The 55,767-nt window shown below is 61.6% G+C and carries 50 protein-coding genes and 4 pseudogenes (1 of these 54 running past the window's edge); 26 read left to right on the top strand and 28 right to left on the bottom strand.

Going from position 1 to position 55,767, the window contains the following annotated elements; translation table 11 throughout:
* Positions 1-268: 268 nt before the first annotated feature.
* From AMK02_RS15255 to AMK02_RS15245, 3 genes are read left to right on the top strand one after another with little or no spacing between them, the layout of a single operon-like run.
* The gene (locus tag AMK02_RS15255; RefSeq protein ID WP_064804053.1) at positions 269-769 is read left to right on the top strand and encodes a YbjN domain-containing protein; all 501 of its coding nucleotides are present in this window, start codon (positions 269-271) and stop codon (positions 767-769) included.
* Position 770: 1 nt separating this feature from the next.
* The gene (gene proC, locus AMK02_RS15250) at positions 771-1,598 is read left to right on the top strand and encodes a pyrroline-5-carboxylate reductase (protein WP_064804051.1); all 828 of its coding nucleotides are present in this window, start codon (positions 771-773) and stop codon (positions 1,596-1,598) included.
* 11 nt (positions 1,599-1,609) lie between these two features.
* On the top strand, positions 1,610-1,951 hold the full coding sequence (locus tag AMK02_RS15245) for a tRNA-binding protein (protein ID WP_064804049.1): 342 nt from the start codon (positions 1,610-1,612) through the stop codon (positions 1,949-1,951).
* Positions 1,952-2,002: 51 nt separating this feature from the next.
* Here the strand turns inward: AMK02_RS15245 and AMK02_RS15240 are convergent, their stop codons facing one another.
* Positions 2,003-2,656 carry an MBL fold metallo-hydrolase gene (locus tag AMK02_RS15240; RefSeq protein ID WP_064804047.1) on the bottom strand — a complete coding sequence of 218 codons (654 nt, stop codon included), beginning with the start codon at positions 2,654-2,656 and terminating at the stop codon, positions 2,003-2,005.
* Positions 2,657-2,944: 288 nt separating this feature from the next.
* Between AMK02_RS15240 and AMK02_RS15235 the strand changes: the two genes are divergently transcribed.
* On the top strand, positions 2,945-3,562 hold the full coding sequence (locus AMK02_RS15235) for a DUF1236 domain-containing protein (RefSeq protein ID WP_064804045.1): 618 nt from the start codon (positions 2,945-2,947) through the stop codon (positions 3,560-3,562).
* A 184-nt stretch (positions 3,563-3,746) separates the two neighbouring features.
* Positions 3,747-4,016 (top strand): hypothetical protein, encoded by a 270-nt coding sequence (locus AMK02_RS15230; RefSeq protein ID WP_064804042.1) that lies wholly within the window; start codon positions 3,747-3,749, stop codon positions 4,014-4,016.
* A gap of 44 nt (positions 4,017-4,060) precedes the next feature.
* Here the strand turns inward: AMK02_RS15230 and AMK02_RS15225 are convergent.
* Positions 4,061-4,258: pseudogene (locus AMK02_RS15225) on the bottom strand (branched-chain amino acid aminotransferase); the annotation flags it as partial.
* 261 nt (positions 4,259-4,519) lie between these two features.
* On the opposite strand from AMK02_RS15225, the gene AMK02_RS15220 reads away from it, so the two are divergent.
* From AMK02_RS15220 to AMK02_RS15210, 3 genes are all read left to right on the top strand, one after another.
* Positions 4,520-5,011, top strand: a complete 492-nt coding sequence (locus tag AMK02_RS15220; protein WP_064804038.1) for a MarR family winged helix-turn-helix transcriptional regulator — start codon at positions 4,520-4,522, stop codon at positions 5,009-5,011.
* Positions 5,012-5,713, top strand: coding sequence for a response regulator (locus AMK02_RS15215; RefSeq protein WP_064804036.1), 702 nt, complete (start codon positions 5,012-5,014; stop codon positions 5,711-5,713).
* A 74-nt stretch (positions 5,714-5,787) separates the two neighbouring features.
* A complete protein-coding gene (locus AMK02_RS15210) occupies positions 5,788-7,164 on the top strand; it encodes an ATP-binding protein (protein WP_064804034.1) in 1,377 nt (458 codons plus the stop codon).
* A gap of 57 nt (positions 7,165-7,221) precedes the next feature.
* Here the strand turns inward: AMK02_RS15210 and AMK02_RS15205 are convergent, their stop codons facing one another.
* The 3 genes from AMK02_RS15205 to AMK02_RS15195 form a co-directional block, all read right to left on the bottom strand.
* Positions 7,222-7,674: a BA14K family protein gene (locus AMK02_RS15205; RefSeq protein ID WP_011426247.1), complete on the bottom strand. Its 453-nt coding sequence runs from the start codon at positions 7,672-7,674 to the stop codon at positions 7,222-7,224.
* Positions 7,675-7,822: 148 nt separating this feature from the next.
* The gene (locus AMK02_RS15200) at positions 7,823-8,038 is read right to left on the bottom strand and encodes a cold-shock protein (RefSeq protein WP_003561293.1); all 216 of its coding nucleotides are present in this window, start codon (positions 8,036-8,038) and stop codon (positions 7,823-7,825) included.
* Positions 8,039-8,524: 486 nt separating this feature from the next.
* A complete protein-coding gene (locus tag AMK02_RS15195; protein WP_064804032.1) occupies positions 8,525-9,415 on the bottom strand; it encodes a DMT family transporter in 891 nt (296 codons plus the stop codon).
* 174 nt (positions 9,416-9,589) lie between these two features.
* On the opposite strand from AMK02_RS15195, the gene AMK02_RS15190 reads away from it, so the two are divergent.
* Complete coding sequence (locus AMK02_RS15190) at positions 9,590-10,021, top strand: hypothetical protein (RefSeq protein WP_237358314.1); 432 nt, start codon at positions 9,590-9,592, stop codon at positions 10,019-10,021.
* Between the two features lie 21 nt (positions 10,022-10,042).
* Here the strand turns inward: AMK02_RS15190 and AMK02_RS15185 are convergent, their stop codons facing one another.
* From AMK02_RS15185 to AMK02_RS31210, 5 genes are all read right to left on the bottom strand, one after another.
* Entirely contained in the window at positions 10,043-11,185 is a 1,143-nt protein-coding gene (locus AMK02_RS15185) for a PQQ-dependent sugar dehydrogenase (protein ID WP_064804030.1), read from the bottom strand.
* Positions 11,186-11,244: 59 nt separating this feature from the next.
* Entirely contained in the window at positions 11,245-12,006 is a 762-nt protein-coding gene (locus AMK02_RS15180; protein WP_064804028.1) for a class GN sortase, read from the bottom strand.
* A complete protein-coding gene (locus tag AMK02_RS15175) occupies positions 11,996-14,377 on the bottom strand; it encodes a marine proteobacterial sortase target protein (protein WP_064804026.1) in 2,382 nt (793 codons plus the stop codon). Before AMK02_RS15175 ends, AMK02_RS15180 begins: the two co-directional genes overlap by 11 nt.
* 235 nt (positions 14,378-14,612) lie before the next feature.
* On the bottom strand, positions 14,613-16,241 hold the full coding sequence (locus AMK02_RS15170; protein ID WP_064804024.1) for an ArnT family glycosyltransferase: 1,629 nt from the start codon (positions 16,239-16,241) through the stop codon (positions 14,613-14,615).
* Positions 16,238-16,411 (bottom strand): hypothetical protein, encoded by a 174-nt coding sequence (locus AMK02_RS31210; protein WP_245344784.1) that lies wholly within the window; start codon positions 16,409-16,411, stop codon positions 16,238-16,240. The genes AMK02_RS15170 and AMK02_RS31210 overlap by 4 nt, the downstream gene beginning before the upstream one ends.
* Positions 16,412-16,680: 269 nt before the next feature.
* On the opposite strand from AMK02_RS31210, the gene AMK02_RS15165 reads away from it, so the two are divergent.
* The 6 genes and pseudogenes from AMK02_RS15165 (at position 16,681) to AMK02_RS15140 (ending at position 21,395) form a co-directional block, all read left to right on the top strand.
* Complete coding sequence (locus tag AMK02_RS15165; RefSeq protein ID WP_064804022.1) at positions 16,681-17,883, top strand: pyridoxal phosphate-dependent aminotransferase; 1,203 nt, start codon at positions 16,681-16,683, stop codon at positions 17,881-17,883.
* A 99-nt stretch (positions 17,884-17,982) separates the two neighbouring features.
* Positions 17,983-18,248, top strand: a pseudogene (locus tag AMK02_RS32570) (type II toxin-antitoxin system Phd/YefM family antitoxin).
* A pseudogene (locus AMK02_RS15155) lies at positions 18,245-18,630 on the top strand (type II toxin-antitoxin system VapC family toxin). The pseudogenes AMK02_RS32570 and AMK02_RS15155 overlap by 4 nt, the downstream one beginning before the upstream one ends.
* Positions 18,631-18,810: 180 nt before the next feature.
* The gene (locus tag AMK02_RS15150; protein WP_082240316.1) at positions 18,811-19,716 is read left to right on the top strand and encodes a glycosyltransferase family 8 protein; all 906 of its coding nucleotides are present in this window, start codon (positions 18,811-18,813) and stop codon (positions 19,714-19,716) included.
* 47 nt (positions 19,717-19,763) lie between these two features.
* Positions 19,764-20,633 (top strand): hypothetical protein, encoded by an 870-nt coding sequence (locus tag AMK02_RS15145; RefSeq protein ID WP_064804016.1) that lies wholly within the window; start codon positions 19,764-19,766, stop codon positions 20,631-20,633.
* A 72-nt stretch (positions 20,634-20,705) separates the two neighbouring features.
* Complete coding sequence (locus tag AMK02_RS15140) at positions 20,706-21,395, top strand: hypothetical protein (RefSeq protein ID WP_064804014.1); 690 nt, start codon at positions 20,706-20,708, stop codon at positions 21,393-21,395.
* Positions 21,396-21,434: 39 nt separating this feature from the next.
* Here the strand turns inward: AMK02_RS15140 and AMK02_RS15135 are convergent, their stop codons facing one another.
* Positions 21,435-22,532, bottom strand: coding sequence for a calcium:proton antiporter (locus AMK02_RS15135; RefSeq protein WP_064804012.1), 1,098 nt, complete (start codon positions 22,530-22,532; stop codon positions 21,435-21,437).
* 230 nt (positions 22,533-22,762) lie between these two features.
* Between AMK02_RS15135 and AMK02_RS15130 the strand changes: the two genes are divergently transcribed.
* Entirely contained in the window at positions 22,763-23,050 is a 288-nt protein-coding gene (locus AMK02_RS15130; RefSeq protein WP_064804010.1) for a DUF2188 domain-containing protein, read from the top strand.
* Positions 23,051-23,154: 104 nt separating this feature from the next.
* On the opposite strand, the gene AMK02_RS15125 is transcribed toward AMK02_RS15130, so the two are convergent.
* Complete coding sequence (locus AMK02_RS15125; RefSeq protein ID WP_064806259.1) at positions 23,155-23,664, bottom strand: GrpB family protein; 510 nt, start codon at positions 23,662-23,664, stop codon at positions 23,155-23,157.
* Positions 23,665-23,697: 33 nt separating this feature from the next.
* The gene (locus AMK02_RS15120; RefSeq protein WP_064804009.1) at positions 23,698-24,627 is read right to left on the bottom strand and encodes a LysR family transcriptional regulator; all 930 of its coding nucleotides are present in this window, start codon (positions 24,625-24,627) and stop codon (positions 23,698-23,700) included.
* A gap of 94 nt (positions 24,628-24,721) precedes the next feature.
* On the opposite strand from AMK02_RS15120, the gene AMK02_RS15115 reads away from it, so the two are divergent.
* A complete protein-coding gene (locus AMK02_RS15115; RefSeq protein ID WP_064806257.1) occupies positions 24,722-25,744 on the top strand; it encodes an NAD-dependent epimerase/dehydratase family protein in 1,023 nt (340 codons plus the stop codon).
* Here the strand turns inward: AMK02_RS15115 and AMK02_RS15110 are convergent.
* The 6 genes from AMK02_RS15110 to trxB all read right to left on the bottom strand — a co-directional run bounded on the left by AMK02_RS15110 (position 25,741) and on the right by trxB (position 32,076).
* Positions 25,741-26,541 (bottom strand): aminoglycoside phosphotransferase family protein, encoded by an 801-nt coding sequence (locus tag AMK02_RS15110; protein ID WP_064804007.1) that lies wholly within the window; start codon positions 26,539-26,541, stop codon positions 25,741-25,743. The two genes, AMK02_RS15115 and AMK02_RS15110, sit on opposite strands and share 4 nt — an antisense overlap.
* A 478-nt stretch (positions 26,542-27,019) precedes the next feature.
* Positions 27,020-28,144: an alkene reductase gene (locus tag AMK02_RS15105; protein WP_064804005.1), complete on the bottom strand. Its 1,125-nt coding sequence runs from the start codon at positions 28,142-28,144 to the stop codon at positions 27,020-27,022.
* Between the two features lie 25 nt (positions 28,145-28,169).
* Entirely contained in the window at positions 28,170-29,336 is a 1,167-nt protein-coding gene (locus AMK02_RS15100; protein WP_064804003.1) for an MFS transporter, read from the bottom strand.
* The gene (locus AMK02_RS15095; RefSeq protein ID WP_064804001.1) at positions 29,336-29,629 is read right to left on the bottom strand and encodes an ArsR/SmtB family transcription factor; all 294 of its coding nucleotides are present in this window, start codon (positions 29,627-29,629) and stop codon (positions 29,336-29,338) included. Before AMK02_RS15095 ends, AMK02_RS15100 begins: the two co-directional genes overlap by 1 nt.
* A 553-nt stretch (positions 29,630-30,182) precedes the next feature.
* A complete protein-coding gene (locus AMK02_RS15090; protein ID WP_064803999.1) occupies positions 30,183-31,079 on the bottom strand; it encodes a LysR family transcriptional regulator VtlR in 897 nt (298 codons plus the stop codon).
* Between the two features lie 22 nt (positions 31,080-31,101).
* Positions 31,102-32,076, bottom strand: coding sequence for a thioredoxin-disulfide reductase (gene trxB / locus AMK02_RS15085; protein WP_064803997.1), 975 nt, complete (start codon positions 32,074-32,076; stop codon positions 31,102-31,104).
* Positions 32,077-32,307: 231 nt separating this feature from the next.
* Between trxB and AMK02_RS15080 the strand changes: the two genes are divergently transcribed.
* The gene (locus AMK02_RS15080; RefSeq protein WP_009992419.1) at positions 32,308-32,775 is read left to right on the top strand and encodes an Lrp/AsnC family transcriptional regulator; all 468 of its coding nucleotides are present in this window, start codon (positions 32,308-32,310) and stop codon (positions 32,773-32,775) included.
* 6 nt (positions 32,776-32,781) lie between these two features.
* On the opposite strand, the gene AMK02_RS15075 is transcribed toward AMK02_RS15080, so the two are convergent.
* Together AMK02_RS15075 and AMK02_RS15070 are read right to left on the bottom strand one after the other, a co-directional pair.
* Positions 32,782-34,128, bottom strand: a complete 1,347-nt coding sequence (locus tag AMK02_RS15075) for a sigma-54-dependent transcriptional regulator (RefSeq protein ID WP_064803995.1) — start codon at positions 34,126-34,128, stop codon at positions 32,782-32,784.
* Between the two features lie 4 nt (positions 34,129-34,132).
* Positions 34,133-36,007 (bottom strand): ATP-binding protein, encoded by a 1,875-nt coding sequence (locus AMK02_RS15070; protein WP_064803993.1) that lies wholly within the window; start codon positions 36,005-36,007, stop codon positions 34,133-34,135.
* A 225-nt stretch (positions 36,008-36,232) separates the two neighbouring features.
* Between AMK02_RS15070 and AMK02_RS15065 the strand changes: the two genes are divergently transcribed.
* Positions 36,233-37,564 (top strand): dicarboxylate/amino acid:cation symporter, encoded by a 1,332-nt coding sequence (locus AMK02_RS15065; protein WP_064803991.1) that lies wholly within the window; start codon positions 36,233-36,235, stop codon positions 37,562-37,564.
* Between the two features lie 231 nt (positions 37,565-37,795).
* On the opposite strand, the gene AMK02_RS15060 is transcribed toward AMK02_RS15065, so the two are convergent.
* Positions 37,796-38,854, bottom strand: a complete 1,059-nt coding sequence (locus AMK02_RS15060; RefSeq protein WP_064803989.1) for a glycosyltransferase family 4 protein — start codon at positions 38,852-38,854, stop codon at positions 37,796-37,798.
* Between the two features lie 26 nt (positions 38,855-38,880).
* Positions 38,881-39,357 (bottom strand): transcription elongation factor GreA, encoded by a 477-nt coding sequence (gene greA / locus AMK02_RS15055; protein ID WP_004672775.1) that lies wholly within the window; start codon positions 39,355-39,357, stop codon positions 38,881-38,883.
* Between the two features lie 266 nt (positions 39,358-39,623).
* Between greA and AMK02_RS15050 the strand changes: the two genes are divergently transcribed.
* Positions 39,624-40,856: a putative DNA modification/repair radical SAM protein gene (locus AMK02_RS15050; RefSeq protein WP_064803987.1), complete on the top strand. Its 1,233-nt coding sequence runs from the start codon at positions 39,624-39,626 to the stop codon at positions 40,854-40,856.
* Entirely contained in the window at positions 40,856-42,310 is a 1,455-nt protein-coding gene (locus AMK02_RS15045) for a UdgX family uracil-DNA binding protein (protein WP_064803986.1), read from the top strand. The genes AMK02_RS15050 and AMK02_RS15045 overlap by 1 nt, the downstream gene beginning before the upstream one ends.
* 55 nt (positions 42,311-42,365) lie before the next feature.
* Here the strand turns inward: AMK02_RS15045 and carB are convergent, their stop codons facing one another.
* Both carB and AMK02_RS15035 read right to left on the bottom strand, forming a co-directional pair.
* Positions 42,366-45,854 (bottom strand): carbamoyl-phosphate synthase large subunit, encoded by a 3,489-nt coding sequence (gene carB / locus AMK02_RS15040; RefSeq protein WP_064803984.1) that lies wholly within the window; start codon positions 45,852-45,854, stop codon positions 42,366-42,368.
* Between the two features lie 169 nt (positions 45,855-46,023).
* Positions 46,024-47,052, bottom strand: coding sequence for a zinc-dependent alcohol dehydrogenase family protein (locus tag AMK02_RS15035; protein WP_064803982.1), 1,029 nt, complete (start codon positions 47,050-47,052; stop codon positions 46,024-46,026).
* A 232-nt stretch (positions 47,053-47,284) separates the two neighbouring features.
* On the opposite strand from AMK02_RS15035, the gene ypfJ reads away from it, so the two are divergent.
* Entirely contained in the window at positions 47,285-48,205 is a 921-nt protein-coding gene (ypfJ, locus tag AMK02_RS15030) for a KPN_02809 family neutral zinc metallopeptidase (protein ID WP_064803980.1), read from the top strand.
* A gap of 23 nt (positions 48,206-48,228) precedes the next feature.
* Positions 48,229-48,346 (top strand): annotated as a pseudogene (locus AMK02_RS32690) (endonuclease domain-containing protein); the annotation flags it as partial.
* A 42-nt stretch (positions 48,347-48,388) separates the two neighbouring features.
* On the opposite strand, the gene AMK02_RS15025 reads toward AMK02_RS32690, so the two are convergent.
* Positions 48,389-49,381 (bottom strand): aldo/keto reductase, encoded by a 993-nt coding sequence (locus tag AMK02_RS15025; protein ID WP_064803978.1) that lies wholly within the window; start codon positions 49,379-49,381, stop codon positions 48,389-48,391.
* Positions 49,382-49,751: 370 nt separating this feature from the next.
* On the opposite strand from AMK02_RS15025, the gene AMK02_RS15015 reads away from it, so the two are divergent.
* Both AMK02_RS15015 and AMK02_RS15010 read left to right on the top strand, forming a co-directional pair.
* Complete coding sequence (locus tag AMK02_RS15015) at positions 49,752-50,996, top strand: TCR/Tet family MFS transporter (RefSeq protein ID WP_064803975.1); 1,245 nt, start codon at positions 49,752-49,754, stop codon at positions 50,994-50,996.
* Positions 50,997-51,141: 145 nt separating this feature from the next.
* Positions 51,142-52,545 (top strand): MATE family efflux transporter, encoded by a 1,404-nt coding sequence (locus AMK02_RS15010; protein ID WP_064803973.1) that lies wholly within the window; start codon positions 51,142-51,144, stop codon positions 52,543-52,545.
* Between the two features lie 16 nt (positions 52,546-52,561).
* Here AMK02_RS15010 and AMK02_RS15005 read toward each other — a convergent pair whose 3' ends face one another.
* A complete protein-coding gene (locus tag AMK02_RS15005) occupies positions 52,562-52,882 on the bottom strand; it encodes an antibiotic biosynthesis monooxygenase family protein (RefSeq protein ID WP_064803972.1) in 321 nt (106 codons plus the stop codon).
* Positions 52,883-53,188: 306 nt separating this feature from the next.
* Here AMK02_RS15005 and AMK02_RS15000 point away from each other — a divergent pair, with 306 nt between their 5' ends.
* Positions 53,189-54,958, top strand: coding sequence for an adenylate/guanylate cyclase domain-containing protein (locus AMK02_RS15000; RefSeq protein WP_064803970.1), 1,770 nt, complete (start codon positions 53,189-53,191; stop codon positions 54,956-54,958).
* Between the two features lie 302 nt (positions 54,959-55,260).
* On the opposite strand, the gene carA is transcribed toward AMK02_RS15000, so the two are convergent.
* On the bottom strand, positions 55,261-55,767 hold the end of the coding sequence (gene carA / locus AMK02_RS14995) for a glutamine-hydrolyzing carbamoyl-phosphate synthase small subunit (protein WP_064806255.1). It continues 699 nt past the right edge of the window; 507 of the gene's 1,206 nt are visible here — the last part of the coding sequence; its start codon lies off the right edge, out of view; it ends in the stop codon at positions 55,261-55,263.

The raw sequence follows: 55,767 nt of genomic DNA, 5'->3' as shown, positions 1-55,767 counted from the left end.
TAATCTCCCTTCTGAATTGAGTTTCGAAGAGCTTTCCACAGCAGGTCTGCCCTATTTTCCCTTCTGGGGGCTGGCAGGTGGCAAGGGTCATTATACACTGATTTTAAATGATGATTCGAAGCGACTTGGTAAGCTCCGGGCAGGTTATCTGCGTTAAGTCTGGCAGCGGTTCAACGATCATCCGATGGTGGTTTCCGGTTTTGCGTGTGTCTTTCTTGTGTTCGTATCCCAAGCTAAGCCGCATTCGTTCCGGTCAAGAAGGTGCTGCATGAACCTGATGGAATTCGAAGTCGAGCGTCAGTCGAACCCGGTCGATATGATCGAGTACGTGGCCTCCAACAACGATTGGTCGTTCGAGCGATCCGGCGAGGACGAGATCGCGATGACGGTCGAGGGGCGCTGGGCGGACTATCATGTTTCCTTTTCCTGGATGGAGGAATTCGAGGCGCTGCATCTTGGTTGCGCTTTCGATATCAAAGTCCCCGACATCAGGGTCAACGAGGTGGTCAAGCTGCTCTCGGCGATCAACGGGCAGGTGCTGATGGGTCATTTCGACCTCTGGCGTCAGGAAGATGTCGTCATCTTCAGGCAGTCGCTGCTGCTTGCAGGCGGCGCGGAGCCGACCAATCGCCAGGTGGAGGTGCTGCTTTCCAGCGCGCTCGACACATGCGAAGCATATTTCCAGGCATTCCAGTTCGTTGTCTGGTCCGGCATGGACGCGGCGAAGGCGATGGAAGCCGTGCTGTTCGAAACGGTGGGCGAGGCATAAGATGCCGGCAAAGGCTTTCTCCTCGGCAAATCCCGTCGTGCTGATCGGCGCCGGAAACATGGGCGGAGCCATGCTCTCCGGCTGGCTGAAGAGCGGCGTTCCGGGTTCGGCCGTCATCGTTGTGGATCCCGGCCCCTCATCTGCGATGCTGGCGACGATCAAGGAAGCCGGTGCGACGCATCTGACTGCGGTCCCTGCGGAATTGAAGGCGAGCGTCTTGTTCCTCGCGGTCAAGCCGCAGGTGATGGAGACGGTGTTGCCGGCGGTGAAGAGCGCCGTCGGACCGGCGACGGTCGTCGTCTCGGTCGCAGCCGGCAAGACGCTCGGTTTTCTCGAAAGACATCTCGGCAAAGCCGCCATGGTGCGAGCCATGCCGAACACGCCGGCTATGGTCGGCCGCGGTGTGACCGGGGCCTTTGCCAATTCAGCAGTCAGCGATCCGCAGCGCAAACGCGTCCATGCCCTTCTCAGCGTCTCCGGCCCGGTCGAATGGGTGCCTGCGGAGGCCGATATCGATGCCGTGACGGCGCTTTCCGGTAGTGGCCCGGCTTATGTATTCTATCTCGTCGAATGTATGGCGGAGGCAGGTCGAAAGCTCGGCCTGCAGGCGGACCTCGCCATGCGTCTTGCGCGGGAAACGGTCGCGGGGGCTGGTGAACTCTTGCACCAGTCCCCCGACGATGCTTCGCGGCTGCGGCAGAATGTAACGTCTCCCGGCGGCACGACGGCGGCGGCGCTCGCCGTGCTGATGGCGGAGAACGGCATGCAGCCCCTGTTCGACGCAGCCCTTGCGGCGGCGCGCAAGCGGGCCGAAGAACTGGCCGGCTGAGGAAGAACCACGTGGCGGAAGAGATCAGCTACGCCGATTTTGAGCGTGTCGACATCCGTGTCGGTACGATCATTGAAGTGAGCCCTTTTCCGGAGGCGCGCAAGCCGGCTTTCAAGCTGCTTATCGATTTTGGCCCTGAGATCGGTATCAAGAAATCCTCGGCGCAGATCACCGTGCATTATAGGCCGGAAACCCTGATCGGCCGGCAGGTGCTCGGCGTCGTCAATTTCCCGCCGCGGCAGATCGGTCCGTTCCGTTCGGAAGTGCTGACGCTGGGATTCGAGGACGAGAACGGCGCGATCGTGCTTGCCGCGGTCGAACAGCCGGTGCCGAACGGCAGGAAGATGATGTGAGCCTGAGCTCACATCATCTTGCCGGGTGCCTGAGGTGTCTGCATCGGATGCTCAACGAGGCTTGATTTCCTGCAGAAACGGGTTGCTTCGCCGTTCGTCGCCAATGCGGCTGCCGGGCCCGTGGCCGCAGATGAAGCCGACGTCGTCGCCAAGCGGCAGGACCTTGTCGCGGATCGAATCCAACAGCTGCTGATGATTGCCGCCCGGCAGATCGGTGCGGCCGATCGAGTCGTTGAAGAGCACGTCGCCGAGATGGGCGAAATTCTGCGCGCGGTTGAAATAGATCACGTGGCCGGGGGCATGGCCGGGCGTGTGATAGACCTCGAATTCGTGGGCGCCGAAGGAGACCTTGTCGCCGTTCTTCAGCCAGCGGTCCGGCAGAACATTGCGCAATCCTGATATGCCGTATTTCGCCGCCTGGGCTTCGATGCGCTGCAGCAGCGGCAGGTCGTCCTGATGCGGGCCGACTATGTCGACGCCGAGGGCTTCCTTTAACTCTTTGGCGCCGCCGGCATGGTCGAGATGACCGTGCGTCAGCCAGATTTCCTTGATGGTCAGGCCGCTTTTCTCAATCGCCTGAAGGATGAGCGGCACGTCGCCGCCCGGATCGACGACGACGCCTTCCTGGGTATCGGGATCGAAGAAGACCGTGCAGTTCTGCTGAAAGGGTGTCACCGGAATGATGCCGGCCTGGAGCATGCCCATAAGTGCCTCGCTTGGGTGTCTCGGGTGCTGAGGGTATAGTCCGAAACGGCGGCGAGGACAGCCGAAATCTTCTGCTTTTGACGCGTGTTTCACGGCAGCAAGACCGACTGCAACACAAGTTTATAGGTCTCTTCCGCCGTTCGGTGCATCGAGGAAATCCAATTTTATTTGGTTTTTCAATCGCTTGTTGAGGCGTATCTGCAGGGGGCGTTTTGCCGGGGCGGGGCGTGTCGGAACATCGTGGAACGCCGCGCGTTGTCCGGCCATCGAAACCAAGGAGACGCTCACATGACCTTGAAGAGAAACATCCTGTTGGTTGGAGCCGTGCTCCTGGCGAGCGGCGGTCTGGCGCAGGCGGAGATGGTGGCGACCACGGTCAACGATCTCAACGTCCGCGCAGGTCCGGGCCCGCAATATCCGGCAGTCGGGCTTGCCACCCGCGGTTCGACCGCGGTGCTCGACGGCTGCATCGAAGGCAGCCGCTGGTGCCGCGTCGACGTCAACGGCATGCGCGGCTGGGTCTATGCCGATTATCTGCAGATGGATTACGGCGGCAGCCAGGTGATCGTCGAGCAGCATCGCGCCGAGATCGGCGTTCCCGTCGTGACCTACGAGTCGACCGCCAGCGTTGTCCCGGCCGACCCGCAACCGGCGCCGGGCGATGAATTGATCGGTCCGGTCGGAGCCGTGGAAACGATCACTCCGCCGGAGACGGTGCGGACCTATATCGAGACAAATCCGACCGAGACGGTGCGGCTTGGCGGCGATGTGGTCGTCGGCGCGGAAGTGCCTGCCGACGTGACTTTCCAGACGATTCCGGATTATGAATATCGCTACACAAGGATCAACGACCGACCCGTTCTGGTCGATCCAGGGACGCGCCGGATCGTCTACGTCTATCAGTAAGATCATCGGCAAATACGAAACGAGGCGGTTGGCAGGCCGCCTCGTCGGGCAATTTCCCCCTTCCGCCTTAATCCCGCATGGGTTGATTTTTCTTAACGCTTTCCTTTCTTTATATGATAAAATACTAATATGCCGAGGGTTCGGCATAGATCGGCGATCGGGGAGATCGCCAGAGGAGAAAATCATGGAAGCGTTACTTCCGCTCGTCATCCAATTAATTGCCGGTGCCATCGGCGGCAACGCCGCGAGTGCCGCTTTGAAGCAGCACGCGATGAACGTCGTTGCTCGCACGATTGCGGGCGCGATCGGCGGTGTGGCCGGCGGCATGCTGCTCGGCATGGTCGGTGGGGAAGCGGCTATGGCCGGCCTGATCGCCGACGGCATCGGTGGCCTGATCGGCGGCGGCATTCTGTCGACGCTCGCCGGACTGGTCATGGCGCGGGCACATAGATAATACCCCGACGCGCTTTCGCGCGCCGGACCAATTGTATGAGAATGTTATCCGGCGGCGACCGCCGCCGGATGGACTTCCTTCATATAGGCGTTCATCAAGGTTTCGAAGATCGTCGCCGGCGTAAATCGATACGGGCCGATTTCAGAGGCCGGCGTTACTTCCGCGGCCGAACCGGTGAGGAAACACTCGCTGAAATCAGGCAGTTGCTGCGGCAGGATCGCGCGCTCGATCACCTCGATGCCAAGCCATCCCAAACCTCCTCCGGCGCTTCACGCTCCATGGCTGTTGATTGTTGTCCCCATTACGTTTTATCCACAGACGCTAGGGGAATTACTTATTGCGTCGGAGGTTCCGGGCGGACCTTGGTTTCCAAAGAAACGCCAGGGAAATTGGAAGCCGGGCGGGCTCTCACGAAAGTTCGGCAAAGCTAACAGCCGTTTTATGTCACCAATGCTGATTGCGGAAATTTCCCGCAACAGGCGGGACGAGAAAGGAAATGCCGAGTGTCACGACAGACCGGTCCGAAAGCAGGCAAGCCGGAGCCGTTGGCCACGCCGATGGAAGATACAGGCGGTATCGATTTCGAGATCATCGAACTGTTCTTCTTCGCCTATCGCGACTTTGTTTCCGATCCTGACGCCATCCTCGAAAAGAGCGGCTTCGGCCGGGCGCATCACCGCGTCGTGCATTTCGTCAACCGCAATCCGGGCATGACGGTGGCTGATCTTCTCGACACACTGAAGATCACCAAGCAAAGTCTTGCAAGGGTGCTGAAACAGCTGATTGATTCGGGCTATATTCGCCAGGTGGCCGGTCCCGAGGATCGGCGGCAGCGCAAGCTTTATCCAACGAAGTCGGGGCGCGAGCTGGCGCTTGCCCTTGCAGAGCCGCAATCGCGCCGCATTGAGCGGGCATTCGAAGGAGCCTCTGCGCAGGTGCGGGAGGGCGTGAAGGCCTTCCTCAGAGGCATGCGGGACAGAAAGAAGGCGGATTGAATGGCGGTCAAGACAGGTATTTCCGACGATGCGGCGCATCTGCTGGTGGTCGACGATGACTCCCGCATCCGCGCGCTGCTCAATCGTTATCTCGCGGAGAACGGCTTTCGCGTCACTGTCGCGGCCGACGGCGCCGAGGCGCAGCGCAAACTTGCCGGTCTCGATTTCGATCTCATCATCATGGATGTGATGATGCCGGGCGAATCCGGCATCGACGTCACCCGCGGGCTGCGGGCCATCAAGAGCGTGCCGATCATCATGCTGACGGCGCTGGCGGAATCGGGCAACCGGATCGAAGGCCTCGAGGCCGGAGCCGACGATTATCTCTCCAAACCCTTCGATCCGCGCGAGCTGGTCCTACGCATCAACAATATCCTGCGCCGCAACGCCAACGGTGAGGGGCTGAAGATCGAACAGGTCATGTTTGGGCCCTACACTTTCTCCTTGACCCGCAAGGAGCTTAAGAAAGCCAGCGAGGTGATCCGGCTTACCGATCGCGAGCAGGAAATCATGCTGCTCTTTGCTCGCCGCGCCGGTGACACCATCCCCCGCCACGAGCTGATCGGCAATGACACCGAGGTCGGCGAGCGGACGATCGACGTGCAGATCAACCGGCTCAGGCGCAAGATCGAGGAGGATCCGGCCAACCCCGTCTGGCTGCAGACGGTGCGCGGCATCGGATACAGGCTGAGCATCGACTAGATTTAAGAAGTGGAGCATGATGCCGATGACGTTCACACTTTCCCGCATCGTGCTCTGAACGGCCGGGACCGACGATGGTGACAATGGACAGTTTGCGGCGGGAAGACCGCGCTCCGGCGGCGGGCTGGCGCTGGATCGTCCGCTGGCTGCGGCGCCGATTGCCCACCGGACTCTACGCGCGCTCGCTGCTGATCATCATCATCCCGATGGTGCTGCTGCAATCCGTCGTCGCCGCCGTCTTCATGGAGCGTCACTGGCAAATGGTGACCGAGCGGCTGTCGCTCGCCGTCACCCGCGACATCGCCGCGATCATCGAGATCGTCGAGACCTATCCGCAGAATTCGGACTATAACGAGATCATCCGCATCGCGCGCGATCAGCTCAACCTGCAGATTTCGATCGAGCCGGACGGCGATCTGCCGCCGCCGCGCGTCAAGCCGTTCTTCTCGATCCTTGACGGCATTCTCAGCGATGAGATCACCGATGAGATTCACCGGCCTTTCTGGATCGACACGGTCGGCAACTCGAATCTCGTCGAAATCCGCATCAAGCTCGAGAATAAGATCCTGCGGGTGCTGGCCAAACGCAGTCAGACCTATGCCTCCAACACCCATATCTTCATCGTCTGGATGGTCGGCACGTCGCTGGTGCTGATCGGCATTTCGATCCTCTTCCTGCGCGGGCAGATCCGGCCGATTCTGATGCTGGCGCGGGCTGCCGAAAGCTTCGGCAAAGGGCAGAAGCCCGACAATTTCTATCCGCGCGGCGCCGACGAAGTCAGGCGCGCCGGCCTTGCCTTCATTCTGATGCGTGAACGCATCGAGCGGCAGATCGAGCAGCGCACGGCGATGCTTTCCGGCGTCAGCCACGATCTGCGCACCATTCTCACCCGCTTCAAGCTGCAACTGGCACTCGCCGGCGACAATCCCGACCTGCATGGCCTGAACGACGACGTCAATGATATGCAGACGATGCTGGAGGCCTACATGGCCTTCGCCCGCGGCGAGGTCGAAGAGGATGTCGGCGAGCTGAAGCTCAGCGAAATCTTCGCCAAGCTGGAATCCGATTTCGTCCTGCATCGTAAACAGTTCAGCTATTCGATCGAAGGCGACGACGACATTTCCGTCAGGCCGAATGCGTTCACGCGTCTCGTCACCAACCTTGCCTCGAACGCGCGCCGTTATGCCAACAGGCTCGACATCGAGGCCAAGCACAATGCCAAGTGGCTGACTGTTATCTTCGACGATGACGGGCCGGGCATTCCGGAAAAGAATCGCGAGGATGTGTTCAAGCCGTTCTTCCGGCTGGATGCGGCCCGCAACCTGGATGCATCAGGCACCGGCCTCGGTCTGGCGATCGCCCGCGACATTGCCCGCAGCCATGGGGGCAACGTCACGCTCGGCGACAGCCCGCTCGGGGGCTTGAGGGCAACGATCCGCATTCCGGCTTAAACTAAAAACAAAAGCGCCGCTGAGGAGCGGCGCTTCGTATCAGGGATCGTCGAGCGATCAGCCGGCGGTGCAGAAGTGGCTGCGGCCATCATTGCCGATATAGGTGCCGCTGCGCGGATCGAAGGAGCGGTAGCGGTAAGAGCAGTAGCGCTCCCATTGCGGCGACCAGGGCTCCACGGCCGTGCGGACGGGCGCATAATATCGCGGCTGCTCGACATAGCGCGGCTCTTCAACGTAGACGCGGCGCGGGGCGCGGTAGACAGGAGCGGGTTCATAGTAATCCGGCTCGTAGGGCGGGTCGATGTAGCGAGGTTCATCGTAAACAGGGCCGTTATTGGCGTTGGCGATAGCCGAGCCGACGATCAGACCCGTCGCAAGCCCGACGGCGCCACCAACCAGCGCGTCATTGCGGCGCCAATGGCGGTCTCGGGCCGATGCTTCGCCGATGGCGGAGAGGGTGAGTGCGGCAGCCGTTGCCGTCAGCAAAAGAGTTTTGGCGAGCCTGTTCATAAGCGTGATACCCTAATTCCGGGAACCGAATGTCGGTTCCTTTCTCGATGACAACATTCCTACAAATCCGCAGCTGAACGAAGGCTGAACGACAAAACCCGGCATTGCTGCCGGGCTTCAACTCGAATTCGACAGCCTTGTTAAGGGCTCAGCCGGCAATCTGCAGATTGACGGCCTTGGGGCCCTTGCCGCGGCGATCCGGCTCCGTGTCGAAGCTTACCTTCTGGTTTTCCGTCAAACCGGCCAGCCCGGAGGCCTGTACGGCAGAAATGTGAACGAAGATATCGGCGCCGCCCCGGTCCGGCTTGATGAAGCCGAAGCCTTTGTCGGTATTGAAGAATTTTACAGTGCCAGTCTCGGCCATGCGTCAGGTCCTTTTCTCTCTGCCCGCCATCCACACGGGCAGCATCATAGCATTGCCTCCTTGCGAGAGGCGTTGGCAGGCAAGTCTTGAAATGTGAGAAAAAGGTCCCCTCTACCTCGGCCTGCTCCAAGCAGAACTTTCGCCTGCCTTATTTGGAACCGGCTGACCGGAATATTAGCGTTCCCGGCGCGCAAATACTTAAGGACTTCCCATGCTCGCAAAATGCCCGAACGCGCCGAGAGTGCTGCGTTTAAGGGATTTTGGCAAGCAAAAGTTTTTTAACGTGTCCTTGCGGGCACACTGCTACCGACATCTGGTTTGCGCAAAAACGCAAAATTTCCGCCGCGAATGGGAGATGATTAACGATTTATATCGTCTGCAATGTAAGTTTCGGGCAGATTTTGCCAAAAATGCAACGTAAACGGGCTTTGCGGGTTCCTTAAAATTTTTTTCCAATCTGGCATCCACCCATATTTGGACGCGTGTTCAGGCGGCCGGCAAGCGACGGCGAGCAAAGCCGGGGACGATCTCGACTACAAGCATAGCGATAAACATTAGCGCACAACCTGTATATCCCGCGGCCGGCATCGACTCATCGAGAATCAGCGCTGCGAGCGATGCGCCGAAGAGCGCTTCGGATGATAGGAAGATCGCCGCCTGCGACGGCGTCGTATAGCGCTGGGCGATCACCTGCAGCACGAAGGCCAGACCGGACGAGAAGATGCCGACATAAAGGATCTCGGGTCCTGCGGACCAAATCGCCGAAAGGCTGATCGGTTCGACCGCTGCGGCAATGGCCAGCGCGCAGACCGTGGTGACGGCAAATTGCGTGGCCGCCAGCGCGAGCGGCCTTCCACTCTCGGAGACGGTCGTGCCGGCAAGGGTGATCTGGATCGCCCAGAAGACGGCGCAGACCACAGTCAGGAGATCGCCTGAGGTGAGCGCCGAAAGATGACCGCCGGACAGGAGATAGATGCCGGCGAGCGCCATCAGCGCGCCCGGCCAGATGATCCAATGCGGGGCACGGCGCAGGAAGAACACGGCAATGAGCGGCACGAAGACGACATAGAGGCCGGTGATGAAGCTGGAATTCGTCACCGTCGTCGTCTGCAGGCCGACCTGCTGGGTGGCGGCGCCGCTGAAAAGGGCAAGGCCCGTGAGGACGTAAAGCCTGGCATGACGCGCGCTGGTCTTCACCTCTGCCTTACGCGCTTCCAGAAGAACGAAAGGCAAGACGGCCAATGTGGCGACGGCAAAACGCAAGGCGATGAACCAGAAGGGGCCGATCGCCTTCATCGCCGTCGATTGCGCGACGAACCCGCCGCCCCAGATGGCGGCTGCAAGCAACAGGAGGAGGTTCGCCTGAATACGCGTCATGTCGTCCTCGAGGGGGAAGGGAGATCTGTCGGAGCGGTTAGCAGTTGCGCTTCCTCAAGGCAAGGGCGAAGACTTTGACGGGTCGATCTATTCCCTTAACCGCAAAGCAGATCACGTGACTGTGGAGCGAAGGATCGCAACCGTAGTAATGCCGGCCGATTGCTGATCTTGTACATGATCAAGCCGGCATCATCGGCAGGTAACGGGAGCGCGTATTTTATGGGTGGAAAATATTTGAAGTTCGTTGTGCTGTGCGGGCTTTTGGCGCTTGCCACAGAACCAGCGGATGCCCGCGATGCGGTAAAAAGCGGAACAGTAGAGCGCAGTGGTTCGAAGTTCAGCTATCTCGTTACCGCTTTAGGTCCGAACAGCCGCAGAATTGAAGTCACTCATAACGGGAAGAAATACACGGGCCCGCTGGCCGAAATGTCTTTTCGTGACCGGCATTTGCAGGTTTTCGAGATGGTGGCGATTTTGATCAAGGACAGCTGCCGGAACGGTGTTTCCTCGCTCGGAAATATTTGGTTGAGCAAGGATCCGGAGCAAGACAAGGATCCCGACGCCAGGCATCCTCAGTACTTCATCTGGGAATATAGCTGTAAGTAGACGCTTGAGCCTGGCGAGACCTCAACCGTTGTTGGCCTGAGCGCGCGAGACCCTGAGCAGCGCGCCGTCGTCCTCGTCCGTCACCATCAGCAACGCGCCGTCGGGCGCCACGATGACGTCGCGGATGCGGCCGTAATCGCCTTCGAACAAGCGCTCTTCGGCGACGAAGGCGCCGCTCTCGTCGCGCTGCATGCGCGAGAGCAGCTGGAATTTCAGCGCCGCGACGAGGAAGTCGCCGCCCCATTCCGGGAACATGGCGCCGCGATAGACAGCGAGCGCGCCGGGCGCGATCGAAGGATCCCAATAGTGCAGCGGCTGCTCCAGCCCTTTTTTGGCGGTGCCTTCGCCGATCTCGGCGCCCGAATAGTCACGGCCGTAGGTGATGATCGGCCAGCCATAATTCTTGCCCGCTTCGATCTGATTGATCTCGTCGCCGCCGCGTGCGCCATGCTCGACGGTGTAGAGATTGCCGTCCTTGGCATCGAAAGAGATGCCCTGCGGGTTCCGGTGGCCCTTCGACCAGATCTCCGGCAGCGCCTTGCCGCCGTCCTTGAAGGGATTGTCGGCGGGGATGCTGCCGTCGGCATTGATGTGGACGATCGAGCCGGCATCGTCCTGCCAGTCCTGCGATCGGTCGCGGTCGCCGCGGTCGCCGACGCTGATGAACAGTGTGCCGTCACGGGCGATCGCGATGCGCGCGCCATATTGGATGTTGCCCGTTGTGAAGCGCCGCATGGTGAAAATCGGCGTCACCGCCTCAAGCGTCTTTTCGTCGGCGGACAGCGTCGCGCTGAAGGCCTCGGTGCCGGAGCCCTGCCTATTGGCGATGGCGGCGGTGAAATAGAGTTTTCTGCTCGTGACAAAATCCGTGGCAAGCGCCACGTCCATAAGACCGCCCTGGCCGCGGGCATTGACTTTGGGCACGTTGCCGATCGGCTCGGAAAGTTTGCCATCGCGAATAATGCGCATGCGGCCCGGCCGCTCGGTGACGAGATATGCGCCGTCGGGCAACACTTCGACCGCCCAGGGGTGTTCGAGACCATCCGCCAGTTTTTCGACGCGAACCGCAGGGCCCTGCGTGTTGACGGTATCGGCCGCATTGGCCGATGTGGCGCCGAACAGAACCAGCGCCGCGGCGAAATGGAAGGCGGATATTCTCGTCATTTGCTTCCCCGTCGTCTCTCCATCCGGAACGTGGAGTGGGCAGGGCAGAGCTTCAAGCCTCAGTCTGTCTGTAATAACGGCTTTGTGTTTGCCGGTTGAAGGGAGCCGATCGCGTTACCATCGACTAGTTCGGCTTCGAGAATGTAGCGTAGCGGCCCGCGTTCGGTCGCATCGAAGGGCCAGCAGGTGGTCAGTACGAGGCGGCGGCCACCGGAGGAAGGGTCGATGCCGCTCGCGTCCCAGGGGGCAATGCGGCCTTCGCCAGCCTTGAAGGTCAATAGCTTGCCGTCGCGGCGGGTAACTTCGATCGTATCACCCGGCCTTATATATTGCAGCCAGCGGAAATGGGTGTCGCGATGGGCGGCGATGACGGAGGTGCCTTCGTCGCCCGGCTGCGGTGTATTGGCGAGCCAGGCCGGACCGAAGGCGAGCGCTTCGCCGGAGGCACCGGAAAGCACGATTGCCTCCTTGCCGAGGCGCGGCGCACGCACCCTGGCTTCGGTGGTGAAATCGGCCCAGGGCCAGGGTTTCGTCTCCTTGCCGCTCAGTTCGGCGGCAAAAGCACGCTTCAGCAGGACTTGCGAGATTTCCGCCTTCGCCTTCAGCAGAAAACCGTCACCGATCAGCGCCAGGCCATAGAAGGCAAGACCGGCAATGGCGAAGGCGATCGTCTTCTCGATCGGCGAAAGACGCCAGAGGAAGAAACCCTTTCTCCTTCGCGCCTTCGGCATGTCCTGGGCCGTGGCGGCGGCCATGGCGAGTTCCAGATAGGTCGGAAGTGGCTCGAATTCGGCCGCTTCCTGATTGTTGCTAGAAACCATCGCGCTTGGCTCCGGCCGAGACGAGACCCTTGAAGCGGCGGCGCCAGATAGCGAGCCCGCTCGCCGCCGCCAGCGCCAGCAGCAGCATGGTGAGCCCCCGCATGATCTGCTCGTCGGCGCGTGTCGCCGTCTGCGGCAGGTTCACGGTCGAGCTCTTCTGCGCGATCAGCGTGGCGGCTTTCGCCGTCGGCGCCGCGGCCGTCAGGTTGGCGATCTCGGGCGATGCAGCGAGATCCTGCGTTGCGGCTGCGGTCCGTTGCGGTTCGGCGCTTCCAGCCGGCGTGGCCGCGCCGTGGCGTTCTGCGCCGCCAGACGGGACAGCGTTTTCGCCGAAGACCTTTCCGAAGTCCCAACCTTCGGGCAGGTTGAGCGGCAGCTTCGCCGAGCCGAGCGGTTCGGTTGCCGGCCGCGACGGCGTGATGTCGACGGCGACCAGACTGGTGACGCGCGAGACGAGGTGGTGGGCGAGCGCCACCGTCTCTATGTCCTTGTCGAGTGCGGCGGGGTCCTGGTGCTCATAGGCGCGGGCCTCGAAATCGTCGATCTTGCGTCGCGCCCAGAGCTTGGAAATGCCGTTGCCGTCTGCGGCATTGGCGATATCCATCTCGACGCGCCAGGGCTGGTTGCCTGTCTTGCCGACGATCTGCAGCTTGCCGGTAGGCTTTTCCTGCGGCAGTTCCGCCGTTAGAACGACGGGTTCGCCGCTATAGAGGTCGGGCATCGGGTTCGGCGTGATATCCTCGGCTTCGATGCCTTCGAAGGTCGCGGCGATATCGGTCATTGCGGGGTTCTGCAGCTTGGCGAAGAGTTCGCTCATGCGGCTTGCCACCTGATCGGTCGAGCCGATCTGAGTGAAGGTGCCGCGGCCGAACTCGGCGGCTTTGGTCATGAAATAGGTGTTCGGCGCCGAGCCGATACCGACGGTGAAGACGCGGGCATCGCCGCGGTTTTCGGTGATTTCCTGGAAGAGCTGCTGTTCGTTGCCGATCGCGCCATCGGTGAGGAATACGACCTGGCGCAGCGCTCCGCTTGCGATCGGGCCTTGGTTGCGCAGCGCGTCCTCGAGCGCCGGCAGCATTTCCGTGCCGCCATCGGCGTTTAGGCTCATGATATAAGCGATGGCCTTTTCGCGGTTGTCGGGGGCGGCGGTGACGAGGCCGTTGAAATAATCGGTCATCGTATCGTCGAAACGGATGACGTTGAAGCGATCCTCGGGGTTGAGCCTGGAGATGGCAAGCGCCAGGCTCTGTCTTGCCTGTTCGATCGACTGGCCGGACATGGAGCCGGAATTGTCGATGACGAAGACCACCTCGCGTTTTGCCGGCGCTGCCGCATCCGGCGCGGTGGGCGGGGTGACGAAGGCAAGCAGATAGGTCTTACCATCGATCGCTTCGCGGAAGAGGCCGGCGCTCGGCGTCTTGCCCGGAGCGGCTTTCCAGGTGAGCTCGAAATCCTTGTCGGCAGGAACCGCGTCTCCTTTCAGGCGGATCGTTCTCGCCTGGTCGCCGTCCTGTCCGATATCGACGTCGTGGAAGGAGGATTTGACCTCACCGAGCGGGAAGCCGGCCTTGAGGTTGATGATCAGCGACATGGGGTTGATCCTGGCATTCTCGCGCGGGTCGAGCACCGGGGCTTCGATCTTCTCCCGATTTTCCACCGGGTCTCTCGGTGTTGCGAAGCCGGCGCCGTTATTGAACTCGACGGTCTGGACGATCGGGGCCGGATTATAGCGGGGCGCGACGACCATCGGGAAGCGCAGCGAGAATTCACCGCCGGACTGATGGACCGTCTGCTGATATTCGATCTGCACGACGATCTCTTCGCCGGGGCCGATATTGGCGACCTGGTTGGTGAAGATGTTGGGCCGCTGCTGTTCGAGCAGCGCCGTTTTCTTGCCCTCGGCCTTGGCCTGCTCATAGATCTCGCGGGCTTCCTGGCGCGGCTTGATCTGGCCTTCGATGAAGCGTTCGCCGATCTGCATCTTCAGCGCGTCAACGGCCGAATTGTCGGGCAGCGGGAAGACGTAGGTGCCCTCGACCCAGCCCTGGCTCGGGTTTTGGAAGCGCTGCGTTACCTTCACCCTGGCGATCGGGCCGGAGACATCGATTGCGACGTCGGTCTTCAGCCGCGGCGCTTCGACATAAAAGCCCGGTTCCTTCGACGGGAAGAGCAGCGAGCCGCTATTGACGTTGTTCGGCCGGACAAGGGCCGCGAGCTGGCCGGATGCCTGCCGCGTCTCGGCGCGGGCGGCGGAGGCAAGTCCCAGCATCGCGGTGATGCATGCGACAAAAGCGGTGACGGCGACAAGACATGAAATGGAGATCCGGCGCATGCGTATGCGCCCGATGGCGAACTCATCTTCCAGAAACATTGGCCTACCCTCAATAACCAATTTTGGATGAGGGAATGATGCAGCTTCGATCTCGGCGCGCTCGCGACCGAATTGCGGCGGCGTGCGGCATTTGTTGCGGCTTATTCGTGGCGGCGATAAAATCCGGCGATCTCTCTGATTTTAAAAGACGAAAAACATGATCGTCGTCACCGCGAAAGTACCGCGATCGAGGCCATGTCCTGTCCAAAGCCCATGGCCTCAGACTGTCGCGATGTCATGGACGGGTGATTCTGTAGACCAGCAAATCGTCCGAATCCACAAGTTTGGTTGCGGTCTTGTCCAGATAATCGATGACGCCAACGTGATGCTCGAAGAATCGCAAGTCCGCGTGGTCGGTGGCGTTCTTGGTCACGCCGAACAGATCCGCGCCGTGCGCGCGCAGTTCCTCGAGCTGCGCGATCGCAGTGGCGTCATCCGCGACGAATTTCGACCAGTCCGCATCGCCTCCTCCAGGCGGGAACACCCAGCCGCGCGCCCTGCTGTAATAGACTGCGACGGGGTCGCCGACATCTGGCGCGGTGGCGACGACGAGATCGCCCGGTTTCGCCAACCGCGCCAGTTCCTCGCCAAGGAGCTTGCCCTTCATGGCGATTGGCTTCTTCATCGTCCTGACGAGGGGAAGGGTCGACCAGGCAAGCGCCACGGCTACGATGCAGATCGCGCGAAGCGCCACAGCCGGCTTAAGAATGGCCCTCGGTGACAGCGTTGCCAGGAGAAGCGCGCCGCGGCCTGAGAACATCGCGACTGGCACATGGAAGATGTGGAAGTTCCACACATTAGCTGTGATCTCGCCCGCCGCCGCCAGATAGAGGATCGTGGCCGCTGCCAGCCAGACATAGGGAATGGCCGAAAGTCTGCGTTGCTCCGGGTCTTCAGCGGGTCTGGGCGGTATCCATAAGCCGACCGCCAGCAGCACCAAGAATGGAGAGCCGTAGAACCACCAGACCGACGTGTTCCACGCCGATTTGACGTAGAACCTGTTCTTGACGTATGCCCAGAGGCCGTCGTCCCAAATATAGCCGCTGCCGGCGATATGAAACGGCGGATAATTACGGCCGAGATAAATCGCCCAGCTGTAATAAGCGGCGACGATAGCCAAGCTCACAAGCCCCCACAGGAAGACCCGGGTTGCCTGCTTCTGCTTCTTCTCCAGAATCCAGCAAACCATCAAATAGAAGATGACGGCGCCCGCGACGAGGCCTGGCGGCTTTGACAGTGCGCCGAGCGAGACGCTCGCCGTGGCAAGCGGCAAGAGCCAGCCGCTGCCGCCGGCCCAGTATTTGACGAATAGCCAGACGCCGAGGGTCACGAGGGCCAGCATCGCGGGATCTGGAAGAAACGAGCTGTCGATCATGATCGCCGCCGGCATCAGCGCATAGGCAAGCGCCGCCGCATGGGCGTGCATGATGCCCCAGCACAGCGCTGTCAGCCTGTGCAGAGAAAACACCGTCACCAGCCCGAAGACAGCCGCAACCACGCGGCCGTACCAGTCGTGCCAGCCGAAGAGCTGGTAGAGCAGGGCAGTGATATAGCTGACAATCTGGAACTCGCGGCCCTGGTAGCCTGGTCCGGGGCCGGTCCAGCTGACCTCTGGAAAGAGGATGTTCCAGCTGCGCTGCTGGAAATTGTCGGCCATCATCGCGGTGCTTATCTCGCGCCAGCTGAAGCCGTCGACCAGCGGCAAGGTAATCTTGTGGAACCTGAAGACGACCGCAATGAACAGGATCCCCAGCAGAATCGCCGTGTCGAGGCTCAGATAGTTCAGGCGAACCGTGTCCCGGCCGGTCGACTGCTGCTGATATTGCCGACCTTCGGCCTGGTTCAATTCCGGGATGTCCGTCATCTGAAACCGTGTCCCGCCTGATGCCCGACGCAGCGCGACAGGCGGCGGCATCGGATCGAAAGGAAGATCGGGCTGAGCGGGATCTCGCCGCCGGCGCGGCCGGCTGCGGGGAGCGGCGCGTCGGTATTCCTGAGCAGCGGCTTGGAAGAGTTGCGAGGCGGCTTTGTCATGACGGAAGTTCATCAACACTGCCTCGAAAAGCAATTCGCCCAGATTGGTTAGTCACCTAATCCCGGAAGTTGCGCGGGGTGCCTCGACTGCGCGCGCGCCTCGGCGAAAAGGACGGCGGACCTACCCGCCGGTGCGGCGAAACGATCAATAAGAATCATTGCCTCCATCACGCCTTTGCCCTTGAAATGCCGTCATACATTGGACATAGAGCTAACCGCAGAACTCCGGTCCCGGCTTTCTGCCCGTTTCAACCAATAGGACCGATATCATGGCCTTCCTTGCCGATGCTCTTTCCCGTGTGAAGCCTTCAGCCACCATCGCCGTTTCCCAGAAAGCGCGTGAGCTGAAAGCGAAAGGACGCGACGTCATTGGCCTCGGCGCAGGCGAGCCGGATTTCGATACGCCCGACAACATCAAGAAGGCTGCCATCGACGCGATCAACCGCGGCGAGACGAAGTATACGCCGGTTTCCGGCATCCCCGAGCTGCGCAAGGCGATCGCCGCCAAGTTCAAGCGCGAGAACGGCCTGGAATATTCCTGGGAGCAGACGATCGTCGGCACCGGCGGCAAGCAGATCCTGTTCAACGCCTTCATGGCGACGCTGAACCCGGGCGATGAAGTCGTCATCCCAGCGCCCTACTGGGTTTCCTATCCGGAGATGGTGGCGCTCTGCGGCGGCACGCCGGTTTTCGTTTCGGCCACCCAGGAGCATAACTTCAAGCTCCAGCCTGCCGATCTCGAAAAGGCGATCACGCCGAAGACGAAGTGGTTCATTTTCAACTCGCCATCCAACCCGACGGGCGCCGCCTATACGCATGCCGAGCTGAAGGCGCTCACTGATGTGCTAATGAAGCATCCGCATGTCTGGGTGCTGACCGACGACATGTACGAGCACCTGACCTATGGCGACTTCAAATTCGTCACGCCCGTCGAAGTCGAGCCGAAGCTCTACGACCGCACGCTGACGATGAACGGCGTTTCCAAGGCCTATGCGATGACCGGCTGGCGTATTGGTTATGCCGCCGGGCCGATTCAGCTCATCAAGGCGATGGACATGATCCAGGGTCAGCAGACCTCGGGTGCGACGTCGATCGCCCAATGGGCGGCTGTCGAGGCGCTGAACGGCACGCAGGATTTCATCCCCGAGAACAAGAAGATTTTCGAAGGCCGCCGCGACCTCGTCGTCTCCATGCTGAACCAAGCCAAGGGTATCGTCTGCCCGGTGCCGGAAGGCGCCTTCTACGTTTATCCGTCCTGCGCCGGCCTGATCGGCAAGACGGCGCCGTCGGGCAAGATCATCGAGACGGACGAAGATTTCGTTTCCGAGCTTCTGGAATCGGAAGGCGTCGCCGTCGTTCACGGCTCCGCCTTCGGCCTCGGCCCAAATTTCCGGATCTCCTATGCGACATCGGAAGATCTGCTTGAGGAAGCTTGCCGCCGCATCCAGCGCTTCTGCGGCGCTTGCAAGTAGGCTTGTCGCCATCATATCGATCGAAGGCCTGTCGGTGACGGCGGGCCTTTTATTTATCCGGCGTTGATGGTGTAGCTGCATGTGGCTACATTTGAGGCTATGAAGACCGTTTCAATCCGTGATGCGAAGAACCGCCTGACCGAGCTTGCCCCGCGAGGTCGAGGCAGGTGAAATCATTGTCGTGACCCGAAACGGCCGGCCGGTATTCGACCTGGTGCCCCATCAGAAACGCGGCGGTTTGGATCTGGAGGCCGGTCAGGCCTATCTTCGTGCTCGGGGTTACCTGTCCCGTGCCGTTCATCGCGGATGATTTTGACGATCCGCTGCCGGAGGATTTCCTCCTGAGGCCTTTGCCGGAGTCATGAGACTTCTTCTTGATACTCGTATCGTTCTCGCGATCCTGAGGAAGGACGCCGGCGCGCGATTCCAGAGATCGCGTCGCTGCTCGGCGACAGCAAAACCGTGGGCTTCGTCAGCGTCGCAGGCCTTCGGGAAACGGCGATCAAGGCTCGTCTGGGAAAGTTGGATCCCGGCATGCCGCTCGAAGACATTGCCGGTGTTCTTGAGGAAACAAGGCTGATCCTGCTGGGGATCGAAATTCAGCATGTCATCACCGCTGCCGATCCCGAGCCGGAGACGCGCGATCCCTTTGATCGGCTGCTGCTGGCGCAGTGCAAGGTCGAAGGCTTGCAGCTTGCCACCGTCGACCGGCTGCTCGTCGATCATCCTCTGGCATTGCGACTATAGCTCACGTCCCGATTCAACGCGCTGCCGCACAGATTCCGCTTCGCCTCGCAAGTCGTTGAATTCCGATTCAAAACGTGACGCGGAGTGCCGGTGGGGCGGATGATCTGCGGTTGCGGGCAGCCGCCAAACCAACTAGATATCCGGCATCAAGTTCAATTTGCCGCTTCGGGGGGCCGGATTTTGCAGCAGAGTGCCGTCATCGTCTGTTCTGACGTCAACATGCTCCCGGCCGCCTGCTGCACTCTGCTTTCCGTCAAGCGCAATCTTACAAATGCTGATGTAGAGTTCCTGCTTCTCGGCATCGACCTCAAGCCGCACCAGGTCGCCGAGGTCGATAATTTTGGGCGGCTTCATGGTATGGCGATCAGGGTGCTGCCCTATAAAACGCCCGGCACCGGCCTCCAGGCGCGGGGCCGCTGGTCGGCGGCCACACTGGCGCGGCTCTACATGGATCGGGATATACCCGACCATATCGAGCGCCTGCTTTATCTCGACGCCGACGTGCTGGCGGTTGCGGCTGTCGACGAACTCTTCACCCTTGATTTTCAAGGCAAGGCGCTTGCCGCCGTCGACGACTATGTCATGGCCTTTCCCGAGAAATCAGGCGCGCGCCAGCGCAAGATCGGCATGGGCGAGGGCGGCCGCTACTTCAATGCCGGCGTATTGCTGTTTGACTGGTCGGCCTGCCGGGCGAGGGGGCTCTTCGCCAGGACCCGCGAAATCTTCGAGGAGCGGTCGCATCTGTTCGAGAATAACGACCAGGATGCGCTGAACGTCACTTTTGACCGCGACTGGCTGGTGCTCGATCCGCGCTGGAATACACAGACGGGCCTGCTGCCTTTCGTCGATCGGCCGGCCATCTTTCATTTCACCGGCCGCAAGAAACCGTGGCAGGCGAACGTTCCCTGGGTGCACCGGCGGATGGCCAATCGTTATGCCGAGGATCTTCGCAACACGCCCTGGGCGTCCTTCTGCAGGCAACCGTCGATGACGGACCGAGTGGCGGGCTTCCTCTCGCATGTGGGAAAGCAGATCGGCGGGCTGAGGCGGCTTGCCCGGATGCGCGCCTATTTCAGCAACAGCTAGTCGGGCGGACGGAGCGCGTCGTCCTTGGAAAGTGCATGTGAGGCGATATGGAAGCAATTCCCAGCGATAACAAGGCTACGACCACTCCGGATGGTGGCTTCAATTTCCTGACGCCGGAAGCGTGGAAGGCGCTGTTGTCGGGCTATTCCCATATCGTGCTGGTAGCAAACAGCGAGGCGGTCGATATCGAACGGCTGCGGAGCAAATTGCCGGAGACGGCGCTCTACGTCTTCTTCAACAAGGTCTACAAGGTGCTCGACGAACCCTTCGTCGGCCACTCCATGCTGGTTGCCCGCAGCGACGTGATGGGCGCCCATATCGTCCACCGGCGCGAGGCGGCGGATGTCTTGCGCTTCTTTGGCGGCGACGATTTCCTCGGCGTCGTTAACATCCGGGTCTCCGTCGAGGAAAATCTCAGCGAAAAGAGCTGCTTCGAAGGCGCTAAGGCCCGTCACCTTGATCTGACGCAAATGCTCGCCGATCTCTATCCGATCGGCAAGATCGCGACGAGCGGCTTTGCGGTAGCGTTGTGGCTCGCCGATTTGCAGTTGCCGGGCAAGATCCTGCTTGCCGGCTTTTCGGCGAAGCGGAGCGAGAAGTGGAAGGTGTTCGACGTTCACGATTGGACGTTCGAGCAGATCTTCCTGCGCCTCTTCGCGCGCATGGGGTCGATCTCAATGATGGGCGGCGTCGATGCCAGCCCCTATTCGGCGCTCGCCAAACGGTTTCCTGAGGTGCCGCCGATCGAGATCGCGATGACTGCGGCCGAGGTCTTGTCGGAGCGGCTCGACAATACGAACAGCCAGATCGACAGGCTGATGTCCGTCACCAAATTCATCCGCGCCGTCGACAATTTCTTTCGGCGGTTCAAACCGAAAACCCGTAAGCAGCGTTTTCTCGAAAAGTCGAAGGGATGACTGTCGCGGGCCTTTGCTAACAGGCGTGGGTGGCCAGAAAGCTGTTGCCGATACCGGCGATCAAGGTAAACAATGGAACAACAAAACGTCCGAATTTTTGTAGGATTCGATCCCAAGGAAGTGGTCGCCTACCACGTTCTCGTGCAGAGCATCATCGAGAAGTCGTCGATCCCGGTTGAGTTCTCGCCCATTGCACTTTCCAATCTTGGCGGGATTTTCACCCGCGAGCGCAACGCGCTGCAATCCACGGAGTTCTCCTTCTCGCGTTTCCTGACGCCCTATCTCAGCGGTTTCGAGGGCTGGAGCATCTTCATGGATTGCGACATGCTGATGCGTGCCGATATCGCCGAGCTTTGGGCATTGCGCGACGAGCGTTACGCCGTCATGTGCGTCAAACACGATTATCAGCCGAAGATCGACACCAAGTTCCTCGGCCAGACGCAGACCAAGTACGAAAAGAAGAACTGGTCGAGCTTCATTCTCTTCAACAACGACAAATGCCGCGCGCTGACGCCCGACTACGTCAACACGGCGACCGGCCTGCAGCTGCACCAGTTCAAGTGGCTTGAGAACGACGACCTCATCGGCGAACTGCCGGTGATATGGAATTACCTCGTCAATGAATACGACTACCGCGAAGACGCCAAGAACGTCCATTTCACCGACGGCGGGCCGTATTTCGAGGAATACAAGAACGACGATTACGCCGATGAATGGTTCGCAGCCCGCGAACGTCTGCTCTTCGCGCAACAGCCCGTCTAAACAGCCTGTTCTTTCCCTTCCTCCGCGGGGAGGGAGTCCTCAGAGCCCCAGAGCCGTCAGCATGACGAAGGTGGCGAAGAGGATGAAATGTGTCATGCCCTCGATGGCGTTTGTCTCGCCGTCGTTGAGGTTGATCGCCGCGGCAATCAAGGTGATCGTCACCATCACCGTCTGCACCGGGGTCATCGCCATGATGAAGGGCTGGCCGGTATAAAGTGCAATCGCCTCCATCACGGGCACCGTCAGGATGACGGTGGAAAGCGAGGCGCCCATGGCAATGTTGACGGTCGCCTGCATGCGGTTTCTCAGAGCCGCTCGCAAGGCGGTCAGGATTTCGGGCGCGGCCGAAATCGCCGCGACGACCACGGCGGTGACGGCGATTGGTGCGCCGCTGTCGCGCAGCCCTTCGGTCATGAAGGTCGACATAAACTCCGCCAGCAGGCCAATGACGACGACGCCGACGAGGATGGTGGCGATCGAGACGGCTGCCGGTCCGTCAGCGCCGTGTTCGTCGCGACTTTCCTTCTTCCGCTCGGAGCGCGGGTAGCTGTAGCTGAAGAAATAGCTGTGCTGGCCGACCTGCATGCGCAGGAAGAGGCCGTAGAGAGCGACCATCGCGACAATGGTGAAGGCGGAGTAATAATGCCACCGATCTCGCGGCACGAATTCCGGCACGATCATCGAAATGCCCATGGCGGTCAGGATCATCACGCCATAGGTCTTTCCCGAATTGTCGTTATAAGGCTGCTCGCCATGCTTGAGGCCGCCGAGCAGGGCGGCGAGGCCGAGAATGCCGTTGATATCGAGCATCAGGGCCGAATAGATCGTGTCGCGCACCAGCGTTGGAGAGCTTTCGCCGCTCATCATGATGGCAAGAATGATGACTTCGACGGCGAGGGCCGAAAGTGTCAGGATCATCGTGCCGTAGGGATCGCCGACTTTGACGGCGAGCAGTTCGGCATGATGGGCGACGCGGATCGAAGCGAGCACGATGGTGGCGACGAGTGCTGCGGCGGCGATGAGCGCCAGGCCTGACCCCATCTCCATGACCGTATGCTCCAGAAGATAGGCAGTCACCGAGACGACGAGTGCAATGACCAGAAACCTCTCCTCTTTAAGGCGTGACACGATGCCCAAATCTCAGCTCCCGTTGCGATTCACGCCTTTAACTAAGTCACTGATTTCGGATGGGAAGCACGCGGCGGCACTCTGCTATTTGCAGTCTTCGACGTTTAATGAAATACTGACACCATCGGGGCCGGAAAAGCAGATCGCGGCGTCCTCGAATTCTCGTCACGCGGCCGCGATGATCCGGACCCTGTCCGGAAGCATGCGCATGCGCAACAAGATGATGAGGAGACGGATGCATGATCAAGGTGGTCTACGAAGTCGTGCCGCATGACGGCGGTTGGGCCTACAGGCTGGGAGGCGTCTATTCCGAGGCATTCCCGACCCATGCCGAGGCGCTCGAAGCTGCGCGCATCGTCGCGGCCGAACAGCAGGTCGGGGGCGATTCCGCCGAGATCAGCTGGCAGGACGAAAACGGCAAATGGCATGAGGAATATGCCGAGGGCGGCGACCGGCCGGAAACCGAGGTGGTCGACGGTCTATGGCAGGAGCGATCGGCTGGAGCCTCGCAGAGCGCCGGACATTAACCCTAGAGCGCGTCGCGATCTTTCAGATTCGCTCGCTGCGCTTTAGGTCCTCGTTTTTGCGCATGCCGTTATCGCAAACTGCGCACGCTTTTGCGCGACATGCTCTATCCCTTCAATGCCCGCGTGACGATCGTGTCGACAAATTCGCGCTTCTCAGCGGTATAGCGATCGCCGTCCATTCTGAATTCGGCTGCCAGCCTGCGTTTCAGCGCAGCATAATCGGCCGCCGCTTCCGGATGCGCGATGAGATAATCCCGGAAAGCGAGCCTGTTTCGATGCGTGCCGTTGCCGGCCGGGCAAAGGTAGACTCGTTCGGCCGGCACCGAACCTCTCGACAAGAATGCCCAAACCTCGTCGTCATAGCGGTTGCCGCGCGGCTCGTAGTCTTGCGAGAGAAGCACCTGTGTCGCACTCTGGATATGCTCGAGAGCGGGAAGAACGATGTCGATATCGATGAGCGGCTTGGCGGTCATATCAGGTATGGCGGTGCTGCCGACGTGATCGATGGCGAGCGCCTGCGGCAGCAAGGCCAGCAGCTTGGCTCGGATGCGCTGGAAAGCTTCCGGCCATTCTCTGTCATAGCTCACGAGTTCAACCGGCTTGTGCATCGTCATCTCCATAGGATGCTGCGAGATTGCCCATGTTTCTCATCGAAAATCGATCTCGATTTCCGCTTGCGCGCCTGTGGAATGACGATGGTAAGTCCGGAGCCCCTGGACCAGCGCGTCGAACGTCGCGCGGCAGCGCGGTGAGGTCTTCAGGCTTTCGTGCATGACCACCCATGTACCGAGCGGAATCTCGAACGCATCGGAAAGGACATGCACGAGGTCGGGGTTTTCTCGGGCCAGTCCGATCTGGCAGAGGCCGATGCCAACGCCGGCGCGGATTGCGGAGAGCTGGGCAAGGTTGCTGTCGGTCCTGTAGGAGAATTTGATGCCTTCGGACGCCGGATAGCGCTTCATCACCATGCGGACGTAGGCCGTCTGCCGGTCGAAGCCGATGAGCCGGTGGTTGGCGAGGTCCGCCATGGCTTGCGGAGTGCCGTGCCGTTCGAGATAGCGGCGGTGGGCGTGGAATCCGATCGGGATGTCGCCGATGCGGCGCACGATGAGAGCATCCTGTTGCGGCTCGGCCATGCGTACGGCGATATCGGCCTCGCGATTTACCAGATCTTCGATGGTATCGGATGCCGAGAGCTCGATTTGGAGTTCGGGATAGACTTCCTGCAGGGACCCGAAAATCCGAGGCATGATCTCGACGGCGACGACCTCGCTGGCGCTGACCCTGACCGTTCCGGCTACCCTCTCGCGCTCGCCGGATGCGGTGCGCAAAAGGGCGGCGGCGGTTGCCGCCAGCGTTTCGGCATAGGGTTTCAGCGCCTGTGCGGCGTCGGTCGGCACGAGGCCGTTCGGCGACCGGATGAAGAGCTCGGCGCCGATCGCCTGTTCCAGAGCATCGACATGGCGGCCGATCGTCGGTTGGGTCAGCCCCAGCTCGCGCGCAGCGGCCGAAAGCGAGCCCTGCTGGAGCACGGTCACGAAACTGCGGTAAAAATCCCAGCTTGGTTCGAGCGTCATATGTTTTTGTATAGCTGATCCACTTATTTCGTCAATTTTGTTTATCTGAAAGCAGGAGCATAGTCATCTCATGCAATTGAAGGAGATGATTGCGATGAATGGAGAGACGAAGATCACGGCACTGGTTCTCGGCGCGACCGGCGGTATCGGCGGCGCGATCGCCCGCAAGCTTCTGGCCCGTGGCTGGCGCATCCGGGCGCTCAACCGTGATGCCGCCAAGGCGTCGAAGAACGAGCCGGCATTCGAATGGCTGCAGGGCGATGCGATGAATGCCGGTGACGTGCTGACGGCGGCTGAAGGTGTTGGCCTGATTGTCCACGCGGTCAATCCGCCCGGCTATCGCGATTGGGAAAGGCTGGTGCTGCCGATGCTCGACAATACGATCGCTGCCGCTCGCGTCGCCGGGGCGCGGATCGTGCTGCCGGGCAACGTTTACAATTTCGGTCCCGATGCCCTGCAGTCGCCGACGGAGGAAAGCCCGCAGCATCCCCTTACAAAGAAGGGAGCGATCCGCGTCGAGATGGAGAAGCGGCTGAAGGCGGCATCGCAATCCGGCACCTGTGCGATCGTCGTCAGGGCTGGCGATTTCTTCGGTCCGGGCGCAACGGCCAATAGCTGGTTCTCATCGGGGTTGGTGACGCCGGGCAAGCCGGTCGGCACCATCAAGAATCCGGGACGGCGCGGCATCGGCCATCAGTGGACCTATCTACCCGACATGGCGGAAACCATCACCCAGCTCATCGAGCGGGCCGATCAGCTGCCGCCCTTCGCCGTCTATCATATGGATGGCTTCTGGGATGCAGATGGCATGCAGATGGCAGAAGCGATCAAGCGTGTTGCCGCCGGCAAGGCGAAGATCGGGCGGTTTCCCTGGTGGATCGTGCCGCTCGCCGCGCCTTTCGTTCCGTTGATGCGGGAGATCAACGAGATGCGCTATCTCTGGAAAGTGCCGCTCAGGATGAACAACGCCAAGCTTGTCGCCGAACTTAGCAAGGAGCCGCAGACGCCGATCGACGAGGCGGTGAGAGCCTCACTGGTGGCTCTCGGCTGCCTGCCCGAAGCGCATCGTGACACCGCAGCCGCCTTTATCGGGCATACGCTGCAGAAGGCGCCTTAGGCCGCCAGCTCGGCCAGCGCGATCCGCGCGACCGTCAAGGCCGTCTCCGCCTGTTCGATATTGGGGTCGCCGAGAAACCAGGCGGCGGAAAGGCCAGAATAAGCGGCGATCCATTGCAGCAGCCGCTGCGGCTCCAGCCCCGCCTCCGCAGAGACGATGGCGAGCTGGCGGCGGAAGCGGGCGGGGTCGGTAATGGTCGGCAATTCCTCGTTGGCGAAGATATTGGCGAAATCGAAACCGCGCTCGCCGTGGAGCCGTTTCGGATCGATCGCCAGCCAGCCGCGCTCCTCGAAATCGAGAATGTTGCCGTGGTGGATGTCGCCATGGAGGACGGAGAGATCGCGCGGATCGGCAAGGAGGGATTTGGCGATCGCCGAGCAATCGGCAAACGTGCCGCCATGTTTGCCGGCGGCCGGTTCGAGATCGCGGAACCAGCGGGTGAGGGGAATGGGATCGGGGAGTGGTCTTTCGCGCGGCGCATGCAGCCGCGCTGCGGTGCGGCAGAGAATGCGGCTCGCTTCGTCGTCTTCTCCATCCATCGCCATGGCAAGCAGGGAGCGTTTCCCGGTTGCCCTTTCCAGCAATACGGCGTCGCCTTCGTGTGCATAGACATGAGCCGCGCCGTCGCCGTCCCACCATTGCATCAACAGCGCGCCGTATCGTTCGTCGATATCGGTCGCCACTTTCAGCATGGCGGGTCTCTCCTGCCAGAGGACCGGCAGCAGGCGGCTGGAATGGGTGATGATGGGCTCGCCGTCCGACATGAGCGACCAGCGATCGAGATAGGGTGCAAACATGACATTCTATATAGAGATATTGAACGCACAAATCCCACCTCTCAGTGGGATTTCTGTATTTGTCGACAAAGTCTCCTCCGTCATGCCAGGCCTTGTGGTGTCCGGTTCCGAAGATCGGCGAAACCAGCCCCTCATTCGCCTGCGGCACCTTCTCCCCGTAACCGGGGCGAAGGGGATTTGCCGCGACCTCTCCCTCCCATCCGCCTCTCGGAATGGCACGTCCCCTCTCCCCGTCAGAACGGGGAGAGGGTTAGGGTAAGGGGCATTTTCCGACGCGAACCGGACGGCAGTTGCTTTGTGCCGAGCATCTGACGACTGCGATTGCCTGACAGGAAAAAATCTTTTTTCAGTAGCTTAATTGGGCCGGCACAGATCCCCGGCACAAGGCCGAGGATGACGTCGCGGGGTTTGCCGTGGTTGTCCGCCAGCCTGAGAAATCCCGCCGAGAGGCGGGATTTCTTGATGCGCGCCTGAAACCTCAGGCGACCTTTTCGAGAGTGGGATAGTCGAGATAGCCCTTGGCGGTGCCGCCGTAGAAGGTCGACTGGTCGGGCGTGTTGAGCGGCAGGTTCTTTGCCAGTCGTTCGACGAGATCGGGATTGGCGATGAAGGGTTTGCCGAAGGCGACCAGATCGGCGCGGCCGCTTTCGGCGGCGTCGATCGCGAGATCGCGGTCATAGCCGTTATTGACCATCCAGTTCGCCTTGCCGCCGGCTTTTTCATAGGCCTGGCGCAGCGCTCTGTAATCGAAGGAGGGGTTGTCGCCCTGCTTGTAGTCGCGCTCGCCGCCGGTCTGGCCTTCGATGACGTGGATATAGGCGAGGCCGTATCTTGCCAGCCCCTCGATGACATGGATGAAGGTCGCCTGCGGATTGGAATCATAGCTTTCGCCCGACGGCGTCACCGGCGAGATGCGGATTGCGGTACGGCCTGCGCCGATTTCCCTCACCACGGCATCGACGACCTCGAAGGTCAGGCGGGCGCGGTTCTCGATCGAGCCGCCATATTGGTCGGTGCGGTCGTTGACGCCGTCACGGATGAACTGATCGAGCAGATAACCATTGGCGCCATGGATCTCGACACCGTCGAAGCCGGCATCGATGGCGGCGCCGGCTGCCTTGCGGTAATCCTCGATGATGCCGGGGACTTCGGCGGTTTCGAGCGCGCGGGGCTCGGAGGTATCGGCAAAGCTGCCGCTGCCGTCGGCATTGACCAGATAGGTCTTGGCCTTGGCGATGCGATTGGTCGAGGAGACCGGCTTGCCGCCGTCCGGCTGCAGCGTCGTGTGCGAGATGCGGCCGACATGCCACATCTGGACGACGATCTTGCCGCCGGCTGCATGGACGGCGTCGGTGACGCGCTTCCAGCCGGCGAGTGCTTCCTTGCTGTAGAGGCCGGGCACGTCGGCATAACCCTGGCCCTGATGGGTGATCGCGGTCGCTTCGGTGATGATCAGGCCCGCCGTGGCGCGCTGGCGGTAATATTCGACATTGAGGTCGTTGGGAATCGCGCCCGGCGAGCGGTTGCGGGTAAGCGGCGCCATGACGATGCGGTTCTTGACGGAGATATCGCCAACCTTGGTGGGTTCGAAAAGCTTGGCCATGATGGTCCTTTCTTTTGCGGGAGGATCACTCTGCGGGGGCAAGCGCAGCCCGGCCCCTGGCGGAGAGATAGGTGAGCCCCGTCGCACCCAGGCCGACCAGAGCCATCAGGGCTGCGGCGAGCGGAACGCGGGTGAGATCGAAGCCGGCATCGATGACCAGGCCGCCCGCCCAAGCGCCGAATGCATTGCCGGTGTTGAAGGCGCCGATATTGATCGTCGAAACGAGGTTCGGCGCATCTTTGCCGAAGCCGACGACGCCGACCTGGAGCGCCGGCACGGCGGCAAAGCTTGCGGTCGCCCAGAGGAAGAGGGTGATCTCAGCCGGGATGAAGAAGCGGCTCGTATAACTAAAGGCAAGCGAGGTGACGGCGATCGCGGCGAAGACGCCGGCAAGTGTTACGCCGAGCCGCCAATCGGCAAGCTTGCCGCCGATGAGATTGCCGACGGTCAGGCCGAGGCCGATCAGGAACAGCGTCCAGGTGACGCCTTCCGGCGAAACGCCGGTGACATCACGCAGGAGCGGCGCGATATAGGTGAAGAGGGCGAACATCGAGGCAGCGAAGAAGACGGTGGTCGAAAGCGCCAGCCAGAGGCCGCTATTCCTGAGTGCCGCGATCTCGCGCAGGATGCTGCCGTTTTCCTGTTTCTTGTCCTTCGGCAGGATGGCGATCAGTCCAAGAATGGTGACGATGCCGATGAAGGTGACGACGCCGAAGGTGGCGCGCCAGCCATAGGCCTGGCCGATCGCGGTGCCGAGCGGTACGCCGAGGACATTGGCAAGTGTCAGGCCGGTGAACATCAGCGCGACGGCGCGGGCCTTGCGGTCTTCCGCAACCAGTCCGGCGGCGACGACCGAGCCGATGCCGAAGAAGGCGCCGTGGCAGAGAGCGGTCACGATGCGGGCGATCATCAGCACCCAATAATCGCTCGCCAGAGCGCAAAGCAGGTTGCCGGCGATGAAGAAGGCCATCAGCGCAATCAGCGCCGTGCGCCGTTTCAATTTAGCGGTCGAGACTGCCATGACGGGCGCGCCGATCGCGACTGCCAACGCGTAACCGGTTACCAACCATCCGGCCTGTGGGATCGTCACCGAGAGATCGGTGGCGACCTCCGGCAGCAGGCCCATGATGACGAATTCGGTCGTGCCTATCGCAAAGGAGCTCAAGGCGAGGACGAGAAGGGCGAGGGGCATTAAAGATCCTGTGTCAGCTGCTTGAGGAAAGCGGCGATCGTTTCTTCGTTGCGCTTGTAGAAGATCCACTGGCCGACGCGTTTGGTGGTGACGAGACCGGCGCGATGCAGCGTTCCGAGATGGGCGGAAACCGTCGATTGGGATAGGCCGCAGCGCTCGAATTGGCTGGCGCAGACGCCCATTTCGAAGGGATGCTCCTGCGTGGGGAAATGTTCCTCGGGATTCTTCAGCCAGCTCAGAATGTCCATCCGGGTGGGGTGGGCGAGTGCCTTGATGATTTCGTCTTTATCCATCGCAGTCGGTCGATCCATAAATCGAATTTTTTCGATATATGGTTCGACGCTTGCCGATATGCAAATCACGGAGACGTGAGGCGGCGGCTTTTGGCGCGTGAGTAAATTTTGGGCAAAAAAAGAGGGCCACCGGAAAACCAGGGCCCTTTGAATTGTGAAGGTCAATAACCTCCAGAGGGGAACAGCTAATGCGGTGGAACTGGGAGAGAAACCACGAAATGCATCAGCTGAGTTGGATATGGTGCTTCCTTAGGCAGGTTTCAATGCTTTTTTGTGCATACCTGTTATGCGCCGCACAATTTTTTTGCGGCGCGGCATTTTCCGAAGCTGCAAGCCAAAAAAAGAGGGCCGCTGGAAAACCAGGGCCCTTATAAGTGTGAAGGTTCAAAAACCTCCAGAGGGGAACAGCTAATGCGGTGGAACTGGGAGGAAAAGCCACCATGTGCATCAGCTATGTGCGATATGGTGGTTTAATGGGCAAACGGCAACCCTCATTTGTGCATGCCAGTCATGCGCACAATGCATAGTATGGAAATCATTCCATAAATCTGGCTTAAAAATTCCAGTTTCTGGCCTTGCTGACAATGAAATCACGGAAAGCCTTCAGCTTGGCGGCATTCTTGATTTCGTCGGGATAACAGAAATACGTGTCGAAAGACGGTACGTCGGCATTGATCGGCAGCTGAATAAGGCCGGGGTCGCGCCCGACGATATAATCCGGCAGGCAGGCGACACCGATTCCGAGCAGGCAGGCGCGCTTGATCGAGGTCTGGCTGTTGATCTGCAGATGCGGGATGCGCTTGTTGTCCGAGGAGCGGCCGGCGACCTCAAGCCAGTTGACGTCGAGCAGGTAACTCGGCGCCGGCTCGCCGAAGGTGATGATGTGGTGATTGTCGAGATCCTCGATCTTCTGCGGCTCGCCATGACGGTTGATATAGGAGGGCGCGGCATAAACGTGCATGTGCACGGTGAAGAGCTTGCGCTGGATGAGGTCGGACTGCTGCGGCTGACGCAGGCGGATCGCGCAGTCGGCATGGCGCATATTCACATCCACTTCCTCGTTGTCGAGGATCAGCTGGATCTGAACGTCGGGGTAGAGCTGTAGGAATTCCTGGATCTTATCGGTGAGCCAGCCCTGGCCGAGACCGACCGTTGTCGTCACACGCAGCTTGCCGGACGGGGTTTCCGTCGTCTCGGTCAACTGCATCTTCACGGTTTCGAGCTTCAGCAGCACGTCATGGGCGGTGCGGTAGAGCAGTTCGCCCTGTTCCGTCAGGATCAGCCCGCGCGCGTGACGGTGAAACAGCTTGGTGCCGACATCCTGCTCGAGCGCGCTCACCTGGCGGCTGATGGCGGATTGGGACAGATGGAGTTTATCCGCCGCATGCGTGAACGAACCCGCCTCGGCAGCTGCGTGAAAAATACGCAGCTTGTCCCAATCCAGTGGCATTCCCCCGCCTCTCATGCCGATCTTACTCCGCGGCCACGGCGACGGGCATGTGGCCCGTCAGATATCGCTCGGCCTCGAGCGCTGCCATGCAGCCCATGCCGGCGGCGGTGACGGCCTGCCGGAACGTGTCGTCGGTCACGTCGCCGGCGGCATAGACCCCCTCGAGGCTGGTCGCGGTCGAATCCGCCGCGGTCCAGAGATAGCCGTTGTCCTTCAGCTTCAGCTTGTCCTTGAAGAGTTCGGTTGCCGGTGCGTGGCCGATGGCAACGAAGACGCCGTCGATCGGGATTTCGGTGATCGTGCCGGTTCTGACGTCACGCAGGCGAGCGCCGGAGACGGACTGCGGCATCGGGGGCTTGGCCGCCGTGCCGGTGATTTCGGCCACTTCGGTGTTCCACAGCACCTTGACGTTTTCCCTCGCGAACAGGCGTTCCTGCAGGATTTTCTCGGCGCGGAAGGTGTCGCGGCGGTGGACGAGGGTGACCGACTTGGCGATGTTGGAGAGATAGAGCGCTTCTTCGACAGCGCTGTTGCCGCCGCCGACGACGATCACATCCTTGTTGCGATAGAAGAAGCCGTCGCAGGTGGCGCAGGCCGAAACACCGAAGCCCTGGAAATGCTGTTCGCTTTCGATGCCGAGCCACTTGGCCTTGGCGCCGGTGGCGATGATCAGCGTGTCTGCTGTCCAGACCTGACCGCTGTCGGTGCGGGCGACGAAGGGACGCTGGTTCATGTCGACTTCGGTCACGAGGTCGCTGACGATCTCGGCGCCGACATGTTTTGCCTGCTGCAGCATCTGGTCCATCAGCCAGGGACCCTGGATCGGATCGGCAAAGCCCGGATAGTTCTCGACATCGGTGGTGATCATCAGCTGGCCGCCCTGTTCGAGGCCGGCGATCAGAACCGGCTTCAGCATGGCGCGCGCGGCGTAGACCGCGGCAGTATAGCCGGCGGGTCCGGAACCGATGATGAGCACCTTCGTGTGGCGGGCGGGCATGTCATTTCCTTTCGACTGGCAGGAGGGCGGCGGCTAAAGAGCGATTGAGGCCGTTTCGCGGTCCATGCGCCATTTATGAACGACCAATGCTATTATTCAAGGGCAGCCTTGCATTACCAACAAGGCAAATCGCCCTACTGTGCAAGAATCCGTCATCGGCTTGAAACTTTCTTGCGTATTCCGCTGCTTTATATAGAAGCTCGCCGCGGAGAATTAAAGAAAGGCCACGGTGTGGGTCGCACGGAACTCGACGTCATCGACATAAAGATCCTCCGGGAGCTGCAGGCTGACGGCCGCATGACCAATGTGGAGCTCGCCGACCGGGTCGGTATCTCGGCGCCGCCCTGTCTGCGCCGGGTGCGCAAGCTCGAGGAAGCTGGTATCATCGAAGGCTACCACGCGATGCTGAACAGTCCGAAGCTCGGCTTCGATCTCGTTGCTTTCTGTATGGTCGGCCTCAAACACCAGTCGGAAGGCAACCTCAAGGCGTTTGCCGCCGCCACCACCGAGTGGCCGCTGGTGCGCCAGGCCTGGATGGTTTCGGGCGACAGCGATTTCCTGCTGCATTGCGTGGCGGAAAACCTCACCCATTTCCAGGATTTCGTCATCGAGGTGCTGACGGCGAACGAACATGTCGATACCGTGCGCACCATGCTGACGATCCGGCAGGTGAAGAAGCTGGGACTGGTCGAAGTCTGAAACAGCCTATTTGCGCGAGGCATAGCCGCCCCGGTTGATGCCGTGGCGTTGCAGCTTGTCGTAAAAGGTCTTTCTCGGAATGCCGAGTGCTTCGATGGTCCGGCGCACGTCGCCGTCATTGGCCGAAAGCGCGTCGCGGATGATCTCTGCCTCGTAGCGTTCCAGCCGCTCGGGCAGCGTGCCTCCGGTCGGCTGCGGGGGAAGGGACGGCGCTCCGCCGCCTTCGACGCCAAGCACCACGCGTTCGGCATAATGGGAGAGTTCGCGGACATTGCCCGGCCAGGCATGGGTGGCGAGATGGCGGCGAACATTCTCTGAAAGCTGCGGCACATCGCGGCGGAAGCGCTCGGCGGCGCGAGCGGCGAAATGGGAAAAGAGCAGCGGAATATCGTCGCGGCGCTCCCTCAGCGGCGGAATGGAAATCGTCACGACATTCAGCCGGTAATAGAGATCCTCGCGAAAATCGCCGCGCACCTCGGGATCGCCAAGGTCGATTTTGGCGGCCGCGACGACGCGCAAGTCGACCGGGCGCACCTCGTTGGTGCCGAGCGGGGTGATTTCGCGCATCTCCAACACCCGCAGCATCTTGACCTGCGTAGCGAGAGGCATGCTCTCGATCTCGTCGAGGAACAGCGTGCCGCCGCTTGCATGTTCGATGCGGCCGGTGCGGCGCTTCTGGGCGCCGGTAAAGGCGCCGGCTTCGTGACCGAACAGCTCGCTTTCGATGACGGTTTCGGGCAGCGCCCCGCAGTTCAGCGCCACGAAATTGCCGTTTCGGCGATGGCTCCACTGATGCAGGATCTGCGCCACCACTTCCTTGCCGCTGCCGGTCTCGCCGGCGACCAGCACGTCGACATCGGTATCGGCGATGTGGCGAAGGATCTTCCTGAGATTGTCCATGACCGGCGTCTGGCCGATCAGCGGCAAAGTCTCCTGCGCATCGTCGGCAGCCTTGCGCAGCATGCGGTTTTCCAGGACGAGCCGACGTTTCTCGCTGGCGCGGCGGACGCTCTGGACGAGCCGGTCGGCCGGGAAGGGTTTGGCGATGAAATCATAGGCGCCGTCCCGGATGGCCTGGACGGCCATCGGGATATCGCCGTGGCCGGTCATCAGGATGACGGGCAGGTCGGCATCCATGTCTTTAAGCGTGGCGAACAGCTGCAGCCCGTCGATCTCGGGCATGCGGATATCGGTGACGACCGGGCCGGAAAAGTCGGCCGGCAGGTCGGCCAGCGCCGCTTTGGCGCCGTCATAGGCGGAAACGGAGAAGCCGGCGAGCTCCAGCGTCTGGGCGGTGGCGCGGCGCAGATCGCCGTCATCGTCGATCAAAGCAACGGGTATGGACATGTCCATGATCTCAAGCCTTCCTCAGATGAACGATGAACCGGCTTCCCTCGCCATCGCTCTCGACCTCCATCCGGCCGCCGTAATCGCCGACGATATCCTTGGAGATGACGAGCCCGAGGCCGAGACCTTTTTCCTTCGAGGTGTTGAACGGCGTGAACAGGCCTTTGCGGATTTCAGGAGAAATGCCGGGACCGTTGTCGGCAACCGTCAGCGTCACCGTCTCCGCATCGGCCGATGTCCTGACCTCGACGCGCCCCTCTTCGGCCTTCGGCGCCACGGCCTCCAGGGCGTTCTGAAGCAGGTTGATCAGCACCTGCTCGAGGCGGATCCGGCTGCCCATGACCTGCAGCTCGGCCGGTGGCAGCGCAATATCGAGCGTATCCATGCGGCCGGCAAAGCGGCTGCGCAACAGCATCACCGCCCCCTCGATGACGTCCTTCAAGCCTGTCGGCTCGGCGCCACCGCGGCCCTTGCGGGCGAAGGTCTTCAGTTCCTCGGTGATCGAGCCTATGCGCTCCGTCAGTGCGGCGATGTTTTCGAGATTTTGACCGGCGGGCGCCGTCTGGCCGCGGTCGAGGAAGGTGCGGGCATTGTCCGCATAGGCGCGGATGGTCGCCACCGGCTGGTTGATCTCATGGGCGACACCGGCGGCAACCTGCCCCAGGATCGCCAGCCGGTTGGCCTGCACCAGATCCTGCTGCACCGCCTGCAGCTTCTGCTCGGTGCTGCGGTGACCGGCGATCTCGGCCTGGAGGCGATCGCGCGCCTGGCTGAGATCCAAAGTCCGCTCGGTCACGCGCCGTTCCAGTTCCTCGCGCGCCTGCTGCTCCCTGAAAATCCTCAGCGTGATCGTCTGGCGACGGCGCAAGAGGAAGGCTGCGCCCGCCAGGAGCGGCAAAAGCAAGAGCAGCGCCAGCATGCGCGTTTCGCGGACCGCCGCATCGACGGACGGCCCCAATGCAACAAGATGCTGCAGGTGCCAGCCGGTCGCAGGGATCGGCATCCCGACATTGAGAAAGCTGGTCTTACCGGCGCCGCCGGGCATGACCATCTCGACGACAGCAAGCCCGTCGCCAAGCTGCCGGACGATATCGAGCGGCAGCGACTGAAGCGGCGCGTCGCCGAATTGAAGGCTCTCACGGATCGCGGTCAGCCGATCCTCGGCAATGCGGCCGATCGTCATGAACCGCCAGGAGGGAATGCTGGTGATGAGGACGATGCCGCGATCGTCGATGACGTAGGACGGGGCGCCCGAGGCATGCCAATCCGCCTCGACATCGTCGAATTCGACCTTGACGACGACGACGCCCAGGAGGCCGTCGCTGCCCGATATCCGCTCGGAAATATAAAGACCGGGCTTCTTGCTGACGGTGCCGAGCGCGAAATGCTCGGCTTGCCCTTGTGCGACGGCGCCCTGAAAATACTCGCGGAAGCGATAGTCGCTGCCGACGAAGCTCGTCGGTTCGCGCCAGTTGCTGGCCGAGACCGCGATGCCATCCTTGTCGATGACATAGATGACGGCAGCCTTCGTACCGGCTGCCAGTGTCTCAAGCTTCCGGCTCAGCTGTTCGAAGGTACCAGCGTCGCGTCCCGCCAGGGCGGCGGCGAGCGCGGTGTCCTGGGACAACACGAAGGGCAGCGCCCGGTATTTTTCGAGGACGGTGCGCAGCAGCGCCACGTTCATCCTCGCATCAGTGCGGGCCTGTTCCTCCAGCGCAGCTTCCGCCCTGCGCCGGCCAACCTCCCCACTCGCCAAGAAACTTGCGGCGACGGCCGAGAGGGCGAGCACCGCATAGGCCCACCACATTCGGCGAATGCGGTGGTGCAACGGCAGGGAGGGCCAAAGCCTTTGCGAGACTGACAAGAACATGGCGGATTTGTGCATTTTTCCGCACGAGACGCAAATGGATTTGTGTGGGTTTTCGCATTGGTTAGGTAGGCCGTTGGTCGGTCAGAAATTTTTTCTGATATGGAAACAATGACTTAGGTTGATGGCGTGAAACTGGCACGGCGATTGCGAAGAACAGCGCAACAACGGCTGAGCTGTTGGATTGAAGCGAACGGCTCGGGAGGCCGGAGTTCGTTCCGGACGAGCCTTTAGGAGGACATCATGATCGCAGCACCACCCGATGCAGTCGCAGACAGCAAGGGCAAGAAGCCCTTTTATTCCCATCTCTACGTCCAGGTTCTCGCGGCCATCGCTGCGGGTATCATTCTCGGTCATTTCTATCCCGATCTCGGCACCCAGCTGAAGCCTCTCGGCGACGCCTTCATCAAGCTCGTCAAGATGGTGATCGCGCCGGTCATCTTCCTGACGGTAGCGACCGGTATTGCCGGCATGAGTGACCTGAAGAAGGTCGGCCGCGTCGCCGGCAAGGCGATGCTGTACTTCCTGACCTTCTCGACGCTGGCGCTCGTCATCGGCATGATCGTCGCCAACGTCGTCCAGCCCGGCGCCGGGATGAACATTGATCCGGCATCGCTCGACCCGAAGGCCGTCGCCACTTTTGCCGATAAGGCGCATGAGCAGAGCATCGTCGGATTCCTGACGAATATCATCCCGACAACGATCGTTGGCGCCTTTGCCGACGGCGATATTCTGCAGGTGCTGTTCTTCTCGGTGCTCTTCGGCATCGCGCTCGCCATGGTCGGCGAAAAGGGCGAGCAGGTCGTGACTTTCCTCAACGCCCTGACGGCCCCGATCTTCAAGCTCGTCGGCATTCTGATGAAGGCCGCTCCGATCGGCGCCTTCGGCGCCATGGCCTTCACTATCGGCAAGTACGGCATCGGATCGATCGCCAATCTCGCCATGCTGATCGGCACCTTCTACATCACCTCGCTGCTGTTCGTCCTTGTCGTGCTCGGCGCGGTTGCCCGCTATAACGGCTTCTCGATCCTGGCGCTGCTGCGTTACATCAAGGAAGAGCTGCTGCTGGTGCTCGGCACCTCGTCTTCGGAGGCCGCACTTCCGGGCCTGATGAACAAGATGGAAAAGGCCGGCTGCAAGCGTTCGGTCGTCGGCCTCGTCATTCCCACAGGCTACTCCTTCAACCTCGACGGCACCAACATCTACATGACGCTGGCGGCGCTCTTCATCGCCCAGGCAACCGGCATCAATCTCTCCTGGGGCGACCAGATCCTGCTGCTGCTGGTGGCGATGCTGAGCTCCAAGGGTGCCGCGGGCATCACCGGCGCCGGCTTCATCACGCTTGCCGCAACTCTCTCCGTCGTGCCTTCCGTGCCGGTCGCCGGCATGGCGCTCATCCTCGGCATCGACCGCTTCATGTCGGAGTGCCGGGCGTTGACCAACCTCGTCGGCAATGCCGTGGCGACGATCGTCGTGGCGCGCTGGGAAAACGAGCTGGATACGGGGCAGCTTGCCAGAGCCTTGGGCGGCGAGACCGAGGAGACGTCGGCCGCCGGTCTCCAGCCCGCCGAATAAGCAGCGTGATCATTGGCAATCTTTGCAGCGGCCCGTTATCCAACGGGCCGTTCACTTTTTGAGTAAGCTCGTTCTCTACTCATCGTCATCCTCGGCTTGCGCCGAGGATCTGCTGCCCTTATCGACCCGAGGCAGATGCTCGGGACAAGCCCGAGCATGACGGAGGCAGGGTTGACTGACCTCTGCAGCGGTCCGATGGCCCGTTACCCAACGGGCGTTTTTTGCTCCGCGTCAGCCGCGATTGTCGCCGAGAAGGCGGTCGTAAACGGCGCCGATGGCGTTTGCTTCCTTCTCCAGCGCAAAATTCGCTCTGACGTGGCGCAGCGCATTCTCGCCATGGGCAATCGCCAGCGCCGGATCTGCGATATAGGGGGCGATTGCCCGCGTCAGCGCCTCACCGTCACCCGCGGGGACGACGGCGCCGGTCTCGCCATTGACGATGAGTTCGGCATAAGCGCCGGCGTCCGATGCCACGACGGCGGTGCGCGAGGCCATGGCTTCGAGCGGAGTCAGGCCGAAACCCTCGTTGCGGGAAGGGGCGACGTAAAGCATCAGGCGGCGATACCAGACTTTTATGTCAGGAACTTCGCCGAGGAAAAGGATACGGTCGGCGAGGCCGGCGGCGGCGACATCGGCCTTGAGCTTTTCGCCAAAGCCCACGTGCTCCGCCGTCACGCGGCCGGAGACGACGGCCGTCCATTCGGGGTGCTGTGGCAAGAGTTCGATCATCGCCTGGACGAAGAGATCGGTGCCTTTCTGATGGCGCACGCGGCCGAAGCAGCCGACGAGATAACGGCCGGGCAGGCCGGTCGCAGCAATGCCGTCGTCGGCGGTTTCCGGCGGGTGGAACAGGGAGAGGTCAACGCCGTGCTGGATGACGGTGTGGGGCACCTCGAGGAAGGAGCCGGACCGGTCACTGGTTGCAATCACCGCATCCATGCGGCGGATCAGCCATTTCGTGTAGGCGGTGTGGCGGCGCTGCGCGGCCGAGGTGAAGATGAGCTTCAGCGGCATGCGCAGGAGATGGCGGAGCAGGATACCGACGGCCATCTCATTGTTGCGGCGGGCGTGCCAGACGCGATGGCGCCGGCGCGCCGGCCTGCGCCACAGACCAGGGAGCTGTGACCATCTCAGTTTCGCCAGGCCCTCCGGCAGGCCGGGGCCAAGCGTTGCTATGCGCATGCCAAGCCGGATCTGGCATGGGATGAGCTGAACGATGGTCGACGTGACGCCGGAGAGCCGGCGCTTGAAATTGGGCGCGATGATCTCGACGTCACGCATATCAGGCAAGGATGGATCTCATGTCTGGCGGGCGATCAGCCCCAGGAAACCTGGAGGATTTCGTAGGCCTTGGAGCCGCCGGGTGCGTTAACCTCGATGGAATCGCCGACTTCCTTGCCGATCAGCGCACGGGCGATCGGTGAGGAGATGGAGATGCGGCCGGCCTTGACGTCGGCTTCCTGGTCGCCGACGATCTGGTAGGTCTTTTCTTCCTCGGTGTCCTCGTCGACGAGCTTCACCTTGGCACCGAACTTGATCTTATCGCCGGACATCTTGGTAAGATCGATGACCTCGGCGCGCGCCGTCAGATCTTCAAGCTCGGTGATGCGACCCTCATTGTGGCTCTGGGCTTCCTTGGCGGCATGATATTCGGCATTTTCGGAAAGGTCGCCATGGGCACGGGCTTCGGCGATCGCCTCGATGATTCGGGGACGCTCTTCCTGCTGACGCCAGCGCAGTTCTTCCTGCAGCTTGACGAAACCACCCTGTGTCATCGGTACCTTATCAACCATTTTTCTGTCCTTCACTCCTTGTGGCCGCCGGTCTTGCCTCAGCACAGTCAGGCACACACAAAAGAAAACAGGTCCCGAAGGGAACTTCGGAACCGTGCCACAATCCTAGTCGCGTGCTTATAGCAGATCGCCACGGCCGATTTCCAGAAAATTCGCATAAATGAAACGCAACCCGCTGATCCATCGGGTGAAGTGCCCCAAAACGGGGCAGAGGCGGCGACGGCGGGATTTGACTTTAGGCCATGGAACATATAGAGAACATTCTAATGAAGAAGTCGCTAACCGAACGCTTGGCCATCCTGTCAGATGCCGCGAAATACGATGCTTCCTGTGCCTCCAGCGGCACGGTGAACCGCGATTCGAGCACAAGCGGCGGACTGGGTTCGACAGAGGGTTCCGGCATCTGTCATGCCTATGCTCCGGATGGGCGGTGCATTTCGCTTCTGAAGATCCTGCTCACCAATTTCTGCATCTACGACTGCGCCTATTGCGTCAATCGCTCCTCCAGCAATGTCGAGCGGGCGCGCTTCACGGCGGAGGAGGTTGTCTGGCTGACGCTGGAATTCTACCGCCGCAACTATATCGAAGGCCTGTTCCTGTCGTCCGGCATCATCCGCTCTTCCGATTACACGATGGAGGAGATGGTCCGTATCGTCCGCGAGCTGCGTGTAACGCATCATTTCCGCGGCTATATCCATCTCAAAGCAATCCCGGCGGCATCGCCGCGTCTGATCGAGGAGGCGGGGCTTCATGCCGACAGGCTGTCGCTCAATATCGAGCTGCCGACCGACAGCGGCATCACCCGCTTCGCACCGGAAAAGAAGCCGGCCAATATCCGGCGATCGATGGCGGATCTCAGGATGAAGATTGAAGCGGCCGGCGAACCGACGCTTAAGACCGGGAAACGCCAGCGTTTCGTCCCGGCCGGCCAGAGCACGCAGATGATCGTCGGGGCGGATGGGGCGAACGACGCGACCATCCTTGCGAGCAGCGGCCGGCTCTACAGCAGCTATGGCCTGCGGCGTGTCTATTATTCGGCCTTCAGCCCGATCCCCGATGCTTCGAAGAACCTGCCGCTGATCAAGCCGCCGCTGATGCGCGAGCATCGGCTTTACCAAGCCGACTGGCTCTATCGGTTCTACGGTTTCGGCATCGACGAGATCACCGCAAACCAGGTGGGCGGCATGCTCGATCTCAATCTCGATCCGAAACTTGCCTGGGCGCTTGCCAACCGGGCTGAATTTCCCGTCGACATCAACAAAGCCGAGCGCGAGCGGTTATTGCGCGTGCCCGGTCTCGGCACCAAGACGGTGAAGGCCATCGTTTCGGCGCGCCGTTGTCGCCGGCTCCGGCTCGACGATCTCTTGCGGCTCGGCGTTTCGATCAAGAAGGTCCAAGCCTTCATCTCAGCGGAAGGCTGGTCGCCCCGCCGGCTGATCGACCGCCCGGACCTGCGCGCCATGTTCGAGCCGCAGCCTGAACAATTGTCGTTGCTGTGATGCGCCGGGTCGTGCTTGCGGGACGGGGAGAGCTTGGCGAATGGCGCGATGCCGCACGCGCCCTGGCGGCCGCCGGCATCTTGCCCGAGGAGATCGACTGGCGCGAAAAAAGCACCGAGGCCGATCTTTCGTTTCAACGTGACGCCATGCCGCCGGAGCCTGCGACATCACGCAAGCCGATGACGGTGCCGCCCGCCTTCATCGAGCTTGCGGAGACGGTTCTCTGCCATTCCGATCCGGCGCGGTTTTCGCTGCTTTACCATCTGCTCTGGCGGCTGCAGCTGGACCGGCAGCTGCTTGAGGTGACCTCCGACGAGGATGTCGTGCGTACCAGGCTGATGGCTAAGAACGTTCGGCGTGACGCGCACAAAATGACGGCGTTCGTCCGCTTCAAGGAGGTTGGCGCGGTATCGGCAGGTCGTCGGAAATTCCTCGCCTGGTTCGAGCCGGACCATCATATCGTCAGGCGCACGGCTCCCTTTTTCCAACGCCGTTTCACCGACATGGACTGGCTGATTGCGACGCCCAAGGGCTCGGCGGCCTGGGACGGCGAGCGGCTGACGATTGCCGACGAGCCATGCGAAAGGCTCAATCTCAGCGATGCCACGGACGAACTCTGGCGCACCTACTATGCCAGCATCTTCAACCCGGCGCGATTGAAGGTGAAGGCGATGCAGGCGGAGATGCCGAAGAAATACTGGAAGAACCTGCCGGAAGCCGATCTCATTCCCGGCTTGATCGCATCGGCCGAGAGCAAGGTGCGCGACATGGCGGCGCGGGAAGCGACGCAATCGCTGCCTTTTCACGACCGCTTGCAGCAGGCCGCGCGAAATTTTCCCGCAGAACCGGAGGCTCCGGTGGGCGCACTCGAAGCGCTGCGCGCGGAGGCTGCGGTCTGCACGCGCTGTCCGCTTCACGCCAATGCGACCCAGACGGTATTCGGAGAGGGGCCGGGCGATGCGGAGGTGATGTTTGTCGGCGAGCAGCCGGGCGACCAGGAGGATATTGCCGGCCGCCCCTTCGTCGGTCCGGCCGGCCGGTTGCTCGACCAGGTGATAGCAGAGGCGGGTATCGACCGCTCAAGGCTCTATGTCACCAATGCCGTCAAGCATTTCAAATATGAGCCGCGCGGCAAGCGCCGCATCCACCAGAAGCCCAATATGGGCGAGGTGAAGCATTGCCGCTGGTGGCTCGATCTGGAAATGGAACTGGTCAAGCCGAAGCTGATCGTCGCCATGGGGGCGACGGCGCTTGCGGCGCTGACCGATGTGAAGCAGCGTCTCCAGGATATCAGGGGAAGAGCGATGGCGATCGAAGGCGGGCGGACGCTGTTCGTGACGGTGCATCCGTCCTATCTGCTGCGTATTCCCGACGAGCGGCTGAAGGCGGAGGAAATGGTACGGTTTCGCGAGGACATACTGGAAATTCAGCGGCTTATGACGGAAGTCGGATAAACCGATTCCGGTCAAGGTCGCGCCACCGCCCGTCGAGCGGTAGCGCTGCCCTGTCTCAAGCGAAGTAGCTTTGCAGCGGCCGTACTTCGAGATTGCCTGCCTTCAGCGCCTTGATCGCCTGGGCGGCGGCTTCGGCGCCGGCCATCGTCGTGTAATAGGGCACCTTCTGCATCAGCGTCGCGCGGCGCAGCGACTTGGAGTCCGAGATCGCCTTATTGCCGTCGGTGGTGTTGATGACGAGTTGGACCTGGCGGTTGCGGATCGCGTCCTCGATGTGCGGACGGCCTTCCAGAACCTTGTTGATCTTGGTGGCGGTGATGCCGTTTTCCCCGAGGAAGCGGGCGGTGCCGCCGGTTGCCAGCACCTTGAAGCCTTCTTCGACGAGGATGCGGATTGCCGGTAGCACGCGCGCCTTGTCCTCATCGCGCACGGAGACGAAGACCGTTCCGTCACGCGGCAGTTCGACGCCGGCGCCGAGCTGCGACTTGGCGAAGGCCAGGGCAAAATCGGTGTCGAGGCCGATCACTTCGCCGGTCGAGCGCATTTCCGGGCCGAGCAGCGTGTCGACGCCGGGGAAGCGGGCGAAGGGGAAGACGGCTTCCTTGACGGCGATGTGGGTGAGCTTGCGCGGATCGGGCTTCTGCCCATAGGCGGCGAAGGTCGCATCGAGCTTCTCGCCGGCCATGACGCGGGCGGCGATCTTGGCGATCGGCGCGCCGATGGTCTTGGCGACGAAGGGCACGGTGCGCGAGGCGCGCGGATTGACCTCGAGCACGTAGACGGTGCCGTCCTTGATGGCGAACTGGACGTTCATCAAGCCGCCGACATTGAGCGCCTTGGCCATGGCTTTCGCCTGGCGCTCCAGCTCGTCGAGCAGTTCGACCGGCAGCGAGCGCGGCGGCAGCGAGCAGGCCGAGTCACCGGAATGGATGCCGGCTTCCTCGATGTGCTCCATGATGCCGGCGACATAGACGTCGGTGCCATCCGAGAGGCAGTCGACATCGACTTCGATGGCGTGAGTCAGGTAGCTGTCGAAGAGCAGCGGGTTTTTGCCGAGCAGGGTGTTGATCTGGCCTGTTTTGTCGTTGGGATAACGCTGCTTGATGTCTTCGGGCACCAGTTCCGGAACCGTGTCGAGCAGGTAGGTCTGCAACTGGCCTTCCGAATGCAGGATCTGCATGGCACGGCCGCCGAGGACGTAGGACGGGCGCACGACCAGCGGGAAGCCGATTTCGGCTGCGACCAGACGTGCCTGCTCGACCGAATAGGCGATGCCATTGTTCGGCTGGTTGAGGTCGAGCTTCATCAGCAGCTTCTGGAAGCGGTCGCGGTCTTCGGCGAGATCGATCGCATCGGGCGCGGTGCCGAGGATCGGGATGCCGTTCTTTTCCAGCGCTTCGGCAAGCTTTAGCGGCGTCTGGCCGCCGAACTGGACGATGACGCCGACGACTTCGCCCTTTTCCTGCTCGGCGCGCAGGATCTCGATCACGTCTTCCGCCGTCAGCGGTTCGAAATAGAGGCGGTCCGACGTGTCGTAGTCGGTCGAGACGGTTTCCGGGTTGCAGTTGATCATGATCGCTTCATAGCCCGCATCCTTCAGCGCGAAAGCGGCATGGCAGCAGCAATAGTCGAACTCGATGCCCTGGCCGATGCGGTTCGGGCCGCCGCCGAGGATGACGACCTTCCTGCGGTCGGAGACCTGCGCCTCCGAGCGGGCGGCGCCGACGAAGGGCGTCTCGTAGGTCGAATACATATAGGCCGTCGGCGAAGCGAATTCGGCTGCACAGGTGTCGATGCGCTTGAAAACCGGGCGGACGTTCAGACCGTTGCGCAGTTCGGCGACCTCCTTCGGGCGCTTGCCGGTCAGGGTTGCGAGACGCGCGTCGGAGAAGCCCATCGCCTTCAGCATACGCAGGTTGTCGGCATCGCCGGGCAGGCCGTGCTCGCGGATGCGGGCCTCCATGTCGACGATGTTCTTGAGCTCGGCGATGAACCAGGGGTCGATCTTGCAGCCCTCGTGCACCTCTTCGATACTGAGGCCCTGGCGCAGCGCCTGGGCGACCATGCGCAGGCGATCCGGCGTCGGCGTGCCGATGGCGGCGCGGATGGCGTTCTGGCTGGATTCGCCTTCCTCGAAATCGGGGATCTCGATTTCGTCGAGGCCGGTGAGGCCGGTTTCGAGGCCGCGCAGCGCCTTCTGCAGCGATTCGGCGAAGGTGCGGCCGATCGCCATGACTTCGCCGACCGACTTCATCGCGGTGGTCAGCACCGGCGAGGCGCCGGGGAATTTCTCGAAGGCGAAACGCGGGATCTTGGTGACGACATAGTCGATCGACGGCTCGAAGGAGGCGGGCGTGGCGCCGCCGGTGATGTCGTTTTCGAGTTCGTCGAGGGTATAGCCGATGGCGAGCTTGGCGGCGATTTTGGCGATCGGGAAGCCGGTGGCCTTGGACGCCAGCGCCGAGGAGCGCGAGACGCGCGGGTTCATTTCGATGACGACGAGGCGGCCGTCCTTCGGATTGACGGCGAACTGGACGTTCGAGCCGCCGGTCTCGACGCCGATCTCGCGCAGCACCGCGATCGAGGCGTTGCGCATGATCTGGTATTCCTTGTCGGTCAGCGTCAGCGCCGGGGCGACGGTGATGGAATCGCCGGTATGAACGCCCATCGGATCGATGTTCTCGATCGAGCAGATGATGATGCAATTGTCCGCCTTGTCGCGGACGACCTCCATCTCATACTCCTTCCAGCCGAGCACGGATTCTTCGATCAGCACTTCGGTGGTCGGCGAGGCATCGAGGCCGCCGCCGACGATCTCGAAGAATTCCGAGCGGTTATAGGCGATGCCGCCGCCGGTGCCGCCGAGCGTGAAGGAGGGGCGGATGATGGCGGGCAGTCCAACATGGTCGAGCGCCTGGGCGGCGACCGCCATGGCGTGGTTCAGGTAGCGCTGCTTGCGGTCGCTCTCGCCGAGGTTCCACTGGTTCTCCAGTTCGTCCAGCGCCTTGTCAAGTTCGGGACCGGAGAGGCTTTCGCGCAGCTTGCTGCGCTCGGCCTCATGCGTCTTGCGGTCGAGATCCTTGATGTCGGTGGCGTTCGCCAGCATCGAGCGCGGCGTTTCCAGGCCGATGCGGGCCATGGCCTCGCGGAACAGCGCGCGGTCTTCGGCCATGTCGATGGCGGCCGGCTTGGCGCCGATCATCTCGACATTGTAGCGGTCGAGCACGCCCATGCGCTTCAGAGAGAGGGCGGTGTTCAGAGCCGTCTGGCCGCCCATGGTCGGCAGCAGCGCGTCCGGGCGCTCCTTGGCGATGATCTTGGCGACGACCTCCGGGGTGATCGGCTCGACATAGGTGGCGTCTGCCAGCCCGGGGTCGGTCATGATGGTCGCCGGGTTGGAATTGACGAGGATGACGCGGTAGCCTTCCTCCTTCAGCGCCTTGCAGGCCTGGGTGCCGGAATAGTCGAATTCGCAAGCCTGGCCAATGACGATCGGTCCCGCGCCGATGATGAGGATCGATTTGATGTCTTGGCGCTTCGGCATGGGCGATATCCATTTTCTGGCTGCGCAGAAAACCGGCCAGGGTGGGAGATCACCGGGTCGGTTGCGCATGCTGGGTCTTTTCAGGCTAGAAGCGGCTTATAGGCAAATGTATTTGCAAACGGAACCCCATAAATCACGGAATCGACAGGAATCCGAACCGCGCGAACGGCTATTTTCGTCCGGGGATGACGAGCGCCCGGATTTCGCCGCCGCGCGCCGGATTGATGATCGCGTCCGGGGCTTCTGCGAGCCCGATCCTGCGGGAGATCAACGGCTCGACCTTGATCCTGCCGGTGGCGATGAGATCGGCGGCGCGAGCATGGGTGAAGGGGTTGACGAAGGAGCTTATCAGCGCGACTTCGCGGAACAGGAGGTCGAAGGGTTCGATCTCGATCGTGGCGCCCTGCGGCATGACGCCCAAAATGACGGCGGTGCCGCCGCGCCGGGCAAGCCGGGGCGTCTGCTGCATCGTCTCGGCCACGCCAGCGCATTCGAAGACGACGTCGGCGCCGCCGGGCAGAAGCCCGTCTTCGGCGATGATACGGGCAACGATATCGCCGTCACCGGGATCGGCCGTTGCCGTTGCGCCGAGGCTTTCGGCCAGCCGGCGCTTTTCGGCACTGCGAGTCACCAGCACGATGCGGGTCGCGCCGGCAAGCGGTGCCAGCTGAATCGTGAGCAGGCCGATGACGCCGCCGCCGAGCACGACTGCCGACGAGCCGGTTTTCAGCCCGGCGAGATCGACGCCGTGAATGCAGCAGGCCAGCGGCTCGCAGAAGGCGCCGTGCAGCGGGTCGATATCTGTCGGCAGGGCAAAAGCCTGACTTTCAGGCATGCAGACATATTCGGCGAAGCCGCCGTCGCGGTGAATGCCGATCGCCTGCAGCTTCCGGCAGAGATTGACGCGGCCGCGCCGGCATTCCTCGCAGCCGCCGCAAGAGATGTTGGGATCGCCCGTCACGCGCATGCCGGGGCGGAAATCAGTCACGCCGGCTCCAACCGCCTCGACGATGCCTGCAAATTCATGGCCGAGGGTCACCGGCGGCTTCGAGGGAAATTCGCCATGGAAGATATGGCGGTCGGTGCCGCAAATGCCGCAGGCTTCGACGCGGACCAGCAGGTCGCCCGGGCCTGGTGCCGGTTTTTCGACCTCGCACAGCTCCAACGTTCCGGTTGCTTCCAGGCGTACGGCCTTCATCGGCTTGTCCTCCCGTATTCTCCTCTTCATCAGAAGAGCCAAAGCTGGAGTCTCGTCAAGCGCTTAAGACGTCCTCTTTATATGAAGCGTGCGCCGACCGGCTACGTCCTGGCTGCGATTGCGCCACGCCAAAGACCCGCCCTATCGCCGGATGAAGCCGCTGGAATTCCGGCCATCGACGGATATATAGATTCCTGAAGTAAAAGCATTGGCATTGCCGGGGAGAACGAAGATGGAATGGAGAGGCCGGCGTCAGTCCGACAATATCGAGGATCGCCGCGGCGAGCCGAGCAGCGGCGGGTTCGGCCGCGGCGGCGGCTTCAACTTTCCCTCGGGCGGCGGCGTTCGCCGCGCCGGCGGCGGCTTGAGCATCGGCACGATCATCTTCCTCGTCGTCATCTATTTCATCTTCAAGATGATGGGCATTGACCTGCTGCAGGTGCTCGACACCGGCAGCATGACGAGCGGCCCCGGCTACGAGCAGAGCCAGACCGAAGGCACGCGCACACCAGCCAATGACGAAATGACCGCCTTCATGCGCACCGTGCTCGCCGAGACCGAAGATACGTGGAACGGCATCTTTCAGTCGCAGGGCCGGACCTACGAGGAGCCGCGCCTCGTGCTGTTCTCGGGCGCGACGGCATCGGCCTGCGGCTCGGCATCGGCAGCGACCGGACCGTTCTACTGCCCCGGCGATCATAAGGTCTATCTCGACACGGATTTCTTCCAGGAACTCTCCGACCGGTTCGGCGCTTCGGGCGATTTCGCCGAAGCCTATGTCGTCGCCCACGAGGTCGGCCACCACGTGCAGAACCTGCTCGGCATCCTGCCGCAGTTCAACAAGGCTCGCCAGGGGATGAGCGAGGAGCGGGCTAATGAGATGTCGGTGCGCATCGAGTTGCAGGCCGACTGCTTCGCCGGCATCTGGGGCAAATATACCCAGCAGAAGGGCATATTGGAGGCCGGCGACCTGGAGGAGGCGCTGAATGCGGCGCAGCAGATCGGCGACGATACGCTGCAGAAGCGGACGCAGGGCTACGTCGTGCCCGAGAGTTTCAACCACGGTACTTCTGCGCAGCGCGTCCGATGGTTCAAGCGCGGCTTCGACAGCGGGCAGCTGTTGGCTTGCGATACGTTGTCGGGGCCGGTTTGAGTTTCCAGCGTCCCTGCGTGTAGCCCCCTCATCCGCCCTACGGGCACCTTCTCCCCGAGGGGAGAAGAGGGGATCGAGACGTCGCGGCAAGTCCCCTTCTCCCCTCGGGGAGAAGGTGCCCGTAGGGCGGATGAGGGGGCTACACGGCAGAACGTTTCGGCCCTTTTGACCTAACACCTAACCTTAGTTCTCACTATCCATATGCTGCAGCATCTGCTCCGGATAACGCCCGCCCGCGGCAGCACCCTTCGGCACGGCGCGTTCGATCGCGGCGAAATCCTCCGGCGACAGGTCGACGGCGCGTGAACCGAGGGCCTCGGTCAGCCGGTCGCGGCGGCGGGCGCCGATGAGGGGGACGATATCCTTGCCCTTGGCGGCGACCCAGGCGATGGCGATCTGGGCGACGGAGACACTTTTTGCCTGGGCGATCTCGCGCAGCTTTTCCACCAGCGCGAGATTCTGATCGATATTGCCTTCCTGAAAGCGCGGGCTGTCGGTGCGGAAGTCGCCGGCGGCCGCCTGGCCCTTCTGCCAATGGCCGCTGATCAGGCCACGCGAGAGCACGCCGTAAGCGGTGATCGAGATGCCGAGTTCACGTGTCGTCGGCAGGATCTTCTCTTCGATGCCGCGCGAGATCAGCGAATATTCGATCTGAAGGTCGACGATCGGGGCGGTGGCGGCGGCGCGGCGGATCGTGTCGGCGCCGACTTCCGACAGACCGATATGTCTGACGTAGCCTGATTTGACCAGATCGGCGATGGTGCCGACGGTGTCCTCGATCGGCACATTCGGATCCAGGCGGGCAGGGCGGTAGATGTCGATATAGTCGACGCCGAGGCGCTGCAGCGTGTAGGCGAGGAAGTTCTTCACGGCCGCCGGGCGGGCATCGATGCCGCTCCATCCGCCTGCAGGATCGCGCAGCGCGCCGAACTTGACGCTGATGACGGCGTCTTCGCGCCTGCGGCCCTTCAATGCCTCGCCGATCAGCATTTCATTGTGGCCCATGCCGTAGAAATCGCCGGTGTCGAGCAGGTTGATGCCGGCATCGAGCGCGGCATGGATTGTCGCAATGCTCTCGGCGCGGTCGGCGGGACCATACATGCCCGACATGCCCATGCAGCCGAGGCCGATGGCCGAGACATCAGGTCCGGTCTGTCCTAAACGATAGATCTGCATCGTCTTCTCCTTTATTGCGCCGTGCGGCGTGATCGGGCATCCGCGCCGAGCGCCGCTGTCGAGGCTGTTCTACCGTCTTCGCATCCGGGCGATAATCGGACGAAGTGGAACAGGCTGTGCGGGGAAATGCACAATGAGTGTTCTGTTTGGATTGATCTGGATGCCTTTGTGGCGATTGCAAGGGAGTTTATCGCTGGGATCCGCCGGAAAGACGGCGCGCGTCTACCGGTTGAGGCCCTGATGATTTTCCCGTACAAACTCCTGAGATGCTTCCAGATGTTCACGGATTGTTTCAGTTTCTTTTCTGAGCTATGTCACTTTCCGGCGACGGAGATCGTCTTTTCAGAAACAGCCGCTGTAGAGATGCCTCATGCTTGATCCGAAATTCGTTCGCCGCGGCCTTTTCCTGGTCTTCGTCATCCTCTTCCTCGACATTATCGGCATCGCCATCATCATGCCGGTGCTGCCCGCCTATCTGGAGCAACTGACCGGCGGCAGCGTCAGCGATGCTGCGATCGACGGCGGCTGGCTGATGCTCGTCTATGCCGGCATGCAGTTCCTGTTCGCGCCGCTGCTCGGAAACCTGTCCGACCGTTTCGGCCGCCGGCCGATCCTCCTGCTTTCGGTGCTGACCTTCGCGATCGACAATTTCATCTGCGGCATTGCCACCAGTTTCTGGATGCTGTTCGTCGGCCGTGTGCTTGCCGGCATCAGCGGCGGCAGCTTCGCCACCTGCTCGGCCTATATCGCCGATATCAGCACGGAGGAGAACCGCGCCAAGAACTTCGGATTGATCGGCATCGCCTTCGGCGTCGGCTTCACCATTGGCCCCGTCATCGGCGGCTTCCTTGGGGAATTCGGCCCGCGCGTGCCCTTCCTCGGCGCTGCTGCTTTGTCGCTTCTCAATTTTGTCGCCGCCTGCTTTCTGCTGCCGGAAACGCTGGAGGCGAAGAACCGCCGTCGCTTCGAGTGGAAACGCGCCAATCCGCTCGGCGCGTTGCGCCAGATGCGCCATTACCCTGGCATCGGCGGGGTCAGCCTCGTCATGTTCCTGTTTTTCCTGGCGCATGCCGTCTATCCCTCGGTCTGGTCCTTCGTCTCCACCTACCGCTACGGCTGGAGCGAGGGGCAGATCGGCCTGTCGCTCGGCATTTACGGCATCGGCGCCGCGCTCGTCATGGGGCTGGTCCTGCCGCGCGTCGTGCCTCTGCTCGGCGAATGGAAGACCGCGCTTCTCGGTCTCTGCTTCTCCGCTGCGGGGCTGACCGGCTATGCCTTCGCCTGGGAGGGCTGGGTGGTTTATGTCGTCATCGTGGCGACCGTCATCGAAAACGTCGCCGATCCGGCGCTGCGCAGTATTGCCGCCGGCAAGGTGCCGCCTTCGGCGCAGGGCGAGCTGCAGGGCGCGCTGACCAGCCTCAGCAGCATCACCACCATTGTCGGGCCGCTGATCTTCACGCAGATGTTCGGCTATTTCACGCGGCCTGAGGCGCCCGTCACCTTTGCCGGTGCGCCTTATCTCACGGCTGCCGTGCTCATCGTTCTGGCCGCCGGGGTGTTTCTTACGAGGGTTCGAGCCCGGGAGCCGGCCGAGGCGCTGGAAGGCGTGGGCTGAACCGATCAGAAATGGTGATGGTATGATGAATTTTTCATCATCTGCCTGTTTTGGGGTAGTTCTTTGCGAGGCTTTGATTTAAGCCCGAGTGATATTTTTGCGCCAACTACGCGGCGTTGCAGATCTCAATCACAGGACTGGTGTCATGGACACGCCGATCGACGCGCGCAGCCTTGCGCCGACAAACGATAATCGTTGGGGTGCGCATTTCCGTGCAACACTGGCGCTCGGCATTCCACTGATCGGCGCGCAGCTCGCTCAGCTCGGCATCAATACTACCGACGTGATGATCGTCGGGCGCCTCGGCGCCGAGCATCTGGCGGCAATGGTGCTGTCGGCTCAATTCCTCTTCACCATCCTCATCTTCGGTTCGGGTTTCGCCATCGCCGTCATTCCGATGGTGGCGCAGGCCTATGGCCGCGGCGACGTCGTCTCTGTGCGCCGATCGCTGCGCATGGGTCTGTGGGTGGTGATAGGATATTGGGCCGTCATGCAGCCCGCCTTCTTCAATTCCGAGCAAATCCTGCTCTTCGCGCAGCAGAAGCCGGAGGTAGCCAAGCTCGCGCATGGCTATATCATGATCGGTCAATTCGGCGTGCTGCCGGCACTGCTCTTCAACGTGATGCGCGCGCTGGTCAGCGCCATCGGCAAGGCAGGCATCATCCTCAACGTCACCATCGTCACGCTGGTGATGAACGCGTTTTTCGCCTATGCCCTCGTGCTCGGCCATTTCGGCTTTCCGGCGATGGGGCTCGAGGGTGCGGCGATCGTATCGGTCGTGGTGCAGACGGCTGGTTTCCTCTTCATCCTTGCCTTCGTGCAGAGGCGGGAGGAGACGCGCCGCTACGAGATCTTCGTGCGGTTCTGGAAGCCCGACTGGCATGCGCTGCTGGAAGTCATCCGGCTCGGTTTCCCGATCAGCGTCACCATCCTTGCCGAGGTCAGCCTGTTCACGGTGGCCTCGCTGCTGATGGGCTATATCGGCACGATCGAACTTGCCGCCCACGGCATCGCCCTGCAATGGGCATCGATCGCCTTCATGATCCCGCTCGGCCTCAGCCAGGCGGCGACGGTGCGCGTGGGCGTCGCGCACGGGCAGGGCGATTATGACGGGCTGGTGCGAGCTTCCATCATGGTGTTCATCCTCGGCTGCGCCATTTCGGCGGTGGGCTCGGTGCTCTTTGCCACCATGCCGCAATTGCTCGGCAGCTGGTTCCTCGACGTCAGTTCGCCTGAGGCGCCCGAGGTGCTCGCCTATGCCGGGCCGCTGATCGTCGTTGCCGGGCTTTTCCAACTGGTCGATGGGCTGCAGGTGATCGCCAACGGATTGCTGCGCGGCCTGAAGGACGCGCGCGTGCCGATGATCATGGCGCTGATCGCTTACTGGCCGATTGGCTTCTTCCTGGCCTGGGCCTTCGCCTTTCCGCTGGGTCTGGACGGCATCGGCATCTGGTTCGGCTTCCTCGTCGGGCTGGCGGCGGCGGCCGCCATGCTCTGCGGACGGTTCTATCTTCTCGTTCGCCGGGAGGGCGCGATCGCCGGCGTCTGAGCCGGCGTCCTTGCCCTCAGCCCGCGACAGGCTTGTAACTGCCGATATCGGCTCGAATGCCGAGACGCAAGAACATTTCCTGCGGATCGAAATTTGCGGCCTTATGGGCGTCCGTCACGGCTGCCCGCGCACGCTCAACGACCTCGGTATTTTTCCATTCGGCGATCGTGACGAAATTGAATTCGCCGGGACCTGCGACCTGCTCCAGCACCCGGTGATCGATGAAACCCTCCTGTGCCTCCAGCAGCTTGTGGGTCATCATCACTTTGACAAGAAATTCCTCACGCGCCGCCGCCGGCACGATGAACTTGTCGACACGATAGAAGGCTCCGCTCATCTATATCTCCTGCATCGGATCTGCAGGCAGTTCTGTAATTCCTCAAGCATGGTTGAGGTCAACAGTGAAAAGGGAGGGGCCGGTCGAATGTCCATTGCTTTCCTGTTTCGGGGACATTCTCGAAGCTTGATGCAACGGTGCGCCAGAAGCGGTCGCTGGCTCGACATCATTGCGTGGACCTTCAACGTCGGGTGCGTCATGAGCCATTGGACAAGTCGATCTCAACCAAGATCGCTCTAAGCCGCGGCTAGAAGTTCTTTCTTGCCCTCTGTCTCCCTGCTATCCTGGAAGTGAGGAGACCGCGCCATGAGCGAGAACCGAAAGCTGGCTGCAATCCTGGCCGCAGACGTGGTCGGGTACAGCCGGCTTGCCGGCGCCGACGAGGACCGCACCCTGGCGAGGTTACGGGCACTACGTAGCGATCTCATCGATCCGACGATCGCCGTGCATCATGGCCGGGTGGTGAAGCGCACCGGCGATGGTGCGCTGGTCGAGTTCCGCAGCGTGGTGGACGCCGTGCGCTGTGCCATTGAGGTGCAGAACGGTATGGTGGAGCGCAATGACGGCGTGCCGCAGGACCGTCGCATCGAGTTCCGGATCGGTATCCATTTGGGCGACGTCGTCGAGGAAAGCGATGGCGATCTGATGGGCGACGGCGTCAACATCGCCTCGCGATTGGAGGGCGTCGCCGCGGCGGGCGCGATCTGCCTATCCGAGGATGCCTATCGCCAGGTCAAGGCGAGGCTCGACCTCTCGGTCAGCGATCTCGGCAACACGCAACTCAAGAATATCGCCGAACCGATCCGGGTCTATTCGCTGCAAGTCGGCAGCGCCGGGACCAAGGCAGCCGCGACCTCGCAAACCGCCACGAGCCAGCCGGCGACGGCAACGTCGCCGAAGCTGTCGATCGCCGTCCTGCCCTTCGCCAACATGAGCGGTGACGCCGAACAGGACTACTTCGCCGACGGCATCTCGGAAGACATCATCACGGCGCTATCGAAGTTGTCGCAGCTCTTCGTCATCGCCCGCAATTCGTCGTTTACCTTCAAGGGCAAGAACGTACAGGTGCAGGAGGTGGGCACGAAGCTCGGCGTGCGGTATGTTCTTGAGGGCAGTGTGCGCAAATCGGGGAACAGGGTACGCATCACCGCGCAGCTCATCGACGCGACCACCGGCGGGCACATTTGGGCGGAGCGGTTCGATCGCGACCTGACCGACATATTCGCGGTTCAGGACGATGTAACGCAGAAAATCGTCGATGCGCTGGCGGTCAGTCTGACAGAGGGCGATCGAAAAAGGCTGGTGCCGGGGCAGACCGGGCGCCCTGAGGCGTATGACTGCTTCCTGCGTGGCCGGGAGCTGTGGCACCGCCTGACGAAGCAAACGAACCGCGACGCCCGCGAGCTTTTGCAACGCGCCGTCGACCTGGACCCGAACTTCGCCTCGGCGCACGCCTTTCTCGCCCTTACCCACGGGCTCGACTACCTGAACCGGTGGAGCGCGTCGCCGCAGCGCTCGATCGAGCAAGCCGAAGAGGCTGCGACGCTGGCGGTAGCGCGGGATGATAATGATCCAGTTGCACATTGGGCGCTGAGCTTGGTCAAGCTTTATTCGCGACAGCACGATAGAGCCATCAGCGAGGCCGAGCGTGCGATAGTCCTCAATCCGAACTTCGCCGAAGGGCGGGTCAGCCTCGGCGAGGCACTCATCTATTCAGGCAGAGCCGAGGAGGCACTCGCCTGTTTCGATCAGGTAAGGGTCCTGAATCCGTACTTTCCGGATGTCGTTCTCCACTTTCAGGCTTTGGCTCTGTTTCAACTGGGAAGGTTCCGAGAGGCCGTCGAGCTGTTGCTGCAGCGCGTGAGCCGCAACCCCGTTACCGATGTCTCGCGCGCGCTTCTCGCCGCGTGTTACGGGCACCTCGGCCGTTTCGAAGAGGCCCGCGCGACGTGGCAAGAAGTGCTGCGGGTCAATCCCGACTACTCCCTGGAATACCGTCGCAAAGTCTTGCCCTTCAAGAACCCCGCCGATTTCGAGCTTGTCGTGGAGGGGCTACGCAAGGCCGGTGTCGTATAATGACGGATGATTAATGTCCGATCTTGAACCGTTGCCGCCGTTTGCACGGAGCTGAGTAACAGCCAGTGCCGGCGCAACCACGACTCCCCAGCGTAATCGCCGGCAAGGTCTGCTTTGAGAAAGCTGCGAAGCCGCCCTCCACTTGCGAACGCAAAGCAGCCCTGTTCTTCGGCAACGAAAAAAGGCCGCTATGGGCAGAAAGCGGTCCTTTCACTGATAGCTGTCTTTCGAGTTCAAGAGATGCCGCATTACGTTGGTGGCTGCCCGTCTAACAGGCCTTGCGAAACCGGCGCTTCTTGAAATCAGCGTTCGGCGAGCGCCGGTTCGCCCTTCTTCTCGCGCACCATGTTGATGAAGCGGCGGAAGAGATAATGGCTGTCCTGCGGGCCGGGGGAGGCTTCCGGATGATGCTGGACGGAGAAGACCTGCTTGCCGAGAACGCGCAGGCCGCAATTGGTGCCGTCGAAAAGGGAAATATGAGTCTCTTCAACGCCGTCGGGCAGCGACTTCGAGTCCACCGCGAAGCCGTGGTTCATCGAGACGATCTCGACCTTGCCCGTCGTGTGATCCTTGACCGGATGATTGGCGCCGTGATGGCCCTGGTGCATCTTTTCGGTCTTCGCGCCCAAGGCGAGGCCGAGCATCTGGTGGCCGAGGCAGATGCCGAAGACCGGGATATCGGTCTTCACAAGTGTCTTGATGACAGGCACGGCATATTCGCCGGTTGCCGCTGGATCGCCGGGACCGTTCGACAGGAAGATACCGTCCGGCTGCAAGGCGAGCACGTCTTCGGCGCTCGTTGTTGCCGG

This window comes from Rhizobium sp. N731 (assembly GCF_001664145.1).
Lineage (GTDB): Bacteria > Pseudomonadota > Alphaproteobacteria > Rhizobiales > Rhizobiaceae > Rhizobium > Rhizobium esperanzae.
The sequence above is the reverse complement of the archived record's forward strand: the minus strand, read 5'-3'. Positions and strand labels throughout refer to the sequence as shown.

What these genes read in the sequence shown, in the direction of transcription:
- AMK02_RS15255 (WP_064804053.1), top strand. Translation starts at nt 269, where the DNA reads ATGAACCTGATGGAATTCGAAGTCGAGCGTCAGTCGAACCCGGTCGAT.
- proC (WP_064804051.1), top strand. Translation starts at nt 771, where the DNA reads ATGCCGGCAAAGGCTTTCTCCTCGGCAAATCCCGTCGTGCTGATCGGC.
- AMK02_RS15240 (WP_064804047.1), bottom strand. Translation starts at nt 2,656, where the DNA reads ATGGGCATGCTCCAGGCCGGCATCATTCCGGTGACACCCTTTCAGCAG.
- AMK02_RS15235 (WP_064804045.1), top strand. Translation starts at nt 2,945, where the DNA reads ATGACCTTGAAGAGAAACATCCTGTTGGTTGGAGCCGTGCTCCTGGCG.
- AMK02_RS15230 (WP_064804042.1), top strand. Translation starts at nt 3,747, where the DNA reads ATGGAAGCGTTACTTCCGCTCGTCATCCAATTAATTGCCGGTGCCATC.
- AMK02_RS15215 (WP_064804036.1), top strand. Translation starts at nt 5,012, where the DNA reads ATGGCGGTCAAGACAGGTATTTCCGACGATGCGGCGCATCTGCTGGTG.
- AMK02_RS15210 (WP_064804034.1), top strand. Translation starts at nt 5,788, where the DNA reads ATGGTGACAATGGACAGTTTGCGGCGGGAAGACCGCGCTCCGGCGGCG.
- AMK02_RS15205 (WP_011426247.1), bottom strand. Translation starts at nt 7,674, where the DNA reads ATGAACAGGCTCGCCAAAACTCTTTTGCTGACGGCAACGGCTGCCGCA.
- AMK02_RS15200 (WP_003561293.1), bottom strand. Translation starts at nt 8,038, where the DNA reads ATGGCCGAGACTGGCACTGTAAAATTCTTCAATACCGACAAAGGCTTC.
- AMK02_RS15195 (WP_064804032.1), bottom strand. Translation starts at nt 9,415, where the DNA reads ATGACGCGTATTCAGGCGAACCTCCTCCTGTTGCTTGCAGCCGCCATC.
- AMK02_RS15190 (WP_237358314.1), top strand. Translation starts at nt 9,590, where the DNA reads ATGATCAAGCCGGCATCATCGGCAGGTAACGGGAGCGCGTATTTTATG.
- AMK02_RS15185 (WP_064804030.1), bottom strand. Translation starts at nt 11,185, where the DNA reads ATGACGAGAATATCCGCCTTCCATTTCGCCGCGGCGCTGGTTCTGTTC.
- AMK02_RS15180 (WP_064804028.1), bottom strand. Translation starts at nt 12,006, where the DNA reads ATGGTTTCTAGCAACAATCAGGAAGCGGCCGAATTCGAGCCACTTCCG.
- AMK02_RS15175 (WP_064804026.1), bottom strand. Translation starts at nt 14,377, where the DNA reads ATGTTTCTGGAAGATGAGTTCGCCATCGGGCGCATACGCATGCGCCGG.
- AMK02_RS15170 (WP_064804024.1), bottom strand. Translation starts at nt 16,241, where the DNA reads ATGACGGACATCCCGGAATTGAACCAGGCCGAAGGTCGGCAATATCAG.
- AMK02_RS31210 (WP_245344784.1), bottom strand. Translation starts at nt 16,411, where the DNA reads ATGACAAAGCCGCCTCGCAACTCTTCCAAGCCGCTGCTCAGGAATACC.
- AMK02_RS15165 (WP_064804022.1), top strand. Translation starts at nt 16,681, where the DNA reads ATGGCCTTCCTTGCCGATGCTCTTTCCCGTGTGAAGCCTTCAGCCACC.
- AMK02_RS15145 (WP_064804016.1), top strand. Translation starts at nt 19,764, where the DNA reads ATGGAAGCAATTCCCAGCGATAACAAGGCTACGACCACTCCGGATGGT.
- AMK02_RS15140 (WP_064804014.1), top strand. Translation starts at nt 20,706, where the DNA reads ATGGAACAACAAAACGTCCGAATTTTTGTAGGATTCGATCCCAAGGAA.
- AMK02_RS15130 (WP_064804010.1), top strand. Translation starts at nt 22,763, where the DNA reads ATGATCAAGGTGGTCTACGAAGTCGTGCCGCATGACGGCGGTTGGGCC.
- AMK02_RS15125 (WP_064806259.1), bottom strand. Translation starts at nt 23,664, where the DNA reads ATGACGATGCACAAGCCGGTTGAACTCGTGAGCTATGACAGAGAATGG.
- AMK02_RS15120 (WP_064804009.1), bottom strand. Translation starts at nt 24,627, where the DNA reads ATGACGCTCGAACCAAGCTGGGATTTTTACCGCAGTTTCGTGACCGTG.
- AMK02_RS15115 (WP_064806257.1), top strand. Translation starts at nt 24,722, where the DNA reads ATGAATGGAGAGACGAAGATCACGGCACTGGTTCTCGGCGCGACCGGC.
- AMK02_RS15110 (WP_064804007.1), bottom strand. Translation starts at nt 26,541, where the DNA reads ATGTTTGCACCCTATCTCGATCGCTGGTCGCTCATGTCGGACGGCGAG.
- AMK02_RS15105 (WP_064804005.1), bottom strand. Translation starts at nt 28,144, where the DNA reads ATGGCCAAGCTTTTCGAACCCACCAAGGTTGGCGATATCTCCGTCAAG.
- AMK02_RS15100 (WP_064804003.1), bottom strand. Translation starts at nt 29,336, where the DNA reads ATGCCCCTCGCCCTTCTCGTCCTCGCCTTGAGCTCCTTTGCGATAGGC.
- AMK02_RS15095 (WP_064804001.1), bottom strand. Translation starts at nt 29,629, where the DNA reads ATGGATAAAGACGAAATCATCAAGGCACTCGCCCACCCCACCCGGATG.
- AMK02_RS15090 (WP_064803999.1), bottom strand. Translation starts at nt 31,079, where the DNA reads ATGCCACTGGATTGGGACAAGCTGCGTATTTTTCACGCAGCTGCCGAG.
- trxB (WP_064803997.1), bottom strand. Translation starts at nt 32,076, where the DNA reads ATGCCCGCCCGCCACACGAAGGTGCTCATCATCGGTTCCGGACCCGCC.
- AMK02_RS15075 (WP_064803995.1), bottom strand. Translation starts at nt 34,128, where the DNA reads ATGGACATGTCCATACCCGTTGCTTTGATCGACGATGACGGCGATCTG.
- AMK02_RS15070 (WP_064803993.1), bottom strand. Translation starts at nt 36,007, where the DNA reads ATGCACAAATCCGCCATGTTCTTGTCAGTCTCGCAAAGGCTTTGGCCC.
- AMK02_RS15065 (WP_064803991.1), top strand. Translation starts at nt 36,233, where the DNA reads ATGATCGCAGCACCACCCGATGCAGTCGCAGACAGCAAGGGCAAGAAG.
- greA (WP_004672775.1), bottom strand. Translation starts at nt 39,357, where the DNA reads ATGGTTGATAAGGTACCGATGACACAGGGTGGTTTCGTCAAGCTGCAG.
- AMK02_RS15050 (WP_064803987.1), top strand. Translation starts at nt 39,624, where the DNA reads ATGAAGAAGTCGCTAACCGAACGCTTGGCCATCCTGTCAGATGCCGCG.
- AMK02_RS15045 (WP_064803986.1), top strand. Translation starts at nt 40,856, where the DNA reads ATGCGCCGGGTCGTGCTTGCGGGACGGGGAGAGCTTGGCGAATGGCGC.
- carB (WP_064803984.1), bottom strand. Translation starts at nt 45,854, where the DNA reads ATGCCGAAGCGCCAAGACATCAAATCGATCCTCATCATCGGCGCGGGA.
- AMK02_RS15035 (WP_064803982.1), bottom strand. Translation starts at nt 47,052, where the DNA reads ATGAAGGCCGTACGCCTGGAAGCAACCGGAACGTTGGAGCTGTGCGAG.
- ypfJ (WP_064803980.1), top strand. Translation starts at nt 47,285, where the DNA reads ATGGAATGGAGAGGCCGGCGTCAGTCCGACAATATCGAGGATCGCCGC.
- AMK02_RS15025 (WP_064803978.1), bottom strand. Translation starts at nt 49,381, where the DNA reads ATGCAGATCTATCGTTTAGGACAGACCGGACCTGATGTCTCGGCCATC.
- AMK02_RS15015 (WP_064803975.1), top strand. Translation starts at nt 49,752, where the DNA reads ATGCTTGATCCGAAATTCGTTCGCCGCGGCCTTTTCCTGGTCTTCGTC.
- AMK02_RS15010 (WP_064803973.1), top strand. Translation starts at nt 51,142, where the DNA reads ATGGACACGCCGATCGACGCGCGCAGCCTTGCGCCGACAAACGATAAT.
- AMK02_RS15005 (WP_064803972.1), bottom strand. Translation starts at nt 52,882, where the DNA reads ATGAGCGGAGCCTTCTATCGTGTCGACAAGTTCATCGTGCCGGCGGCG.
- AMK02_RS15000 (WP_064803970.1), top strand. Translation starts at nt 53,189, where the DNA reads ATGAGCGAGAACCGAAAGCTGGCTGCAATCCTGGCCGCAGACGTGGTC.